General features: G+C 71.9%; 56 protein-coding genes and 1 pseudogene (2 of these 57 running past the window's edge). 31 read left to right on the top strand and 26 right to left on the bottom strand.

Annotated features, from left to right (window positions below):
• Together ABZ990_RS13680 and ABZ990_RS13675 are read left to right on the top strand one after the other, a co-directional pair.
• A protein-coding gene (locus tag ABZ990_RS13680) for an AIM24 family protein (protein WP_361230137.1) crosses the window boundary here: on the top strand, nucleotides 1-758 show its 3' portion. The gene continues 52 nt to the left of window position 1, outside the view; only the last 758 of its 810 coding nucleotides appear in the window; its start codon lies off the left edge, out of view; its stop codon occupies nucleotides 756-758.
• A 101-nt stretch (nucleotides 759-859) separates the two neighbouring features.
• On the top strand, nucleotides 860-1,336 hold the full coding sequence (locus ABZ990_RS13675) for a MarR family transcriptional regulator (RefSeq protein ID WP_361230134.1): 477 nt from the start codon (nucleotides 860-862) through the stop codon (nucleotides 1,334-1,336).
• Nucleotides 1,337-1,607: 271 nt separating this feature from the next.
• Here ABZ990_RS13675 and ABZ990_RS13670 read toward each other — a convergent pair whose 3' ends face one another.
• The gene (locus tag ABZ990_RS13670; protein ID WP_361230131.1) at nucleotides 1,608-2,828 is read right to left on the bottom strand and encodes an MFS transporter; all 1,221 of its coding nucleotides are present in this window, start codon (nucleotides 2,826-2,828) and stop codon (nucleotides 1,608-1,610) included.
• A 90-nt stretch (nucleotides 2,829-2,918) separates the two neighbouring features.
• Between ABZ990_RS13670 and ABZ990_RS13665 the strand changes: the two genes are divergently transcribed.
• The gene (locus ABZ990_RS13665; RefSeq protein ID WP_361230128.1) at nucleotides 2,919-3,539 is read left to right on the top strand and encodes a TetR/AcrR family transcriptional regulator; all 621 of its coding nucleotides are present in this window, start codon (nucleotides 2,919-2,921) and stop codon (nucleotides 3,537-3,539) included.
• Nucleotides 3,540-3,740: 201 nt separating this feature from the next.
• Here ABZ990_RS13665 and ABZ990_RS13660 read toward each other — a convergent pair whose 3' ends face one another.
• The 4 genes from ABZ990_RS13660 to ABZ990_RS13645 form a co-directional block, all read right to left on the bottom strand.
• Complete coding sequence (locus ABZ990_RS13660) at nucleotides 3,741-4,172, bottom strand: hypothetical protein (RefSeq protein WP_361230126.1); 432 nt, start codon at nucleotides 4,170-4,172, stop codon at nucleotides 3,741-3,743.
• A gap of 210 nt (nucleotides 4,173-4,382) precedes the next feature.
• Nucleotides 4,383-4,955 carry a histidine phosphatase family protein gene (locus ABZ990_RS13655; RefSeq protein WP_361230123.1) on the bottom strand — a complete coding sequence of 191 codons (573 nt, stop codon included), beginning with the start codon at nucleotides 4,953-4,955 and terminating at the stop codon, nucleotides 4,383-4,385.
• A 294-nt stretch (nucleotides 4,956-5,249) separates the two neighbouring features.
• Nucleotides 5,250-6,206 (bottom strand): methylmalonyl Co-A mutase-associated GTPase MeaB, encoded by a 957-nt coding sequence (gene meaB, locus ABZ990_RS13650; RefSeq protein ID WP_361230121.1) that lies wholly within the window; start codon nucleotides 6,204-6,206, stop codon nucleotides 5,250-5,252.
• A gap of 336 nt (nucleotides 6,207-6,542) precedes the next feature.
• Nucleotides 6,543-7,745: an acetyl-CoA C-acetyltransferase gene (locus ABZ990_RS13645; RefSeq protein WP_361230118.1), complete on the bottom strand. Its 1,203-nt coding sequence runs from the start codon at nucleotides 7,743-7,745 to the stop codon at nucleotides 6,543-6,545.
• Nucleotides 7,746-7,882: 137 nt separating this feature from the next.
• Here ABZ990_RS13645 and mce point away from each other — a divergent pair, with 137 nt between their 5' ends.
• The 7 genes from mce (at nucleotide 7,883) to ABZ990_RS13610 (ending at nucleotide 18,745) form a co-directional block, all read left to right on the top strand.
• A complete protein-coding gene (gene mce / locus ABZ990_RS13640; RefSeq protein ID WP_361230115.1) occupies nucleotides 7,883-8,398 on the top strand; it encodes a methylmalonyl-CoA epimerase in 516 nt (171 codons plus the stop codon).
• A gap of 266 nt (nucleotides 8,399-8,664) precedes the next feature.
• Complete coding sequence (gene scy, locus ABZ990_RS13635) at nucleotides 8,665-13,260, top strand: polarized growth protein Scy (RefSeq protein ID WP_361230112.1); 4,596 nt, start codon at nucleotides 8,665-8,667, stop codon at nucleotides 13,258-13,260.
• A 150-nt stretch (nucleotides 13,261-13,410) separates the two neighbouring features.
• Nucleotides 13,411-14,346 carry a cellulose-binding protein gene (locus ABZ990_RS13630; RefSeq protein WP_361230110.1) on the top strand — a complete coding sequence of 312 codons (936 nt, stop codon included), beginning with the start codon at nucleotides 13,411-13,413 and terminating at the stop codon, nucleotides 14,344-14,346.
• Between the two features lie 136 nt (nucleotides 14,347-14,482).
• Nucleotides 14,483-15,571, top strand: coding sequence for an ATP-binding cassette domain-containing protein (locus ABZ990_RS13625; protein WP_361230108.1), 1,089 nt, complete (start codon nucleotides 14,483-14,485; stop codon nucleotides 15,569-15,571).
• Nucleotides 15,572-15,574: 3 nt separating this feature from the next.
• Nucleotides 15,575-16,354, top strand: a complete 780-nt coding sequence (locus tag ABZ990_RS13620; RefSeq protein WP_361230105.1) for an ABC transporter permease — start codon at nucleotides 15,575-15,577, stop codon at nucleotides 16,352-16,354.
• A 193-nt stretch (nucleotides 16,355-16,547) separates the two neighbouring features.
• Nucleotides 16,548-17,747, top strand: coding sequence for an ABC transporter ATP-binding protein (locus ABZ990_RS13615; protein WP_361230102.1), 1,200 nt, complete (start codon nucleotides 16,548-16,550; stop codon nucleotides 17,745-17,747).
• A gap of 131 nt (nucleotides 17,748-17,878) precedes the next feature.
• Entirely contained in the window at nucleotides 17,879-18,745 is an 867-nt protein-coding gene (locus tag ABZ990_RS13610) for an ABC transporter permease subunit (RefSeq protein ID WP_361230099.1), read from the top strand.
• Between the two features lie 41 nt (nucleotides 18,746-18,786).
• Here ABZ990_RS13610 and ABZ990_RS13605 read toward each other — a convergent pair whose 3' ends face one another.
• Nucleotides 18,787-19,116 (bottom strand): ATP/GTP-binding protein, encoded by a 330-nt coding sequence (locus ABZ990_RS13605; RefSeq protein WP_361230096.1) that lies wholly within the window; start codon nucleotides 19,114-19,116, stop codon nucleotides 18,787-18,789.
• A 220-nt stretch (nucleotides 19,117-19,336) separates the two neighbouring features.
• Here ABZ990_RS13605 and ABZ990_RS13600 point away from each other — a divergent pair, with 220 nt between their 5' ends.
• Nucleotides 19,337-20,371 (top strand): LLM class flavin-dependent oxidoreductase, encoded by a 1,035-nt coding sequence (locus ABZ990_RS13600; RefSeq protein ID WP_361230093.1) that lies wholly within the window; start codon nucleotides 19,337-19,339, stop codon nucleotides 20,369-20,371.
• A 335-nt stretch (nucleotides 20,372-20,706) separates the two neighbouring features.
• Here the strand turns inward: ABZ990_RS13600 and ABZ990_RS13595 are convergent, their stop codons facing one another.
• Complete coding sequence (locus tag ABZ990_RS13595) at nucleotides 20,707-21,099, bottom strand: SCO5389 family protein (RefSeq protein ID WP_361230090.1); 393 nt, start codon at nucleotides 21,097-21,099, stop codon at nucleotides 20,707-20,709.
• Between the two features lie 260 nt (nucleotides 21,100-21,359).
• Between ABZ990_RS13595 and nucS the strand changes: the two genes are divergently transcribed.
• Nucleotides 21,360-22,085: an endonuclease NucS gene (gene nucS / locus ABZ990_RS13590; RefSeq protein WP_361230087.1), complete on the top strand. Its 726-nt coding sequence runs from the start codon at nucleotides 21,360-21,362 to the stop codon at nucleotides 22,083-22,085.
• Nucleotides 22,086-22,505: 420 nt separating this feature from the next.
• On the opposite strand, the gene ABZ990_RS13585 is transcribed toward nucS, so the two are convergent.
• From ABZ990_RS13585 to ABZ990_RS13565, 5 genes are all read right to left on the bottom strand, one after another.
• Nucleotides 22,506-23,318, bottom strand: coding sequence for a ChbG/HpnK family deacetylase (locus ABZ990_RS13585; protein ID WP_361230084.1), 813 nt, complete (start codon nucleotides 23,316-23,318; stop codon nucleotides 22,506-22,508).
• A 317-nt stretch (nucleotides 23,319-23,635) separates the two neighbouring features.
• Nucleotides 23,636-26,743, bottom strand: coding sequence for an ATP-binding protein (locus ABZ990_RS13580; protein WP_361230081.1), 3,108 nt, complete (start codon nucleotides 26,741-26,743; stop codon nucleotides 23,636-23,638).
• A gap of 637 nt (nucleotides 26,744-27,380) precedes the next feature.
• The gene (locus ABZ990_RS13575; RefSeq protein ID WP_019889522.1) at nucleotides 27,381-27,704 is read right to left on the bottom strand and encodes an STAS domain-containing protein; all 324 of its coding nucleotides are present in this window, start codon (nucleotides 27,702-27,704) and stop codon (nucleotides 27,381-27,383) included.
• A 262-nt stretch (nucleotides 27,705-27,966) separates the two neighbouring features.
• Entirely contained in the window at nucleotides 27,967-28,815 is an 849-nt protein-coding gene (locus tag ABZ990_RS13570; protein WP_361230078.1) for a 3-hydroxyacyl-CoA dehydrogenase family protein, read from the bottom strand.
• A gap of 357 nt (nucleotides 28,816-29,172) precedes the next feature.
• Nucleotides 29,173-29,811 (bottom strand): TetR/AcrR family transcriptional regulator, encoded by a 639-nt coding sequence (locus tag ABZ990_RS13565; protein ID WP_361230077.1) that lies wholly within the window; start codon nucleotides 29,809-29,811, stop codon nucleotides 29,173-29,175.
• Nucleotides 29,812-29,881: 70 nt separating this feature from the next.
• Here ABZ990_RS13565 and ABZ990_RS13560 point away from each other — a divergent pair, with 70 nt between their 5' ends.
• From ABZ990_RS13560 to ABZ990_RS13550, 3 genes are all read left to right on the top strand, one after another.
• Nucleotides 29,882-30,655 carry an ATP-binding cassette domain-containing protein gene (locus ABZ990_RS13560; protein WP_361230074.1) on the top strand — a complete coding sequence of 258 codons (774 nt, stop codon included), beginning with the start codon at nucleotides 29,882-29,884 and terminating at the stop codon, nucleotides 30,653-30,655.
• Between the two features lie 102 nt (nucleotides 30,656-30,757).
• Nucleotides 30,758-31,504: an ABC transporter permease gene (locus ABZ990_RS13555; RefSeq protein WP_361230071.1), complete on the top strand. Its 747-nt coding sequence runs from the start codon at nucleotides 30,758-30,760 to the stop codon at nucleotides 31,502-31,504.
• Between the two features lie 82 nt (nucleotides 31,505-31,586).
• On the top strand, nucleotides 31,587-32,159 hold the full coding sequence (locus tag ABZ990_RS13550) for a cob(I)yrinic acid a,c-diamide adenosyltransferase (RefSeq protein WP_361230068.1): 573 nt from the start codon (nucleotides 31,587-31,589) through the stop codon (nucleotides 32,157-32,159).
• A 165-nt stretch (nucleotides 32,160-32,324) separates the two neighbouring features.
• On the opposite strand, the pseudogene ABZ990_RS13545 reads toward ABZ990_RS13550, so the two are convergent.
• Nucleotides 32,325-32,858: pseudogene (locus ABZ990_RS13545) on the bottom strand (hypothetical protein); the annotation flags it as partial.
• A 342-nt stretch (nucleotides 32,859-33,200) separates the two neighbouring features.
• On the opposite strand from ABZ990_RS13545, the gene ABZ990_RS13540 reads away from it, so the two are divergent.
• The 3 genes from ABZ990_RS13540 to ABZ990_RS13530 all read left to right on the top strand — a co-directional run bounded on the left by ABZ990_RS13540 (nucleotide 33,201) and on the right by ABZ990_RS13530 (nucleotide 37,230).
• On the top strand, nucleotides 33,201-34,430 hold the full coding sequence (locus ABZ990_RS13540; RefSeq protein WP_361230186.1) for a histidine kinase: 1,230 nt from the start codon (nucleotides 33,201-33,203) through the stop codon (nucleotides 34,428-34,430).
• Nucleotides 34,427-35,230, top strand: coding sequence for a response regulator transcription factor (locus ABZ990_RS13535; RefSeq protein ID WP_361230066.1), 804 nt, complete (start codon nucleotides 34,427-34,429; stop codon nucleotides 35,228-35,230). Before ABZ990_RS13540 ends, ABZ990_RS13535 begins: the two co-directional genes overlap by 4 nt.
• 122 nt (nucleotides 35,231-35,352) lie before the next feature.
• Entirely contained in the window at nucleotides 35,353-37,230 is a 1,878-nt protein-coding gene (locus ABZ990_RS13530; RefSeq protein ID WP_361230063.1) for a glycoside hydrolase family 18 chitinase, read from the top strand.
• Between the two features lie 60 nt (nucleotides 37,231-37,290).
• Here ABZ990_RS13530 and ABZ990_RS13525 read toward each other — a convergent pair whose 3' ends face one another.
• On the bottom strand, nucleotides 37,291-38,094 hold the full coding sequence (locus ABZ990_RS13525) for a MerR family transcriptional regulator (protein WP_361230060.1): 804 nt from the start codon (nucleotides 38,092-38,094) through the stop codon (nucleotides 37,291-37,293).
• Nucleotides 38,095-38,157: 63 nt separating this feature from the next.
• On the opposite strand from ABZ990_RS13525, the gene ABZ990_RS13520 reads away from it, so the two are divergent.
• Nucleotides 38,158-38,601, top strand: coding sequence for a DUF6194 family protein (locus ABZ990_RS13520; RefSeq protein ID WP_361230057.1), 444 nt, complete (start codon nucleotides 38,158-38,160; stop codon nucleotides 38,599-38,601).
• A gap of 40 nt (nucleotides 38,602-38,641) precedes the next feature.
• Here ABZ990_RS13520 and ABZ990_RS13515 read toward each other — a convergent pair whose 3' ends face one another.
• The 5 genes from ABZ990_RS13515 to ABZ990_RS13495 all read right to left on the bottom strand — a co-directional run bounded on the left by ABZ990_RS13515 (nucleotide 38,642) and on the right by ABZ990_RS13495 (nucleotide 40,598).
• Nucleotides 38,642-38,851, bottom strand: a complete 210-nt coding sequence (locus tag ABZ990_RS13515; protein WP_361230054.1) for a DUF397 domain-containing protein — start codon at nucleotides 38,849-38,851, stop codon at nucleotides 38,642-38,644.
• A gap of 22 nt (nucleotides 38,852-38,873) precedes the next feature.
• Nucleotides 38,874-39,080, bottom strand: a complete 207-nt coding sequence (locus ABZ990_RS13510) for a DUF397 domain-containing protein (RefSeq protein WP_361230051.1) — start codon at nucleotides 39,078-39,080, stop codon at nucleotides 38,874-38,876.
• Between the two features lie 23 nt (nucleotides 39,081-39,103).
• Nucleotides 39,104-39,310 (bottom strand): DUF397 domain-containing protein, encoded by a 207-nt coding sequence (locus tag ABZ990_RS13505; protein WP_361230048.1) that lies wholly within the window; start codon nucleotides 39,308-39,310, stop codon nucleotides 39,104-39,106.
• A gap of 22 nt (nucleotides 39,311-39,332) precedes the next feature.
• Complete coding sequence (locus ABZ990_RS13500; protein WP_361230045.1) at nucleotides 39,333-39,539, bottom strand: DUF397 domain-containing protein; 207 nt, start codon at nucleotides 39,537-39,539, stop codon at nucleotides 39,333-39,335.
• 69 nt (nucleotides 39,540-39,608) lie between these two features.
• Nucleotides 39,609-40,598: a winged helix-turn-helix domain-containing protein gene (locus ABZ990_RS13495; protein WP_361230042.1), complete on the bottom strand. Its 990-nt coding sequence runs from the start codon at nucleotides 40,596-40,598 to the stop codon at nucleotides 39,609-39,611.
• Nucleotides 40,599-40,671: 73 nt separating this feature from the next.
• Here ABZ990_RS13495 and ABZ990_RS13490 point away from each other — a divergent pair, with 73 nt between their 5' ends.
• Nucleotides 40,672-41,595 carry an oxidoreductase gene (locus tag ABZ990_RS13490; protein ID WP_361230039.1) on the top strand — a complete coding sequence of 308 codons (924 nt, stop codon included), beginning with the start codon at nucleotides 40,672-40,674 and terminating at the stop codon, nucleotides 41,593-41,595.
• 182 nt (nucleotides 41,596-41,777) lie between these two features.
• Here the strand turns inward: ABZ990_RS13490 and ABZ990_RS13485 are convergent, their stop codons facing one another.
• Together ABZ990_RS13485 and ABZ990_RS13480 are read right to left on the bottom strand one after the other, a co-directional pair.
• Entirely contained in the window at nucleotides 41,778-41,987 is a 210-nt protein-coding gene (locus tag ABZ990_RS13485; protein ID WP_361230036.1) for a DUF397 domain-containing protein, read from the bottom strand.
• Nucleotides 41,984-42,811 (bottom strand): helix-turn-helix transcriptional regulator, encoded by an 828-nt coding sequence (locus ABZ990_RS13480; protein WP_361230033.1) that lies wholly within the window; start codon nucleotides 42,809-42,811, stop codon nucleotides 41,984-41,986. Before ABZ990_RS13480 ends, ABZ990_RS13485 begins: the two co-directional genes overlap by 4 nt.
• A gap of 103 nt (nucleotides 42,812-42,914) precedes the next feature.
• On the opposite strand from ABZ990_RS13480, the gene ABZ990_RS13475 reads away from it, so the two are divergent.
• The 11 genes from ABZ990_RS13475 (at nucleotide 42,915) to ABZ990_RS13425 (ending at nucleotide 51,716) form a co-directional block, all read left to right on the top strand.
• Entirely contained in the window at nucleotides 42,915-43,184 is a 270-nt protein-coding gene (locus tag ABZ990_RS13475) for a hypothetical protein (RefSeq protein ID WP_361230030.1), read from the top strand.
• A complete protein-coding gene (locus ABZ990_RS13470) occupies nucleotides 43,181-43,438 on the top strand; it encodes a hypothetical protein (RefSeq protein WP_361230028.1) in 258 nt (85 codons plus the stop codon). The genes ABZ990_RS13475 and ABZ990_RS13470 overlap by 4 nt, the downstream gene beginning before the upstream one ends.
• Nucleotides 43,439-43,752: 314 nt before the next feature.
• Nucleotides 43,753-45,069, top strand: coding sequence for a helix-turn-helix domain-containing protein (locus ABZ990_RS13465; protein ID WP_361230025.1), 1,317 nt, complete (start codon nucleotides 43,753-43,755; stop codon nucleotides 45,067-45,069).
• 366 nt (nucleotides 45,070-45,435) lie between these two features.
• Nucleotides 45,436-46,482 carry a radical SAM protein gene (locus tag ABZ990_RS13460; RefSeq protein WP_361230022.1) on the top strand — a complete coding sequence of 349 codons (1,047 nt, stop codon included), beginning with the start codon at nucleotides 45,436-45,438 and terminating at the stop codon, nucleotides 46,480-46,482.
• Nucleotides 46,479-47,126 (top strand): hypothetical protein, encoded by a 648-nt coding sequence (locus ABZ990_RS13455; protein WP_361230020.1) that lies wholly within the window; start codon nucleotides 46,479-46,481, stop codon nucleotides 47,124-47,126. Before ABZ990_RS13460 ends, ABZ990_RS13455 begins: the two co-directional genes overlap by 4 nt.
• Nucleotides 47,110-47,607, top strand: coding sequence for a hypothetical protein (locus ABZ990_RS13450; protein WP_361230017.1), 498 nt, complete (start codon nucleotides 47,110-47,112; stop codon nucleotides 47,605-47,607). The genes ABZ990_RS13455 and ABZ990_RS13450 overlap by 17 nt, the downstream gene beginning before the upstream one ends.
• A 1-nt stretch (nucleotide 47,608) precedes the next feature.
• Nucleotides 47,609-48,424 (top strand): STM4013/SEN3800 family hydrolase, encoded by an 816-nt coding sequence (locus tag ABZ990_RS13445; protein WP_361230015.1) that lies wholly within the window; start codon nucleotides 47,609-47,611, stop codon nucleotides 48,422-48,424.
• The gene (locus ABZ990_RS13440; protein ID WP_361230012.1) at nucleotides 48,421-48,861 is read left to right on the top strand and encodes an NUDIX hydrolase; all 441 of its coding nucleotides are present in this window, start codon (nucleotides 48,421-48,423) and stop codon (nucleotides 48,859-48,861) included. Before ABZ990_RS13445 ends, ABZ990_RS13440 begins: the two co-directional genes overlap by 4 nt.
• Before the next feature lie 350 nt (nucleotides 48,862-49,211).
• Nucleotides 49,212-49,292 carry a tryptorubin family RiPP precursor gene (locus tag ABZ990_RS13435; RefSeq protein ID WP_359872132.1) on the top strand — a complete coding sequence of 27 codons (81 nt, stop codon included), beginning with the start codon at nucleotides 49,212-49,214 and terminating at the stop codon, nucleotides 49,290-49,292.
• Nucleotides 49,293-49,372: 80 nt separating this feature from the next.
• Entirely contained in the window at nucleotides 49,373-50,407 is a 1,035-nt protein-coding gene (locus tag ABZ990_RS13430; RefSeq protein WP_361230009.1) for a cytochrome P450, read from the top strand.
• Nucleotide 50,408: 1 nt separating this feature from the next.
• On the top strand, nucleotides 50,409-51,716 hold the full coding sequence (locus tag ABZ990_RS13425; protein WP_361230007.1) for a cytochrome P450: 1,308 nt from the start codon (nucleotides 50,409-50,411) through the stop codon (nucleotides 51,714-51,716).
• Between the two features lie 21 nt (nucleotides 51,717-51,737).
• Here the strand turns inward: ABZ990_RS13425 and ABZ990_RS13420 are convergent, their stop codons facing one another.
• The 5 genes from ABZ990_RS13420 to atpD all read right to left on the bottom strand — a co-directional run.
• Nucleotides 51,738-51,929: a histone-like nucleoid-structuring protein Lsr2 gene (locus tag ABZ990_RS13420; RefSeq protein WP_361230004.1), complete on the bottom strand. Its 192-nt coding sequence runs from the start codon at nucleotides 51,927-51,929 to the stop codon at nucleotides 51,738-51,740.
• 118 nt (nucleotides 51,930-52,047) lie between these two features.
• Nucleotides 52,048-53,265, bottom strand: coding sequence for a cellulose-binding domain-containing protein (locus ABZ990_RS13415; RefSeq protein ID WP_361230001.1), 1,218 nt, complete (start codon nucleotides 53,263-53,265; stop codon nucleotides 52,048-52,050).
• Nucleotides 53,266-53,511: 246 nt separating this feature from the next.
• Complete coding sequence (locus tag ABZ990_RS13410) at nucleotides 53,512-53,958, bottom strand: DUF2550 domain-containing protein (RefSeq protein WP_361230183.1); 447 nt, start codon at nucleotides 53,956-53,958, stop codon at nucleotides 53,512-53,514.
• A gap of 144 nt (nucleotides 53,959-54,102) precedes the next feature.
• Nucleotides 54,103-54,477 carry a F0F1 ATP synthase subunit epsilon gene (locus ABZ990_RS13405; RefSeq protein ID WP_359871980.1) on the bottom strand — a complete coding sequence of 125 codons (375 nt, stop codon included), beginning with the start codon at nucleotides 54,475-54,477 and terminating at the stop codon, nucleotides 54,103-54,105.
• 175 nt (nucleotides 54,478-54,652) lie between these two features.
• On the bottom strand, nucleotides 54,653-55,116 hold the 3' portion of the coding sequence (atpD, locus tag ABZ990_RS13400) for a F0F1 ATP synthase subunit beta (protein ID WP_361229998.1). The gene runs 976 nt beyond the window's last position; 464 of the gene's 1,440 nt are visible here — the last part of the coding sequence; its start codon lies off the right edge, out of view; it ends in the stop codon at nucleotides 54,653-54,655.

Genomic DNA, 55,116 nt, shown 5'->3' with positions numbered 1-55,116 from the left:
TCGACTCGTACACCTTCTGTGTGGAGCTGAAAGGCTCGCCGTGGTTCCTCCAGAAGGGCAAGATGATCGCCTACTACGGGCGGATCGAGTTCCACGGGATCGGCCACGGCCCGCTCGACCGGCTGGTGCGGACGTCCTTCCACTCGCCGCTGCACGCGAGCGACTGGGTGGTGGCCGAGGGCAGCGGGAAGATGCTGCTCGCGGACCGGGCGTTCGATGTGAACTCGTACGACCTGGACGAGGGCAATCTGACGATCCGGTCCGGCAATCTGCTCGCGTACCAGCCCACGCTCGCGCTCAAGCAGTCGATCGTGCCGGGGTTCGTGACGCTGATCGGGACGGGGAAGTTCGTGGCGGCGTCGAACGGGCCGGTGGTGTTCATGGAGCCGCCGCTGCGGGTCGATCCGCAGGCCCTGGTGGGCTGGGCGGACTGCCCCTCCCCCTGCCACCACTACGACCACGGGTATCTGACCGGGGTGCTGGGCGGGGTGCGGGCCCTCACGGGGCTCGGGGGCACCTCGGGCGAGGAGCACCAGTTCGAGTTCGTCGGGGCGGGTACGGTGCTGCTCCAGTCCTCGGAGCAGATGCTGGCGGAACGGCCGATCGGGGATCCGGCGGCGGGGCCGGGAGTGCCCGGGTCCGCGCCGGGCGGCGGGGCGCAGGGCGGCGGGGCACCGGGTTCCGGCCAGGGCGGTCACGGTTCGGGACCGCGTCTTCCCGGCCAGCTCGGGGATCTGCAGCGGCGCTTCGGGCTGTGAGCGGTACTCTGCGGAGCGTGACGCGTCGTTCCGCCCTCGCGGATCTCCTCGGATCCCACGTAAACTCGTCCAGAATTCAACTTCTTAGGTAGAATCGATTCATGGAGACCGAGACGGCCACCCCCTGGCTCACCGACGCCGAGCAGTGCGCCTGGCGCACGTTTCTCGACGTCAACCGAATGCTGACGCACCAGCTGGAGAAGGATCTCCAGCCCTTCGGCCTGACGATGAACGACTACGAGATCCTGGTCAATCTCTCGGAGGCCGAGGAACAGCGGCTGCGGATGAGCGACCTCGCCACCGCCACCCTCCAGTCCAAGAGCCGACTCTCCCATCAGATCACCCGGATGGAGAACGCCGGACTGGTCCGCCGCGAGAACTGCGAGTCGGACCGTCGCGGGCTGTTCGCGGTGCTCACCGACGCCGGCATGGAGACCATGCGGAAGGTCGCGCCGCACCACGTCGAGGCGGTGCGCAAGCACTTCATCGGACAGCTCAGCCCCGAGGCGCTGACCGGCCTCCACGAGTCGCTGAAGCCGGTCGCGGAGCAGCTGCGCGGGCGTCGCGGCAAGCTGTAGAGCCGGTACGGGCCGGCTCGCGGCCGGCACGGAGCCGGCGCCGGTGCGGGTCGATGCGCGGCCGGTACGAAGCTGGCGCCGGAACGGAGCCGATACGGATCTGGTACGGGTCGGGCCCGGCGCCCCTGAGGGGGTGCCGGGCCCGAGCCGTACGCCCGCCCGGCGCACCTCGGACGGGCTCACCTCGGCCGGGCGCACCTCGGCCGGGCGAGCAGCACCTACGCGACGCACACCCCGAGCGGCCCGGCCACCCCGCGCGTCCCGGTCACCGTCACCGCAGGTGCTTCAGCGAGCGGCCGCCCCGGATCACCAGCGCGGCCACGAGGGCGCAGGCACCGCCGAGCCACAGGACGCCCTGGAGTTCGAGCGTGTCGACGACGACACCGCCGACCAGCGCGCCCAGGCCGATCGACAGGTTGAAGACCGCCGCCCACAGCGCGGAGGCCGCCTCCACGGCGTCCGGGGCGGCCTTGATCATCCAGGTCTGCAGGGCGACGGAGACCCCGCCGTAGGCGAGACCCCAGAGGATCAGCAGCAGAGTGCCGCCGATGCCCGTCCGCCCCAGGAGCAGGAAGAGCGGCATCGCGACCGCCAGGGCCACGGCGATGGTCAGCACGCTGCGGTACACCCGGCGGGAGAGCGCGGAGCCGGCGGCGAAGTTGCCGGCCATGCCCGCGATGCCGAAGCCGAACAGCAGCGGACCCACATAGCGCTGATCGATGCCCGACAGCCGTTGCAGGGCCGGGCTGACGAACGTGTAGGCGGAAAAATGGCCGAAAGCGAGCAGGGTCGTCGCGAGGATGCCGATCCGTACGCCCGGATTGCGGAGTTGCTCCACGAGCAGTCGCGGCCGGATGGCCTGGGAGGCGGCCAGCCCCGGCAGTACGACCAACAGCGCGACCAGCGTGACGAGAGCGAGAACGCTCATCGAGGCGAAGGCGATGCGCCAGCCGGTGAGTTCGCCGAGCAGGGTGCCGAGCGGAACGCCGAGCACGCTGGCGGCACCGACGCCGCCGAAGACGATCGCGGTGGCGCGCGGCACGTTCTGCGGGGCCACGAGCCGGACGGCCAGCCCGCCGGCGATCGCCCAGAAGCCGCCGATCGCCACGCCGACGAGTACCCGGGAGGCCACGAGGACGGTGAAGTCCGAGGCCAGGGCCGTACCCACGTTGGCGCCGGCCATCAGCGCCATCAGCCCTAACAGCAGGGCACGCCGGTCCAGGGAGCCGACGAGCATCGGGACCAGGGGGGCCGAGAACGCGGCGACCAGGCCGGGCACCGTCACCATCAGGCCCGCCGTCCCCTCGGAGACCGACAGCGCCGACCCCACGGAGGTCAGCAGTCCGATCGGCAGCTGCTCGGCGGTCACCAGCAGGAAGGTCCCCAGGGCCACGGCGACGACCGCCGGCCAGCGGTCCGCCCGCGCGGGCACCGCGCCCTCCGCCGGGGTCGGGGTCTGGGCCGGGGTCGGGGTCTGTTCCACAGTCGCCACCGCGCCTCCTCAAGGCTTCGGGAGCGAGCGCTCCCAAACTCGACGCTAGCAACGGGAGCGATCGCTCCACAACCTCGGTAGGGTGAAGACATGTCACGCCCTCGACTCTTCGACGAGCAGAACGCGGTCGACTCGGCGACCGAACTGTTCTGGCGACGCGGTTACCACGCGACGTCGGTGCGGGATCTGGGGGACGAGCTGCGCCTCACCTCCAGCAGCCTGTACCGGACGTTCACCGACAAGCACACGCTCTTCCTGCGCGCGCTCGACCACTACCGGGCCACCGAGTCGGCCGAGGCCCGGCAGCGGCTGGACGCGGACGGCCGCCCGGTGCGCGAGGCGCTGCGGGAGTGGATGCGCTGGCTGATCACCTGCCCGGCCGACGGCGAACCGGGCCGGGGCTGCTTCGTGGTGAACACGGCCACCGAACTCGGCACCACCGACGACCAGGTCCACCGGCGCCTCGAAGCGGCCTTCGAGGCCACCCGGGAGGCGCTGCGGTCCCTGCTGGCCGAGGGCCGCGACCGAGGCGAGATCGCGGCCGATCTCGACCTTGACGCCTCCGTGGAGCTGCTGTTCACCACGGTGCTCGGCCTGCGGGTACGCGAACGCGCGGGCCACGACCGGGCCCGCCTGACCGCCGCGATCGACGCGGTGGTGCGGGCGCTGGGGCCGGGGCCGGAACCCTCGCTGCCCTCCGAGCGCGGCTGACGGGGCGCGCGCCGGTCCGGCATCGGCATCAGCATCGGCCGATGCCTGCCTGTACAAGGGGCCCGCCCGACGGGTCGGCCCCTGCCCGTCGGGCGGGCCCAGGAAGATCCGGACTGGTCCGGATATCGGCGCGGGATCCGGGCGGTGGACCTCGGCCGGCCGGACCACGAGCCGCACCCGCCACCCTCCGTCTCCGGACGCCTACGCGACCTGGCAGTAGACGCCCTGGTTCCAGCGTGCGGCGCTGCTCGCAAGGGCAGCCAGATCGCTCACGATCGCCTCGGCGATCGCCACGTCGATGTCCTCACCGTCGTCCGCGCGCAGCCGGGCCCACGCGGCGGCGGCATTCCGCAACCCGGAGTACTCGGCGTCCACAAGGGCGGCGGACAGCCGAGTCGAGAGCGCGAAGACGACGCACCCGTCGTCGTCCTGGCCGGCGACGACGCGGGGCTCGCCGGCTGCGACGAGTTCGTCGAAGTCGCCGTCGGCCAGGAGACATTCCCACTCGACCACGGCCTCTTCGGCATCGAAGTTGCCGAGGGAAAGCGTCTCGGACGCCCGTCCCGGCCCCGTCCGGAGAGTGAGGGCCGCCGCGTCGTCCGGCGCCACGAAAGACTTCACGAGGGCGCTCACCCGGCCGATCATGCCCGACTGCCGTACCCCCGACCGGCCCGGGCCGAACACCTCTACACAACCAACCGCCGATGGCGAACCGTGATCCGCCGCTCCATCATCCGGCGGAACGAGCGCGCCGCCGACGGACGCCTCCGCGAGGTCGCGAACAGGGCGAACGTCGCTTGATACGGCGGTAATACATCTCGGACGGGACGTGGACAGCCGCCGCTACGGCACGTTCCACCCGAGCACGACGGGCAGCCCGTGCTCATAGCCCAGCGTGTTGATCGTCCCCGGATGCGGGTGCCCGAACTGTCGCGCGCCCGACGGCGCGTCGAGCCCGAGCCAGCGCGCGGCGAGGATGCGTGACAGATGGCCGTGCGCGACGACGGCCACGTCACCCTTGTCCAGCAGCGGCCGGACCCGGCCGAGGAAGGCGTCGACCCGCGCGGTCACGTGCCCGAGGTCCTCGCCCGCGTCCACGCCGTCACGCCACAGCTCCCAGCCGGGCTTGAGCTCCTGGATCTGCTCGGCGGTCAGCCCCTCGTAGCGGCCGTAGTTCCACTCGGTCAGGTCGGCGTCGGTTTCCGCACCGCTCAGCCCCGCCAGTTCAGCCGTCCGCACGGCGCGAGTCAGCGGGCTGCTGTAGACGGCGACGAACTCCCGCCCGGCCAGTCGCGGCGCGAGCGCACGCGCTGCGGCCTCCCCCGCCTCGGTCAGCGGCAGGTCGGTGCGGCCGGCATGCTGGCCGGTCCGACTCCACGCGGTCTCGCCATGCCTGATCACTGTCAACTCACCCATGGCCGAGGAACATATCCCACACCGCACACAGGGCGAACGTTTCCTGCCGAGGCACCAAGTGCCCTCTGTGTCCTCGGCGTTCTCGGTGTTCTCCGAGCGCGGCTGACCGCGACCGCTCCGGAACGGCGGGACGCCCCGGGGCGGATCAGGCCGAGCGGCCGGGGATCCGGGGATCCGGGGATCCGGGGATCCGGGGATCCGGGGATCCGGGGATCCGGGGATCCGGGGATCCGGGGATCCGGGGATCCGGCGGAGGATCAGGATCCCCGGTCCGGAAACCCCGGAGGACAGGCCCTAGTTGCCCGTCAGGCTCGCGATCAGCTCGTCCGAGGCCGTGTACGGGTCCAGTTCGCCCGCCGTGATGCGCTCCGCGAGCGCGTCCAGCCGGCGGTCGCCGTGCAGGTCGCCGATCCGCTCGCGCAGCGCCGTGACCGCGATCGTCTCCACCTCGCGGGCGGCCCGCGCCCGGCGTCGCTCGGCGAGCACCCCGCGCTCCTCCATCCACGCCCGGTGCTTCTCCAGCGCCTCGACGACCTCGTCGACGCCCTCGCCGCGCGCCGCGACCGTCTTCACGATCGGCGGCCGCCAGTCGCCCGGGGCGCGCGCCTCGCCGAGGCCCAGCATGTGGTTGAGCTCGCGCGCGGTGGCGTCGGCGCCGTCCCGGTCGGCCTTGTTGACCACGTACACGTCGCCGATCTCCAGGATGCCCGCCTTCGCGGCCTGGATGCCGTCGCCCATGCCGGGCGCCAGCAGCACCACGGAGGTGTCCGCCTGCGAGGCGATCTCCACCTCCGACTGGCCGACGCCCACCGTCTCCACGAGGATCACGTCGCAGCCGGCCGCGTCGAGGACCCGGATGGCCTGCGGCGCGGACCAGGCGAGGCCGCCCAGGTGGCCTCGGGTGGCCATGGAACGGATGTAGACGCCGGGGTCGGAGGCGTGCTCCGACATCCGGACCCGGTCGCCGAGCAGCGCGCCGCCGCTGAACGGCGAGGACGGGTCGACGGCGAGCACGCCGACCCGCTTGCCCGCCCGGCGGTACGCGCTCACCAGCGCCGAGGTCGAGGTCGACTTGCCGACACCGGGCGAGCCGGTGAGGCCCACCACGTAGGCGTTGCCGGTCAGCGGGGCGAGCGCCGCCATCACCTCGCGCAGCTGCGGGGACGCCCCCTCCACCAGCGAGATCAGCCGGGCCACGGCGCGCGGCCGGCCCTCCCGTGCCTGGGCGACCAGTGCGGGGACGTCCACCATCTCAGCGTGCTCCTTGCGTCGAACGTCGGGATCTTGCGTACCGGGCCCGCGCACCGGGCGCACGGCCACGGCGTACGGGCACGGGTGTACGGCCACGGCGTGCGGCCCCGGCTCCGGCGCGCGGGCCCCGCCCGTACACGGCCGGTGTACGGGCTGCCCGTACACACCGGACGCACCAGGCACACCGGGCGTACGGGCCATGGTCGCGGACCGGGCCCGTGGATCCGGGCCCGGCCCGCGTACGTACCGGTGTGCCTGCCTTACCGGCCTGCCTACCGGCCTTGCCTGCCCTGCTACCTGCCTGCTTTGCCTACCGGCCTGCCTTGCCGGCCGGCCCTACTTGCCGGGAACGCGCACGATCAGGGCGTCGCCCTGGCCGCCGCCGCCGCACAGGGCCGCCGCGCCGAGGCCGCCGCCGCGCCGCTTGAGCTCCAGGGCCAGGTGCAGCACCACGCGGGCGCCGGACATGCCGATCGGGTGGCCGAGCGCGATGGCGCCACCGTTCACGTTCACCTTTTCCGGGGTGATGCCGAGGTCCTTCATTGACTGGTACGTGACCGCGGCGAACGCCTCGTTGATCTCGACCAGGTCCAGGTCGGCGACCTCCTTGCCCTCCTTCTTCAGGGCGTGCAGGATCGCGTTCGACGGCTGCGACTGGAGCGAGTTGTCCGGGCCCGCCACGTTGCCGTGGGCGCCGATCTCGGCGATCCAGTCGAGGCCCAGCTCCTCGGCCTTGGCCTTGCTCATCACGACGACGGCGGCGGCGCCGTCGGAGATCTGCGAGGCGGTGCCGGCGGTGATCGTGCCGTCCTTGGCGAAGGCCGGGCGGAGCTTGGCCAGCGTCTCGACGGTGGTCTCGGCGCGGATGCCCTCGTCCTTGGCGAAGACGACCGGGTCGCCCTTGCGCTGCGGGATCTCGACCGGGGTGATCTCGGCCTCGAAGACGCCGTTCTTCTGGGCGGCGGCGGCGCGCTGGTGCGACAGGGCGGCCAGCTCGTCCTGGGCCGCGCGCGGGATGCCGAGGCGGGTGTTGTGCTTCTCGGTGGACTCGCCCATGGCGATGCCCTCGAAGGAGTCGGTGAGACCGTCGTACGCCATGGCGTCGAGCATTTCGATCGCGCCGTACTTGTAGCCCTCACGGGACTTCGGCAGCAGGTGCGGGGCGTTGGTCATGGACTCCTGGCCGCCCGCGACCACGATGTCGAACTCGCCCGCGCGGATCAGCTGGTCGGCGAGCGCGATGGCGTCGAGGCCGGACAGGCACACCTTGTTGATGGTGAGCGCCGGGACGTTCATCGGGATGCCGGCCTTGACGGCGGCCTGGCGGGCGGGGATCTGGCCGGCGCCCGCCTGGAGCACCTGGCCCATGATCACGTACTGCACCTGGTCGCCGCCGATGCCGGCCCGGTCCAGGGCGGCCTTGATCGCGAAGCCGCCCAGATCCGCGCCCGAGAAGGACTTGAGCGAGCCGAGGAGCCTGCCCATGGGCGTACGGGCGCCCGCGACGATCACAGAGGTGGTACCGGTCGTTCCAGTCATGAGCCGCAGCCCCTTGGGATGAGGAGTGAACGAGGGTTTACCTTCAATGTACTGAGCGGTGCCGTGCCCGGTCACCGGCCTGCCGGTGTGACGGCGCGCACGTTGCGTAACCAAGGGTGCGGCGCTGCACTGGAGGCATGCTGACGCGAATCGACCACATCGGGATCGCCTGCTTCGACCTCGACCGGACCGTCGAGTTCTACCGGGCGACCTACGGCTTCGAGGTCTTCCACACGGAGATCAACGAGGAACAGGGCGTCCGGGAGGCCATGCTCAAGATCAACGAGACCTCGGACGGCGGGGCCTCGTACCTCCAGCTCCTGGAGCCCACCCGGGAGGACTCGGCCGTGGGCAAGTGGCTGGCGAAGAACGGCGAGGGCGTGCACCACATCGCCTTCGGCACGGCGGACGTCGACGGCGACGCCGAGGCCATCCGGGGCAAGGGCGTCCGGGTCCTGTACGACGAGCCGCGCACCGGCTCCATGGGATCGCGGATCACCTTCCTCCACCCCAAGGACTGCCACGGGGTCCTGACCGAACTGGTCACCTCCGCGAGCCCGTCCGCCCACGGCCCCGCCGAGCACGCGGCCGACCACACCGCCGACCACGCCGGCGCCCCCTCCGCGGACCACACCGCCGACCCGTCCGCCTAGTACTCCTCCGGCCCGTCCCCCGCCCCTCCCCCGACCCGCCCGCCGACCCCTCCACCACCCCCTCCGCTGACCACTCCTCAGCGGAGCACTGACCTGGCGGATTCCGGGCCCGGTAGAGTGGGCGGCTCCGGGCCGGGGCCGGTCGGAGCCGTGTGCGCGCGGCGCCGAAGACAGGATGTCGGGGTCGTCCGATCTGCCACGATTCCCCGGGGGTAAGCCCTCGGCCGTGAGGGCGTGCTCGTTGGAGTGTTGCGACCAGGGGACGGATGGACCGCGCAGTGCGGGGCTACGAACGCCAGGAGAGCCAGCGGGCCGAGGACGACCATCTCTCGCGGTTCGAGGCCGAGATGGAACGGCTGAAGAAAGAGCGAGAGAAGGCCGTCCAGCACGCCGAGGACCTCGGATACCAGGTCGAGGTCTTGCGTGCCAAGCTCCATGAGGCACGCCGTACCATCGCGTCCCGGCCTGCCTACGACAGTGCCGACGTCGGCTATCAGGCCGAACAGATGCTGCGCGACGCGCAGATGCAGGCGGAGCAGTTGCGCCAGGACGCCGAGCGCGAGCTGCGCGAGGCGCGCGCCCAGACGCAGCGCATCCTCCAGGAGCACGCCGAACAGCAGGCGCGGCTCCAGTCGGAGCTGCACACCGAGGCCGTCCAGCGCCGTCAGCAGCTCGACCAGGAGCTGAACGAGCGCCGCAAGACGGTCGAGTCGCACGTCAACGAGAACGTGGCGTGGGCCGAGCAGCTGCGCGCCCGTACGGAGTCGCAGGCCCGGCGTCTGATGGAGGAGTCGCGCGCCGAGGCCGAGCAGTCGCTCTCCGCCGCGCGTACCGAGGCCGCCCGGATCACCGAGGAGACCCGCCGCCGGGTCGGTTCCGACGCGGAGGCGGCCCGGGCCGAGGCCGAGTCGATCCTGCTGCGCGCCCGCAAGGACGCCGAGCGGATGCTCGCCACCGCCGTCGGGCAGGCCGAGGAGGCCGCCGGGCACGCCGAGCGGCTGCGTACGGCCGCGACCGCCGAGACCGACCAGGCCCGCCGCGAGGCCGCCGAGCTGTCCCGCGCGGCCGAACTGCGCGTCCAGGACGCCGAGGAGAAGCTCCGCGAGGCCCGGACGGCCGCCGAGCGCACCCTGTCCGAGGCCAGGGAGGCCGCGGCCAAGGAGATCGCGGGCGCCGAGTCCGTCAACGAGGCGCGCACCCGTACCGCCAAGTCCGAGATCGCCCGGCTGGTCGCCGAGGCCACCAAGGACGCCGAGAGCCTCAAGGAGCAGGCCGAGGAGAAGCTCCGCGAGGCCGTCCGCTCGGCCGAACGGACGGCCGCCGAGGCGTCGGAGAAGGCCCGTACGGACGCCGCGGAGGAGTCCGCCGCCGCGCTCGCCAAGGCCGCGCGGCAGGCCGAGGAGGTCCTGTCCAAGGCGTCCGAGGACGCCCAGGAGACCACCCGCAAGGCCGCCGAGGAGGCGGAGCGGCTGCGCCGTGACGCCGAGACCGAGGCGGACCGGCTGCGGCAGACCGCCGAGGAGCAGGCCGACGAGCTGCTCGGTTCGGCGAAGGACGACACCAAGGAGTACCGCGCCAAGACGGTCGAGCTGCAGGAGGAGGCGCGCCGGCTGCGCGGCGAGGCCGAGCAGCTGCGCGCCGAGGCGGTCACCGAGGGCGAGCGGATCCGGGGCGAGGCCCGCAAGGAGGCCGTCCAGCAGATCGAGGAGGCGGCGAAGACCGCCGAGGAGCTGCTGTCCCAGGCCCGGGGCGACGCCGACGAGCTGCGTACGAGCGCGGGCGCGGAGAGCGAGCGGGTCCGCGGCGAGGCCATGGAGCGGGCGCAGACCCTGCGTACCCAGGCCGAGGAGACGCTGGAGCGCACCCGCGCCGAGGCCGAGCGGCTGCGTGCCGAGGCCGAGGAGCAGGCCGAGTCGGTCAAGGAGGCGGCCGACGCCGCCGCGACCGCGCTGCGCGAGGAGGCCGAGCGGGTCGCCGAGGCGCGGCGCGTCGAGGCCGCCGAGGAGCTGTCCCGGCTGCGGACCGAGGCCGCGGACAAGCTGGAGTCGGCCGGCCAGGAGCTGGCGGACGCGCGGACCGAGAGCGAGCGGATCCGCCGCGAGGCCGCCGAGGAGACGGAGCGGCTGCGCACGGAGGCCGCCGAGCGGGTCCGGACGCTGCGGGAGCAGGCCGAGGAGGAGTCCGAGCGGCTGCGTGCCGAGGCCGCCGAGGACGCGTCCACCGACCGTGCCGAGGCCAAGGCCGCGGCGGCGGCGCTGCGCGAGGAGGCCGCGGCGGAGGCCGAGCGGCTGAAGTCGGAGGCGCAGGAGACCGCCGACCGGGTACGTGCCGAGGCCGGGGCCGCCGCCGAGCGGATCGCCGCCGAGGCCGCCGAGGCGCTGGCCGCGGCCCGCGAGGAGGCCGAGCGGCGCCGCCGGGAGGCCGAGGAGACGCTGGAGTCGGCGCGTTCCGAGGCGGGCCGGGAGCGTGAGCTGGCCCGTGAGCGGAGCGAGGAGCTGCTCGCCTCCGCCCGTAAGCGGGTCGAGGAGGCCGGGGCCGAGGCCGAGCGGCTGGTCGAGGAGGCGGAGGCCCGCGCGGCCGAGCTGGTGTCGGCCGCCGAGCAGACCGCGCAGGAGGTACGGGACGCGGTCTCGGGCCTCCGCGAAGCCGCCGAGGAGGAGATCACCGGGCTGCGCAGCGCGGCCGAGCACGCGGCGGAGCGCACCCGTACCGAGGCGCAGGAGGAGGCGGACCGGGTCCGTACCGACGCGCACGAGGAGCGGGAGCGGGCCGCCGAGGACGCGACCCGGATCCGCGAGCGCGCCAAGGAGGAGTCCGAGGCCGCGAAGGATCTGGCCGAGCGGACCGTCGCGCAGGCGATCGCCGACGCGGAGAAGCTGAAGTCGGACACCGCCGACCACGCGCAGCGGGTGCGTACCGAGGTGTCGGACGCGCTGGCGTCGGCGGAGCAGGACGCGGCCAGGACCCGGGCGGACGCCCGTGACGACGCGAACCGGATCCGTTCGGAGGCGGCGGAGCGGGCCGAGACCACGGTCGGCGACGCCCGTACGGAGGCGGAGCGGATCGGCGCCGAGGCCGAGCAGGTACTGGACGACGCCCGCAAGGCCGCCGACCAGCGCCGCAGCGACGCCGCCGAGCAGGCCGACACCCTGATCGGCGAAGCCCGTACGGAAGCCGAGCGGATCGGCATCGAGGCCGAGCAGGTCCTCGACGACGCCCGCAAGGCCGCCGACAAGCGGCGTTCGGACGCGGCCGAGCAGGCCGACACCCTGATCGGCGAGGCCCGTTCGGAAGCCGAGCGGATCGGCGCCGAGGCCGAGCAGGTCCTCGACGACGCCCGCAAGGCCGCCGACAAGCGGCGTTCGGACGCGGCCGAGCAGGCGGACACCCTGGTCGGCGAGGCGACGGCCGAGGCCGGCCGGCTCACCGCCGAGGCCGAGCGGCTGGTGGTCGAGGCCGAGCAGGTCAAGGCCGACGGCGAGGCCGAGGCGGAGGCGCTGCGGGCCGCCGCCCGCGCGGACGGCGAGCAGGTGCTCGACGAGGCGCGCAAGGCGGCCGACAAGCGGCGCAGCGACGCCGCTGAGCAGGCGGACACGCTGATCGGCGAGGCGTCGGCGGAGGCCGAGCGGCTCACGAACGAGGCGGCCGAGCTCCTGGAGTCGACCGAGCAGGACGCGGCGCGGATCCGTACGGAGTCCGAGCAGGTCAAGGTGGACGGCGAGGCGCACGCGCAGGCGCTGCGCAGTGCCGCGCTCGCGGACGCCGACCGGATCCTGGACGAGGCGCGGAAGAAGGCGGACCAGCGCCGCAGCGACGCGGCCGAGCAGGCCGACACGCTGATCGGGGAGGCCCGTTCGGAGGCCGAGCGGATCGGCGTCGACGCGGAGCAGGTGCTCGACGACGCCCGTAAGGCCGCCGACCAGCGCCGTAGCGACGCGGCCGAGCAGGCGGACACGCTCGTCGCCGAGGCCCGCAAGGAGGCCGAGCGGATCGCCGTGGAGGCGGCCCGGGTCAAGGCCGAGGCCGAGGCCGCGGCGGAGGAGGCGCTCGCCACGGCGCGCGCCGAGGCCGACCGTACGCTCGACGAGGCCCGTGAGGCCGGCGCGAAGAAGCGGTCGGACGCGGCCGAGCAGGCCGACCAGCTGATGGCCAAGGCTCAGGAGGAGGCGCTGCGCGCCACCACCGAGGCGGAGGAGCAGGCGGACACGATGGTCGGCGCGGCCCGCGAGGCGGCCGAGCGGATCGTGACCGAGGCGACCATCGAGGGCAACTCGCTGGTGGAGAAGGCCCGCACGGACGCCGACGAGCTGCTGGTCGGCACCCGTACGGACGCGAACGCGATCCGGGAGCGCGCGGAGGAGCTGCGGACCCGGGTCGAGAGCGAGGTCGAGGAGCTGCACGACCGGGCGCGGCGCGAGACGGCCGAACAGATGAAGACGGCGGGCGAGCGCGTCGACAAGCTGGTGAAGGCCGCGGAGGAGCAGAGCGCCGAGGCCGCGGAGAAGGCCAAGGAGCTCGTCTCGGAGGCGACTTCGGAGGCGAGCAAGGTCCGGATCGCGGCAGTGAAGCGGGCCGAGGGGCTGCTCAAGGAGGCCGAGCAGAAGAAGGCGTCGCTGGTGGCGGAGGCCGAGAAGATCCGGGCGGAAGCCCAGGCCGAGGCCGAGCGGACGGTGTCCGAGGGGCGGCAGGAGCTCGATGTCCTGACGCGCCGTCGCAAGGACATCAATGCCGAGATCTCCCGTGTCCAGGACGTCCTGGAGGCGTTGGAATCTTTCGAAACCCCGTCCACCGAAGGGAAGGACGGGGCGAAGGCAGGAGCGTCGTCGGGCTCGTCCCGGTCGGGTGGCAAGAACTCCCGGTGACAGCCACCCGAAAGACGGGGACAGCCACCCAAAAGACTGGACATTCTCCAGATCAAACGGGCATATGCTCGATGACACGCCGTTAAGACCCCTAGGATTCCCTCTAACACCTCACCCCACAACACACCGGTCTCTTTCGACAGGAACCCCATGAGCGACACATCCTCCCCCTTCGGCTTCGAGCTCGTGCGGCGCGGTTACGACCGCGGTCAGGTGGACGACCGCATTACCAAGCTCGTCGCCGACCGTGACAGTGCTCTGGCCCGAATCACCTCGCTGGAGAAGCGGATCGAGGAGCTGCACCTCGAGACGCAGAACGCCCAGACCCAGGTCACGGACGCCGAGCCGTCCTACGCCGGTCTCGGTGCCCGCGTGGAGAAGATCCTGCGCCTCGCCGAGGAGGAGGCGAAGGACCTGCGCGAGGAGGCCCGCCGCGCCGCCGAGCAGCACCGTGAGCTCGCGGAGTCGGCGGCCCAGCAGGTCCGCAACGACGCCGAGTCGTTCTCGGCCGAGCGGAAGGCGAAGGCCGAGGACGACGGGGCCCGGATCGTCGAGAAGGCTCAGGGCGAGGCGAACTCGCTGCGCGCCGACGCGCAGAAGGACGCCCAGTCGAAGCGTGAGGAGGCGGACGCCCTCTTCGAGGAGACCCGCGCCAAGGCCGCCCAGGCCGCCGCGGACTTCGAGACCAACCTGGCCAAGCGCCGGGAGCAGTCCGAGCGCGACCTGGCGTCCCGCCAGGCGAAGGCGGAGAAGCGACTGGCCGAGATCGAGCACCGGGCGGAGCAGCTGCGCCTGGAGGCCGAGAAGCTGCGTACGGACGCGGAGCGCCGGGCCCGCCAGACGGTGGAGACCGCGCAGCGCCAGTCCGAGGACATCGTGGCCGACGCGAACGCCAAGGCGGACCGCATCCGCAGCGAATCGGAGCGCGAGCTGGCGGCGCTGACGAACCGCCGCGACTCGATCAACGCCCAGCTGACCAACGTCCGCGAGATGCTGGCCACGCTGACCGGTGCCGCGGTGGCCGCGGCCGGTTCCCCGCTGGACGAGGACCGCACGACGGGCGTCCCGGCGCAGCAGTCGCGTTGATCCGCGGTCAGGGCTGAGGCTGGGGCCGACCGGCCAAGGGTCGAACGGCCGGTCGATGAACCGGTGAGCTGATTGCCTGAAAATCCCTCCGTCACTCGGGTGGCGGGGGGATTTTCGTGCGCTTAGCTTGGTACGCATGATCGAGCTGGCGGGTCTCACCAAGCGCTACGGTTCGAAAACAGCGGTCGACCATCTGACCTTCTCGGTGCGGCCGGGGGTGGTCACGGGCTTCCTCGGGCCCAATGGTGCGGGCAAGTCCACGACGATGCGGATGATGCTGGACCTCGACAACCCGACGAGCGGGACGGTCCGGATCGACGGCAAGCACTACCGCGATCTGAAGGAGCCCCTGAAGTACATCGGGGCACTGCTCGACGCCAAGGCGATGCACGGGGGCCGTTCGGCGTACAACAACCTCCTCTGTCTGGCGCAGTCCAACCGGATCCCGGAGCGGCGCGTCGGCGAGGTGCTCGATCTGGTGGGTCTGACGGCGGTGGCGCGCAAGAAGTCGAAGGGCTTCTCGCTCGGCATGGGCCAGCGGCTCGGGATCGCGTCGGCGCTGCTCGGCGACCCGGAGATCCTGATGTTCGACGAGCCGGTCAACGGTCTCGATCCCGAGGGCATCCACTGGATCCGCAACCTCATGAAGACGCTGGCGGCCGAGGGCCGGACCATCTTCGTCTCCAGCCACCTCATGAGCGAGATGGCCCTGACGGCGGACCATCTGATCGTCATCGGCCAGGGCCGGCTGCTCGCCGACACCTCGATGGCCGACTTCATCCACCAGAACTCCCGCAGTTACGTACGGCTGCGCTCCCCGCAGCAGGAGCGGCTGCGCGACGTCCTGCACGGCGAGGGCCTGATCGCGGTGGAGGCGGGCGGCGGGGTCCTGGAGGTGGACGGGACGACGACGGAGCGGCTGGGCGAACTGGCCGCCGCGCACGGGATCACGCTGCACGAGCTGAGCTCCCAGCGGGCCTCGCTGGAGGAGGCGTTCATGCAGATGACGGCGGGGGCGGTGGAGTACCACTCGCACGGGACGGACATCCACGGGGCGGGTGGGTACGGGCCGGACGAACACGGCGGTGACGGTGACGCGGGCGGGCCGCCCGGGGGCGGCGGGCCCGGTGCGGGACCCGGTGGCGGACCCGGTGCCGGCCCCGGCGCGGGGCCTGACGCGGGGCCCGGGCCGCGGTGGGGCGAGAGCTACGAGAGGGGAGCCTGAGCGATGGCGGCGGCGACGGCGGTCCTGCGCTCGGAGTGGACCAAGATCCGGACGGTGTCGTCCACCGTGTGGACGCTGGCGAGCGCCCTGGTGGTGACGGTCGCGATGGGCGCGGCGCTGAGCGCGCTGATGCGGGCGCAGTTCGACCACCTCGACCCGATCCAGCAGGCCACCTTCGACCCGACCTACGTGAGCTTCTCCGGGATGGTCCTCGGGCAGCTCGCGATGGTGGTCTTCGGGGTGCTGGTGGTGGGCACCGAGTACTCGTCGGGCATGATCCGCACCTCGCTCGCGGCGGTCCCGCAGCGGGCCACGTTCCTCTTCTCGAAGATCGCGGTCGCCGGGGTGCTCGCCTTCGTGGTGGGGATCGCGACCGGATTCCTGTCGTTCTTCCTCGGCCAGGCGCTGCTCGGCGGCCATCGCACCACCCTCGGCGCGGACAACGTGCTGCGCGCGGTGATCGGCGCCGGCCTCTACATGGGGCTGATCGCGCTGTTCTCGATGGGGGTGGCGACGATGCTGCGCTCGTCGATGCTGTCGCTCGGCATCCTGGTGCCGTTCTTCTTCCTGATCTCCCAGATCCTGTCGGCCGTCCCGAAGGCGAAGGAGGTCGCCCGCTACTTCCCGGACCAGGCCGGCTCGCGGATCATGCAGGTCGTGCCCGCGGCGCTGGGCGGGGAGAAGGCGCCGTACGGGCCGTGGGGCGGCCTCGGGATCATGGTGCTGTGGGTGGTGGCCGCGCTGATCGGCGGGTACGTGGTGCTCAAGCGGCGCGACGCCTGACGCCTGCGGGGGGGGGTGCCGACCGCTGCGGCGGGCGGGCCGGAAGGGCCCGTCGCGCCCCGGGACGCCCGACAGATCACGATTCGGCTGAGGCGGAACCGTAAAGAGCTGGTTAAGCTCTTCGCTCGTACGGGGGATTTTGGCCTGTGGTCGTCGTGCCCCCACGACCCGACCTTGTCGATGGGGCTGGAGAATGATCGAGGCAGTCGGCCTGACCAAGCGCTATGGCGCGAAGACGGCCGTGGACAACCTTTCCTTCCAGGTGCGGCCCGGGCATGTGACCGGCTTCCTGGGCCCGAACGGCTCGGGCAAGTCGACGACCATGCGCATGATCCTCGGTCTCGACACGCCGACGGCCGGGCAGGTGACGATCGGCGGGCATCCGTTCCGGCAGTTGCCGAACGCACCCCGCCAGGTCGGCGCGCTGCTCGACGCGAAGGCCGTGCACGGCGGGCGCAGCGCCCGTAACCACCTGCTCTCCCTCGCACAGCTCGCCGGCATCCCGGCGCAGCGGGTGGACGAGGTGCTGGGCGTGGTCGGCCTCCAGGAGGTGGCCAAGCGGCGCTCCAACGGCTTCTCGCTCGGCATGGGCCAGCGGCTCGGCATCGCGGCGGCGCTGCTCGGCGACCCGCAGGTGCTGCTGTTCGACGAGCCGGTCAACGGTCTCGACCCGGAGGGCATCCTCTGGGTCCGCAATCTGATGAAGAAGCTGGCCTCCGAGGGCCGCACGGTCTTCGTCTCCAGCCACCTCATGAGCGAGATGGCGCTGACGGCGGACCATCTGATCGTCATCGGCCGGGGCCGGCTGCTCGCCGACATGAGCGTCACGGACTTCATCTCGGCGAACTCCGCCGACTTCGCCCGGGTGCGCACCCCGCAGACCGAGCCGGCCCAGCGGGAGAAGCTGACGGCGGTCCTGACGGAGGCCGGCGGCCAGGTGATGCCGGAGCCGGACGGCGCGCTGCGGGTGACCGGTCTCGAACTGCCGAGGATCAGCGATCTCGCGCACGGCGCGGACGTCCGGCTGTGGGAGCTGTCGCCGCACCAGGCGTCCCTTGAGGAGGCGTACATGCGGATGACGCAGGGCGCCGTGGACTACCGTTCGACCGACGACCAGCTCGCCCACCTCCAGGCGCCGGTCCCGCCGCACATGCTGCCCGAGCAGCCGGGTCCGGTGATCCCCGAGGTGCCGCAGCAGGGCTGGTACGCCCCGCCGCCGCCCGGGCAGAACCCGTACGCCGTGCCCACCGGGCCCGCCGCGCACGCCGTACCGCCGCAGGCCGCCCCGCAGCCCTTCCCGCCGGCCCCCGCGGCCGTACCGCAGCCGCACCCGCACCCCGCCCCGCAGCCGCCGCAGCCCCAGTCGCCGCAGAACGCCGAGGACGCCCGATGACGACCCCGCACCCGAGCCCGGTCCCGAGCCCCGCCCCGGGCCCCTTCCCCGGCCCCGGCATGCCTCCGGGGGCACCTCAGGGAATGCCCCAGGGAATGCCGCCCGGGATGCCGCCGGTAATGCCGCCGGGGATGCCTCATCAGGCCGTACCGCAGACCGCGCACGCGGGCCCGGCGGGCCAGGGGGGCCCGGCTCCGTACACGTACGTCTCCCCCATCCCCGTCCGCAAGGCGACCCTCGGCGACGCGCTCGCCTCCGAGTGGACGAAGATCCGCTCGGTGCGCTCCACGGTGTGGACGCTGGGGACCATGGTGCTGCTGATGCTCCTCATCGGCCTCGGCATCGCCCTGATCGCCTCGGCGACGACGGCCGGGGACCAGCCGGCCGATTCGGCGCTCGCCCTGGGCTTCTTCGGGCTGCTGCCGGCCTCGATCTGTGTGATGACGCTCGGCGTGCTGACCATCAGCTCCGAGTTCGGCACGGGCATGATCCGTACGACGCTGACCGCCTGCCCGAGCCGTTCCCGGGTGCTCACCGCGAAGGCGCTGATCTTCTTCCTGCTGGTGTTCGTCCTGGTCACGGTGGTGGCCGCGGTGGTCAGCGGGTTCCAGGTGGCGATGGTGAGCGGAGCCTCGCCGAGCGCCGGGGAGTGGCTGCGGGCCACCGTCGGCGCCGGGCTCTACCTGGCCCTGCTCGGGCTGCTCGCCATGGGCGTGGGCGCGATCGTGCGGCACTCGGCGGGCGCGATCACGGTGATGATCGGCGTGCTGCTGATGCCGCTGGTGGCGGCGCTGTTCATGTTCTCCGAGGCGATGCAGAGCGTGCAGAAGGCGCTGACCACGTACGCGATCCCGTCGCAGATGATCGGGCTCTACAGCGACACCGCGCCGTTCGGCGACAGCGGCCCGGCGGGCTGGGAACCGGTGCTGATCATGGCCGGGCTCGCGGCCGTCGCGCTCGGCGCGGCCTACGCCCTGCTGAACAACCGGGACGTGTGAACCCCGAGGCCCGGTAGGAGTACCGGGGACTGGTCCGAGGGCTAGTACCGAGGCGCGTTACGGGACCGCTGCACCCTGCTGGTGCGGCGGTCCTTCGCGTTCCAGCAGGCCTTGTGCCAGTGCCGGCGGTCGTCGACTCCCCCGTACTCCGGCCACGCCACCACGTGCGGCGCGGCGGCCGGGATCTCCTGGTCGCAGCCGGGGCAGCGGTAGCGCTTGCCGGGCGAGCTCGCGCCGGCGACATGGCGGACGCACCACTCCTCGCCCTGCCAGGTCTCGGTGGTCTGCACACCGCCGTACCGGCCGCCGTCCGAATCACCCTGCGATACGGGCTTCGCACCGCCACGCGGGCGGTTGTGACGCGGGGACACTTCGACACCTCACCGAAGTCGGGAACACGGACGGTTCCCCCCAGCGTACGGGCCGCGACCGGGTGCCCCTGAACCCTTCCGGGCAAGGATCAGCCGAAAATCGCAAGAGTTTCGTGGTGGGCCGTGCCCTTGGCACGTGTCAGGCGTTGTTGCCAAGGAAGGGGGGAGTTCGCCGGGGGCTCCGTGGAGGAGACGCGCCGGCCGCGAGGAGGCAGAAGCAATGCGCGTGGGTACGTTCGTCCTGGCCGCCCAGTTCCCGGGCCAGGGTCAGGCGGAACCGCTGTACCGGGCCGTCCGCACCGCCGAGGCCGCCGAGGAGGCGGGGCTCGACGAGGTGTGGCTGGCCGAGCATCATTTCGTGCCGTACGGGGTCTGCCCGTCGGCCGTCACCCTGGCCGCCCTGTTGCTCGGCCGGACCCGCCGGATCCGGGTCGGCACGGCCGTCAGCGTACTCCCGACGGTCCATCCGGTGGCACTCGGCGAACAGGCGGCGCTGCTGCACGTGACCTCGGGCGGACGGTTCACGCTCGGCGTGGGGCGGGGCGGTCCGTGGATCGACCTGGAGGTCTTCGGCGCGGGACTGCCCGCGTTCGACACGGGCTTCCCGGACTCGCTCGACCTGCTCCTGCGCTGGCTCACCGAGCCCCGGGTGGGGGCCGCCGGAGAGCGCTACGCGTTCCGCGAGGTGGCGGTGGTGCCGGCGCCCGGCGAGCTGATCGGCGGGGCGGCGGCGCCCGAGGTCCTGGTGGCCTGCACCTCGCCGAAGAGCGTCCGGCTCGCCGCCGAACGCGGGCTGCCGATGCTGCTCGGCATGCACTGCGGCGACGAGGACAAGGCCGGGATGGTGGAGAGCTGGGCCCGCTGCGCGCGGGAGGCCGGGCGCGATCCGGACGAGATCGCCCGGATCGGGGCGTCCCATGTGTCGGCCGGGGTGGTCCAGCTCGCCGATCACGGCCCGGAGGCGGCGCGGACGCTCCTGAAGACGATGCCGGGCTGGCTGAAACAAGGCCTTGGAGCCCATGTCACGGTGGACGGCAGGCACCGGGTGATGCGCGATCCGGTGGCGTACACGGAACTTTTGTGCGGCCTGCACGCGGTGGGGACCCCCCGGCTCGCGGCGGATCGGCTCGCGGCGACCGCGGAGCGTACGGGGATCACGCGCTTCGCGCTGCTGGCGGAGGGCTCGGGCGATCTCGCGGCGACCGAGGAGAACGTGCGGAGGCTGGGCGCGGAGGTGCTTCCGCAGCTCGTGTGAGGGGCCTGAGGGGGCGGGGGTGAGGGCGGGGGCCGGGGCCAGGGGCGGGGCGGCTGGAGGCCCGAGGGGGTTTGGGGGTCCGGGAGGTCCGGGGGTCGGGGTCCGAGGAACCGGAGGTCAGGGGGATCTCAGGGTCGGGCCGGGTGGTGACCGTACTCCCGGAAAATCCATGGGCGGGGCGGTGGGCGGGGCGGAGAACCCATGGACCCGGACCCCTAGGGGTCCGGGTCCTCGGCAGGCGCCCCGGGTGCGGCCCGATGCGGAGACCGTGCCGCCGCTCCCGTACCCGCGGTGCTTCCCGGGTCGGTACGGCGCGGCGGCGCCGGATGCGTCGGTCAGCAGTCGCGCAGTTCCGGCGACTGGTTGAGCAGCTGCCCCCGTACCGAGGTGAAGCGGGCGTGCCGCTCGTCCGAGGTGGCGTCGAGCGGGAAGACCGCCACCCGGTGGCAGTTCTGGAAGGCGAGGCGCACGCCGAAGTGCCGCTGGAGGGCACCGCGGATGGCATCGCTCGCGAGCGCGCGCAGCAGCTGCCCGCGCGCCTGCTCGTCCGGCGGCGGGGTCTGGTTGTCGGCGAACTCTCCGCCTTCGACCTCCAGCTGTGCCACCAGAGAGCTGATCATCTCCCACGCGTAGGGCAGGGAGGTCCGGACGCAGTCGACGAAGTCGGCTTCGTCGACCTCGCCTCGCTCGGCCTGTGCCAACAGCGCCGGTGAGACGTCGAGCGACATGGGTTCTCCTCTCGCGACCCCGGGGGTGGGGTCGTACGGGCAGGGCCAGGGGGTCGCGGCGCGCACACAGCGTGCGGGGACGACGACCTCCCGTCCTCCACGGTAAGGGCCGGGTCCGGCCCGCACCAGGAGAATGGGCACACAACCAGCCACGTCCACAGGGGAGTTGGGAGTGCGCCCGGCGTACGCCCGGCGGTCGGCCGGGCCGGGCCGGTGCCCGAATCGCGCCGAGCGGCTTCCGTCTTGTAGCGTTGCGCACCATGCGTCTTGTCATTGCCCGCTGCTCCGTGGACTACGCGGGTCGGCTCACGGCCCACCTGCCCTCCGCTCCCCGTCTGATCCTGGTCAAGGCAGACGGCAGTGTCTCCATTCACGCGGACGACCGGGCGTACAAACCGCTCAACTGGATGTCGCCGCCGTGCACCCTCAAGGAGTCCGCGGGCACCGACGCCCCCGGCGCCGCCGGGAACGGCGAGGCGGGCGAGGCCGGTGAGAACGCCGCCGCGGCGGTCTGGACCGTCGTCAACAAGGCGGGCGAGAAACTGATCATCACGATGGAGGAGATCCTCCACGACTCCTCGCACGAGCTGGGCGTGGACCCGGGCCTGATCAAGGACGGCGTGGAAGCGCACCTCCAGGAGCTGCTCGCGGACCGGATCGAGACCCTGGGCGAGGGCTGGACGCTGGTCCGCCGCGAGTACCCGACGGCCATCGGCCCGGTGGACATCCTGTGCCGGGACTCCGACGGCGCGACCGTCGCGGTGGAGATCAAGCGGCGCGGCGAGATCGACGGCGTGGAGCAGCTGACCCGCTACCTGGACCTCCTCAACCGCGACCCGCACCTCGCTCCGGTGAAGGGCATCTTCGCGGCGCAGGAGATCAAGCCGCAGGCGCGCGTGCTGGCGAACGACCGCGGCATCGACTGCGTGGTGCTCGACTACGACGCGCTGCGCGGCATCGAGGACGACAAGCTGCGCCTGTTCTGACGGCGGCGCGCGGGCTCGCCCCGCGCGTACGGACCGACCGGACGACCGGACCGACCGGGCCGGCCGGCTACCAGGGGCTCTGGTGCGAGGAATCGCACGAGGGCCCCTGTGACGTGTCGGGAGGGCGGGTCGGTCCCCTACGGGCAGGGCCGTAGGGGACCGCCCCGTAAGGGGAGGGAACGGGGGCGCGCCCGCCCCCTACGGGACGGCCTCAGGGAGGGCATCCGGGCCCCGGACAGTCGGCGCCGGACCGCCGCACCGGCACCCGAGCCCAAGCCCGAGCCCGAGCCCGAACGGGGGAAGCGGCCCGCTGCCCGGAGGACGGCGGGCCGGATCGCTCATCGCATGTGGGTGCCCTGGGACCAGGCGTGCTGGATCGTCCGGTAGTCGATCACGCGTATGTCCTCCTGCCGGAGAGCTTCACTGGCCTGCGGCGAGGTCAGGAATTCGTAGTCCGTCCGGCGCACGAGCCAGCGGCCGTCGAGCGCTCGCGACGCCGTCGCCCAGGCCGGGATGCACCGCCCATTCGTTGAGTCCGGCGGGCAGATCGTGCAGCAGCTGCGCGTACCGGGCCGCTTTTCCCTCGGTGTCGAGGGAAAAGCTGTCCAGGAAGTCGTTGTCGACGACCGGCAGTCCGCGTTGCCGCGCCGCCCCGCGCGCGGGTTCGAGCCAGATCCGGACCGCGAGGCCGTACTCGGCGGCCGGCCCGACCGCCAGGTCGAGGAGGTCGTCACGGCCGCCGTCGGCCAGGCAATGGAAGTCCAGATGGGTCGGCGCGAGCCCGGCCTCGGCGACGACATCGATCTGGGCACGGAATTCGCGTTCCACCTCGTCGGGCCGAGCCTGTTCGAGCAGAGCCGCCCGTCCGGCGGGTGTCGGTGGGAACAACGCGCCCTCGGGGTCGAGCAGTGAGGGAACTCTTTCCCGGGCGGTCAGCGGTCCCCAGGGCAGGCCGGGGAAGTCGGACACGAGCGTGAGGTGGACCCCGAACGGGATCCACGGCCGTCGGACGAGCGCGTTCATGGCCTGCCTCGCCGAGGGAGGCAGGACCATCAGACTGCACGAGCCGGCGATTCCCTCTTCGATCGACTCGATGACCGCGGCGTCGATCGCCGGGTACATCCCGAAGTCGTCGCAGTTGACGATCAGCAGTCGGGCATCGGGGGGATGTCCGAGGAGCTGACTCGACCGTATTGCCGGCGTGACGGCCGTGGGCCCGGTCTCTTCGTCCATGCCCGCAGTCTGAGTCCCGGCCTGAGTTCGCGCACCGGGATACGCAGACGCGGCACGCGGCACGGCACGCAGACGCGGCACGCGGCACGGCACGCAGACGCGGCACGCGGCACGGCACGCAGACGCGGCACGCGGCACGGCTTCCGGGCCACCGGGCCGGTGGCCGGGCCGCGTAGGCGCCTCCCTCTGCCCTGCGCGAGAAGGCGCGAGCACAGGACACGGCCCCCTCCCCGGGCGAAGCCTCGGGGAGGGGGCCGTGTCGCCGGACCGCCGCGCGGGCACGAACCCGCGCGGCAGTCCGGATCAGACAGCCCGGATCAGGCCGTCGGGGCCGCCGCCGGCGGAGTGTCCTCGCCGCGCGAGGCGGAGGCGGAACCGTTGGGCTCGTCCGGGGTGGTCGGCGGCGTGGTCGGGACCGTCGTGACCGGCGGATCCGTCGGGTCCGTCGGGGGGTCGGTGTGCGTCGGCGCGGTGGGCTGCGGGGTCCCCGTCGGGCTCTTGGTGGGGAGCGGGTCGTCCGTGGTCTCCGTGGGGGCCGGTTCGACGGTCTCGGTCGCGGACGGGGTGGCGGACGGCTCGGTCGTGGCGGTCGAGGCGGTGGCGCTCGGGGCCGTCGTGGCGGTGGGGTCCTGGGGTACGGACCCGCCGACCGGGTTGTCGGTGGCCGCGTCCTGGGTGGGCTCGTCGGCCTCGCCGCCGGTGTCGTCCCGCGTGCTGTCCCGGCTCGGGGAGCTGTCGGAGGTGACCTGGTCGCCGGTGGCGGGGCCGCCGCCGTTGCCGGAGGTGGCCCCGAGGGTGACCACGGTGCCGAGGACGGCGGCGAGCAGAACGCCCGCGCCGATGGCGAACACATTGCGGCGGGCACCCGAGAGGAGGCCCCCACGCAGACTGTGCCGGCCGCTGCCCCGGCTGAGGACGCCCTTCAGGCCCGGGGCGGGCGGCTGCCCCGCCCCCTGCCCGGCGGGCCGTCCCGGGGCCTGGAGGCGGCCCGTCACGGCGGTGGCCGCCGTGGACGCGGTGGGCGCGGTATCGGCCGGGAAGGCCGCGAACGCGTCGAGCGACGCCTTCGAGGCCACCGGGGGCATCGGCTTCGCCGGGGTCGGCGGCGCCAGGTCGGGGAAGGCGGACTTGGCCGGGATCGCCGCGGTCGGGCCCGTGACCGGCCCGGCGGAACCGGCAGTCCTGGCAGCCCCGGCAGCCCCCGCGGCTCCGGAAGCCCCGGCCCCGGTCTTCGGAAGCATGGCGGTCTCGGCCGCGGGGTTCACGGTCCCGGGCGTCGGCAGCGCTTCGGTCACCGCCGTCGGCGGTCCGACCAGTCCCGCCGGTCCCGACGGTCCCGCAAGACCGGCCGGTCCGGTCTGCGGCAGGGCGGCGGTCGCCGCCGTCGCGGATCCGGCGGCGGTCGCCGGGAGAGCCGCGGTCACGGCCGTGGCACCCACCGGGCCGGTCTTCGGCAGCGCGGCGGTCGCGGCCGTAGCGCTCGCCACTCCACGCTTCGGGAGCGGTGCGGTGGCCGCCGTGGCGGGCCCGCCCGGTCCACCCGGGCCGCCCGGCCCGGTCTTCGGCAGCATGGCCGTCTCGGCCGTGGCACTCACCGGGGCGGGCGTGGCGTCCGCCGTCAGGGCGGACTCGCCGGTGAGGTCGGCGACGAGGGCGAGGGCACGGCGCCCGGCGACGGTGCCGCTCTTGTCGGCGACGGCGCCGCGCATCCCGATGGACGCCTCCAGTTCGGCGCGGGCCCGCTGGAGACTGCCCCGGCACAGTGCGAGGACGCCCAACTCGTGGTGGAAGTACGCCTCTTCGGCGACCTCTCCGGCTCGCCGGGCGGCCTCGAGGCCGGCCCGCAGGGCGCGTTCCCAGGCGGACCAGTGCAGTCCGGCGGCGAAGGCGGGGCCGGCCGCGCGGGCCAGCGGCATGGCCGCGGCGCGCTGTTCGGGGTCGTCGGCCGCCGCGAGCGCGGTGAGGGCGGCGAGCTGCGCGTCGGCCTCGGCGCAGGCGCGCTCGGAGGTGACGGAGGGGTGTCCGGCCCACCAGGCGTAGTGCAGGGCGGCGGTGTGCGCGCGGGCCGCCGGGTCGGGCTCGTACTCCTCGGCGACGAGCTGGGTGAGGACCCCGGCGGCGAGCCGGTAGCGGGGGCCGACCGGGGAGAGCAGGCCGCAGGAGAGGAGTTCGCCGATGGCGGCGTCGGCGTGGGTGTCGCCGACGAGGGCGGGCAGGTGCGCCTGGTGCGGGACCTCGCCGCCGAGGGCGACGGCGAACCGCAGCGTCTCCTGGGCAGAGCGGCTGAGCCGGGAGGCGAGCAGCACAGCGGGCGCGGCACCCTGGCCGAGGCTCGGCACGGGAACGTCACGCGGCCCGGCCCCGGACTCGCCGGACTCGCCGGTTCCGTCGGCCTCACCGGCGGCGTCCGCACCGGTCCGGACGGCGGACCCGCCCGCCGCACCGGACCCGCCCGACGGACCGGACGGGCCGAAGGCCTCCTCCAGCGCGCCGAAGGCGTCGAACTCGGCGGGCGTGGCGGCACGCAGCCGGTCGCGCTGCCGCAGCAGGGCGCCGGCCTGGACGAAGCGGATCGGCAGCCCCTGGGACTCGAACCACAGGTCGCCGGCCCACGCGGTCTCGTCCTCGGTGAGCGGCCGGCCGGCCGCGGCCGTCAGGAGGGCGACGGCACCGGCCCGGTCGAGACCGGTCAGTTCGAGCTCTTCGAGGGCGGCCTCGGGCGAGGGCGCCGGGGTGTCGGTCCCGGCGGAGAAGAGGAAGGCGCAGTCGGGGGTGGCCGCGAGCAGTTCGTCGAGGGCGGCGCCGCCGAATTCGAGGTCGTCGACGAGGACGATGGCGCCTATGCCGCTCACCTCGCGGTGGAGTTCCTCGCGGTCGGGCCGGAAGCCGGGGGCGTACTGGACGGCGTAGAAGAGGTCGTACAGCAGGTCGGCGACGGTGCGATGACGGCCGGTCAGCCGGACCACGCCGTCGGGGGCGACCCCGGCGCAGTCGGCGGCCACGGCGTCGAGCAGGGCGGTGCGGCCGGAGCCGGCGGGGCCGCTGAGGCGGGCGGAACGGCCGCGAGTGAGGTGCTGGACGAGCTGCTCGCGCTGCTCCTCGCGCCCGGTGAGCGGGAGGGCGGGCACGGCGGGCCCCGGCGGTACGGGCGGGGCGGCGGCGCGGGCGGCCTCGGCGCGCTCGCGGTCGGTGCGGCGGCGGGGCTCGGCCGGGAGGGCGCCGGGCGGGCAGATCTCGATCTCGCCGCCGTCGAGGGGGTTGAGGGTGAGCAGCAGGCCGCCGGAGACGAGACGGGCGGTGCGCACCCGGGCGGGGCCGGTCGGCGCGGGCGCGGGCGTGGGCGTGGGCGCGGTGTGCCCGGGGCGGGCATCCGCTCCCTCGGTGTCGCGACCGTTCTCCTCGGGCCCCCGGTTGATCGGGTCCATGGTGCAAGCTCCCAAGCGGCGGACGATGTACAGGCGAGCCGACCCTAGACGGTCGCCAGGGCCGCCGGAACAGCCGGGGTGCCACGGAGACCAAGACGTCACGGTCTTGTGAGGATTGAGCGTGACGCCTGGTTCACACAGTGACTTCACACGCGCGTGTCACGCCTGTGACAAGGGATCCCCGAGCGAAAGGTGCCGTCGTACGGCATATGCCGGTGCACTGAAGACCATATCCGCTGTGCCGGGGACAATGTGACGAGGCATATGCCAGAACTCGTACGCCGACCGGTACCCACGCCCGGCCCCGTCCCGCCCGGCCCTGTCCGTACAGTCCCGTCCGTACAGCCCTGTCCGGCAGGTCACGCACCCGGATCCCGCGGGATCCCTCCCGGAAAGCCGGCCCTGTACGCCGGATCCCGTACGGCCGATCCCGTAGGGCCGGTCCGCCCGCCCGGTCCGGTGAAGTCGAACCCGTACGGCCAGTCCCGTACGACCGGTCCCGTACGACCGGTCCCGTACGACCGGTCCCGTACGACCGAACCCTTACGGTCGATCCCCTACGGCTGATCCCGTACGTCCGGCCCCCTACGGCCGGTCCCGCACGTCCGATCCCGTACGTCCGATCCCCTACGGCCCGTCAGACCCTCGGCAGCGACTCGGCGGCGAGTCCGCCCTCGATCGCGAGGATGCGGTGCAGCCGGGTGGCGACGAGCAGACGCTGCATCTGGGGCGGTACTCCGCGCAGCACCAGCCGGCGGCCACAACGGCCGGCCCTGCGGTGGGCGCCCATGATGACGCCGAGCCCGGTCGCGTCCCAGGAGTCGAGGCCGGTCAGGTCGAGCACGAGGTCGCCGACACCGTCGTCGACCGCCGAGTGCAGGACCGTTCGGGCGTCCGCCGCACTTCGGACGTCGAGGCGGCCCCCGACGACCAGTTCGGCATGGTCGCCCCTGATGTGCATATGCGCTCCCCGGAGTGCTCCGTCGTATGCCCGTCTACGCAACCCTTGACTGCCGTCCCGGCGGAAGCGTTGCGCTCTGTAAGCGAACCGATATCGAATTTCACCCCAGGGGGCGATGCTGCCGGGGCGGCCGGATCCCTGTGCGGAATCGGTTCGCCGCCCCGGCCCGGGTCCGGGCCCTGGTGACGGGGTCCCCGGACCGGCGCTCGGCGTCGGTCCGCGTGCGTAGTTGCCCGTACGTGTCCGTGCGTACCCGCGCGGGTCAGTACGTGTAGAAGCCCTGCCCGCTCTTGCGGCCGATGTCACCCGCGTCCACCATCCGGCGCATCAGCTCCGGCGGCGCGAACTTCTCGTCCTGGGACTCGGTGTAGATGTTGTTCGTCGCGTTGACCAGGATGTCGACACCCGTGAGGTCGGTCGTGGCGAGCGGACCCATCGCGTGCCCGAAGCCGAGCTTGCAGGCGATGTCGATGTCCTCGGCGGTGGCGACGCCCGACTCGTACAGCTTGGCGGCCTCGACGACGAGCGCCGAGATCAGCCGGGTGGTCACGAAGCCGGCCACGTCACGGTTGACGACGATGCAGGTCTTGCCGACCGACTCGGCGAACTCCCGCGCGAAGGCGAGGGTTTCGTCGCTGGTCTTGTAGCCGCGGACGAGCTCGCAGAGCTGCATCATCGGGACCGGCGAGAAGAAGTGGGTGCCGACGACGGCCTCCGGACGCTCCGTCACCGAGGCGATCTTGGTGATCGGGATGGCGGAGGTGTTGGAGGCGAGGACCGCACCGTCCTTCGCGATCTTGTCGAGGGAGCGGAAGATCTCGTGCTTGACCTCCAGCTTCTCGAAGACGGCCTCGACGACGATGTCGGCGTCGGCGACCGCTTCGAGGTCGGTCGTGGCCGTGATCCGGCCCAGCGCCGCCTCGGCGTCCTCGGCCGTCATCCGGCCCTTGGCGACGAACCGCTCGTACGACGCGCCGATCGCGTCGGTGCCCCGGGTCAGGGCGGCGTCGGTCACGTCGCGCAGAACGACGTCCCAGCCGGCCTGCGCCGAGACCTGCGCGATACCGGACCCCATCAGTCCGGCACCGATGACCGCGAGCTTCCTGGCCACGTTCTTCCACCCCTCATCGCCCGAGTCGTCCATCACGACTGTTCACTTTTGGCTCTCCGGCGGAGATTAGCGGGCGTCGGGCGGCCTGGGGCCGCGAAGTAAGGCATGTCACGCCGCGTCCGGTGGACGTCACACTCACGGCACCCCTCCCCCGGGCCGTACGGCCCACCGCACCCGGCCCGCACGCCCCCGGCCGACCGGCCGGTGAGGGTCGCTCAGCCCACCCGTACGGCGCCACAGGCCGCCCGGTCCACCCACACGGTCACGCCCCTACGCACGAGCCAGGCGGGCCACACGAGCCGCGCGGACCATGCCGGCCGCGCGGGCCGCACGAGCCAGGCGAGCCGCGCGGGCCGCTCAGCCCACCCGCACCGCGTAGTCCAGCACCGCGTCGCCGAGCAGCTCCTCGATCTCGTCGAGCAGCCCGAGGACCTCGCGGGACACCTCGTGCGGATGGCGCCCGGCGAGCATCTCGGCGGTGATGAACTCCACGACCGTCTCCTGGATCCAGCAGATCTGACCGCCCACCAGGAACGGCATCGGGTCCCCGGCCGCCGCCCCCGCCTCCTCGCGCAGCGCGTCGACGGTGACCTGCCGGACCTCCTGCTGTACGCGGTAGAGCCGGGCCTTGAGGGTGGGGGCGTCCTCGATGACCCGGACGAAGTCGGCGAAGCCCGCCATCAGCCCGTACGCGGGCGAGACCGCGCCGACATGCCCCCGGATCTCGCGCAGCACGGCGCGCGCGGCGGACTCGCCCGCGTCCCGGCCGCGGATCATGCGGGCCAGCCGCTGGACGACCCCCTCCATGCGGTCGAGGAACATGTCCTCTTTGGCCGGGAAGTAGTTGTAGACGGTGTTGACCGAGACGTCTGCGGCCTCCGCGATCTCCGCCACCGTGACCGACGTGAAGCCGCGCTCCAGAAAGAGCCCGGTCGCCATGTCCGAGATCAGCTGCTTCGTCTGCCGCTTCTTGCGTTCCCTGAGCCCTTCAGCCATGCCGCCATCCTAGGCGTCCTGAAATTTTGGGGACGTTGCAAAATTTCAGTGACTCTGTTTTTGTAGTCCCATGCCCATCATCAGCGCGTCCGGGCTGTCCCGGACCTTCCGCACCCGGCAGGGCACGGTCGAGGCGGTCCGCGGGATCGACCTGACCGTCCGGCCGGGCGAGATCGTCGGCCTGCTCGGACCCAACGGCGCAGGCAAGACCACGACCCTGCGCATGCTCAGCACCCTGCTCCCGCCCACCGGCGGCGCCGCGACCATCGCGGGCCACGACCTGCTCCGCGATCCCGTCTCCGTACGCCGGGCGATCGGCTACGTCGCCCAGTCCGGCGGCGTCGACCCGCAGGAGACCGTCCGCTCCGAACTCCTCATCCAGGGGCGGCTGTACGGGCTCACGCGCGCCGAGTCCGCCGAACGCGCCGCCGAGCTCGCCCAGGCCCTCGACCTCACCGATCTGCTCGACCGCCCGACCCCGGCCCTCTCCGGCGGCCAGCGCCGCCGGCTCGACCTCGCCCTCGGGCTCGTCCACCGCCCCGCGCTGCTCTTCCTCGACGAGCCGACCACCGGACTCGACCCGGGCAGCCGGACCGCCCTGTGGGACCTGGTCCGGCGGCTGCGCGACGACTACGGCACCGCCGTCGTCCTGACCACCCACTACCTCGACGAGGCCGACGCGCTCGCCGACCGGCTCGTGGTCGTCGACGGGGGCGTGGTCGTGGCCGAGGGCACCCCGGCGGCGCTCAAGGCGGCCCATGGCGCCGACACCCTCCAGGACGCGTTCCTCGCCATCACCGGTCGCGCCCCGGCCCCCGCCGACCAGACCCCGCTCGCCGTCTAGGCGCCCAACGACCCCTCCCCATCAGCCCCTTGTCCAGCCCCTTGTCCAGTCGACCGTCCAGCCGACCCTCCGTCCAGCGACCCTCCGTCCAGGAGCCCTTCCATGTGGCACGACACCGCGGTCCTCTTCGGGCGTTACGTCCGTCAGACCCTTCGCTCCCCGTTCCAGATCTTCTTCGGCGCCCTGATGCCGCTGCTCTACCTCTTCCTCTTCGGCCCTCTGCTGACCGAGCTGCCGCTCGGCCGTGAGGGCGACTCCTGGCAGATCCTGGTCCCCGGGCTGCTGCTCCAACTCGGCCTCTTCGGCGCCTCGTTCGCGGGCTTCGCCGTGATCATGGAGAAGAACTGGGGCGTCCTCGAACGTCTGCGGGTGACCCCCGTCAGCCGGCTCGCCCTGCTGCTCGGCCGCACCCTGCGGGACACCGTGCTCTTCATCTTCCAGTCGGTGCTGCTGGTCCTGGCCGCCCTGCTCATGGGTCTGCGCGCGCCGCTCGCCGGCGTCCTGATCGGCTTCGGCTTCGTCGCCCTGCTGACCTTCGCGCTCGCCTCGCTGTCGTACGCGCTGGCGCTGAACCTGCGCAGCCCGCAGGAGTTCGGCCCGGCGATCAACACGCTCGCGATGCCGTCGATGCTGCTGTCCGGCCTGATGCTGCCGATGGCCCTGGCCCCGGGCTGGCTGGACACGCTTTCCCACTTCATGCCGTTCCGGTACCTGGTGGACGCGGTGCGGGACGCGTACGTGGGGCAGTACGCGACCTCCACGATGCTGTACGGGGTGCTGGCCGCCGTCGCCCTCACGGTGGTCGCCACCGTGGTCGGCGCGAGGACGTTCCGCAAGTCGAACGGCTGACGGTCGGGCGACGGACGACGGACGACGGACTGCTCACGTTCGCCTGGCGGACGGCCGGGGGGCGGCTGACTACGCTGGTGTCATGGTCAATCTGACGCGCATCTACACCCGTACCGGCGACCAGGGCACCACCGCCCTCGGCGACATGAGCCGCACCGCCAAGACCGATCTGCGGATCTCGGCCTACGCCGACGCCAACGAGGCCAACGCCGTCATCGGCACGGCCCTCGCGCTCGGACAGCTCGACGAGGAGGTCGCGGCGGTCCTCGGCCGGGTGCAGAACGACCTGTTCGACGTGGGCGCCGACCTCTCGACCCCGGTCGTCGAGGACCCGAAGTACCCGCCGCTGCGCGTCGAGCAGGCCTACATCGACCGCCTTGAGGCGGACTGCGACCGCTTCCTGGAGCAGCTCGACAAGCTGCGGTCCTTCATCCTGCCCGGCGGCACGCCCGGTGCGGCGCTGCTGCACCAGGCGTGCACAGTGGTCCGGCGGGCGGAGCGCTCCACCTGGGCGGCGTTCGAGGTCCACGGGGAGACGATGAACCCGCTGACCGCGACGTATCTCAACCGGCTGTCAGACCTGCTGTTCATCCTGGCCCGGATGGCGAACAAGTCCGTCGGGGACGTCCTGTGGGTCCCGGGCGGGGAGCGCTGAGCCCTCGGGCTTACGGGTCCGCCGAAGGAAGCCGTTCCCGGCGGGGATCCTCTCCGCCGGGTCCTTCGTCTCCAGGCCCGTTTCCGGGCTCGTCTCCGGGCCCGCGCCCTGCCCTTGGTCCTTGGCCTTCGCGGGCCCCTGTCCCTTGCTCGGCCCCTGCCCCTTCGCCGGGTCCTTCTTCGGCCAGATGAAGTACGCCAGGGCGATCAGCCCGTGGATGCCCGCCGCCCGCCAGGCCACGAGGATCCAGCCCCTGAGCGTTCCGGTGTCGCCGGAGCGGCCGACGTACCCCATGGCCAGGAGCAGCAGGCCGGTCGCGACGGCGGCGGCGACCAGCGTGCCGAGCCAGAGCCGGCCTTCGTACCGGGCGCGCGCCATGCCGTACTTCGGCGGCTTGACCGGCGGCGGACCGCCCGCGAGGCGGTGGGCGGCGTGCCCGTCGAGCCACTTCACCGTGGTGTGGCCGTGGCCGACGGTGTAGCCGATGTAGAGGGCGGCCAGACCGTGCGCGGTGCTCGGCTCGGCGCCGTTCCTCAGGTCGATTGCGGTGACCACGAGGAGCACGACCTCAAGGAGCGGTTCGGCGCACAGCAGCGCGAGACCCGTGCGGGGCATCCGGAGCAGATAGCGGGTGGCGAGTCCGGCCGCCAGCAGGACCCAGAAGCCGACCTCACAGGTCACGATCAGCGCGACGATCACGGCACTCTCTTTCCTCTCGCTGCTCCCTGCACGGGGCTCGCGGTCAGGGGCTCCCTACACGGGCTCCCCGTAAGGGCTCCCTCTACGGGCTCCCTTCCGGTACACCTCCAGACTTCCGTCCGGCCGGCGCCCGCGCGTCGTCGCCGGTGACGAACCGGCCCTACATCCTTCGACGGAGGCACGCGGGGCCGAGGCTCGGCCCTGCCGAGGACGCCCGGGGCTCGGTACGGCGTGTTGGATGGTGCCGTGCCCTTCCCCCGCCCCCACCCCCTCCCCCGTCTCGGCCTCCGTTCTCTCCCCTGCCCCCTCCCTCGTCCCCTCCCTCGCCCTCATCACCACGATCTGCTGATCGCCGCCGCCGGCCTGTCCTGCGGTCTGCTCCTGTGGTCCCTCCACCTCTACATGAACGGCGGCCGGCTCTTCGAGCAGCGCTGGGCCCCGCTGATCCCGCTCGTGGTGATGGCGGCGATGGAGGCGCTGCGCCGGACGGCACCGCGTACGGCGCTGATCACCGGCACCCTGGCCATCGCGGCGGACCAGTGCACGGGAGGCAACCTCGCCACGGTGCTGATGTTCACGGACGTGGTGTACGCGGCGGTGCTGTACGGCACGCCCGCCTCCGCCCGCCGCATCCCGTACACCACCGGTCTGGTCGCCGTCACGGTCACGGTGGTGCTGCTGGTCTGGTGGCAGAACGCGTACGCGCTCCTCGTCGGCGTCCTCACGGCGATGGTCTCGTTCCTGCCCGCGCTCACGGGCGCGATCGTGCGCAACCACCGGGACGCGGCGGAGGCCGCCCGGCTGCGGGCCGAACAGACGGCGCTGCTCGCCGAGATGGACCGGGTGCAGGCGGTGACCGCCGAACGCACCAGGATGGCGCGGGAGTTGCACGACATGGTCGCCAACCACCTGTCGGCGATCGCGATCCACTCCACGGCCGCGCTCTCCCTCGACGACGCCGCCACCACCCGGCAGGCGCTGACCGTGATCCGGGAGAACAGCGTGGCGGGCCTGGAGGAGATGCGCCGGCTGATCGGGCTGCTGCGCGAGCGCGGCGGTACGGAGAACGAGCCGGCCGCCGCGCCGCGCCTGGCGGGCCTGGCCGCGCTGGTCGAGCAGGCCCGGGTGAACGGGGCGTCGAGCGGGCTGACGTTCACCCTGGACGCCGTACGGGCGAGGACGGAGGAGAAGCTGCCCGCGCCGGTGGAGCTGGCCGCGTACCGGATCGTGCAGGAGTCGCTGACGAACGCGCTCAAGCACGCCCCGGCGGGCCCGGTCGCGGTGGTCCTGGCGCGTGACCCGCAGACCCTGACGGTACGGGTGACCAGCCCGTACGGGAGCCCCTACGGGGAGCGGCCGGGCCCTCGGGCGCCGGGTTCGGGGGCCGGGCTGGTCGGGATGCGGGAGCGGGTGGCGCTGCTGGGCGGGGAGTTCGAGGCGGGTCCGGTCACCGAGGGGGACCCGGAGGTGTCCCCGGTGGCGTCCCCGGCGGCGGACGACCCGAAGGGCCGGGCGAAGGTGTGGCGGGTGCGGGCGGTGCTGCCCGCGGAGGAGAGGACGGCGGAGTCATGACGGGCGGAGTGAGCGGAGCGAGTGAACCGGACGGCGTGAACGGGGTGGACGGGGCCGACAAGGCAGGCGAGGCCGACGGACCGGCCCGGGTGAGCCGCGCGATCCGGGTCGTGGTGGCCGAGGACCAGAGCGCGGTACGGGCCGGGCTCGTCCTCATCCTGGGCAGCGCGCCCGACATCGAGGTGGTCGGCGAGGCGGCGGACGGCGAGCGGGCGGTGGAACTGGCCCGCGAACTGCGGCCGGATCTGGTGCTCATGGACGTCCAGATGCCGAAGCTCGACGGGGTGTCCGCGACCCGCCGGGTGGTGGCGGAGGAACTGGCGGACGTGCTCGTCCTCACCACCTTCGACCTCGACGAGTACGTTTTCGGGGCGCTGCGCGCGGGCGCGGCGGGCTTTCTGCTGAAGAACGCGGAGGCGACGGAGCTGATCGCGGCGGTCCGGACGGTCGCGGGCGGGGAGGGGCTGATCGCTCCGGCGGTGACGCGGCGGCTGATCGCCGAGTTCGCGGCGACTGGCCGGGGCCCGGGACTGGGCTCAGGGGGCGCGGGATCCGGGTGGGGCCAGGGGTCGTGGCGGGGCGCCGGATCCGGGCCGGACCCGGCGGCGATCGACACGCTGACGCCCCGGGAGCGGGAGGTCCTCTCGGCGCTCGGCGCGGGTCTGTCGAACGCGGAGATCGCCGGTCGTCTGGGGATGGCGGAGGCGACGGTGAAGACCCATGTATCGAAGGTGCTGGGCAAGCTGGAGCTGCGCTCAAGGGTTCAAGCTGCGGTTTTGGCAAGGGAGTTGGGTATCTGAGAGGAGACATTCCAAGGTTGGTCTGGACCTCTTGACGATTGGTACAGACCTTCCTACGCTCACGGGGCGCGCGCTACTCCGGACCACCCCCACCGTGACCGTCCGCTACTTGAGGAGCACCGTTGAGCACTCAAGCACCCCCGCGCAGAACAGGGTTCAGGAGCCGGGCCGCCGCCGGCCTGACCGCCCTCGTCCTGCCGCTGGCCGCACTGACCGGGCTCGCCTCCGCCGCCGCGGCCCCGGCCCAGGCCGCCGACTCCGCCACCGCCACGTACAGCAAGCCCCAGGACTGGGGCACCGGCTTCGAGGGCAAGTGGACGGTGAAGAACACCGGTACCACCGCCATCAGTTCGTGGACCGTCGAATGGGACTACCCGGCCGGCACCGCCGTCACCTCCGCCTGGGACGCCACCGTCACCGGCTCGGGCAACCACTGGACGGCCAAGAACCTCGGCTGGAACGGCTCCCTCGCCCCGGGTGCCAGCATCACCTTCGGCTACAACGGCTCCGGCACCGGCGCCCCCACCGGCTGCAAGATCAACGGAGCGTCCTGTGACGGCTCCGGCGGCGGCCAGCCCGGCGACGCCGCGCCCTCCGCACCCGGCACCCCGGTCGCGTCCGCCGTCACCGACACCTCGGTGAAGCTCACCTGGACCGCCGCCACCGACGACAAGGGCGTCAAGAACTACGACGTCCTGCGCGGCGGCACCAAGGTCACCACCACGACCGGCCTCACGTACACCGACACGGGTCTGACCGCCGGCACCGACTACTCGTACACGGTCGTCGCCCGCGACACCGCCGACCAGACCGGCCCGGCCAGCGGCGCGGTGTCCGTGCGCACCACCGGTGGCGGCGACGGCGGCGGGGGCACCCCACAGCCCGGCTCCGCGGTGAAGATGGGCTACTTCACCAACTGGGGTGTCTACGGCCGGAATTACCACGTCAAGAACATCGTGACGTCGGGCTCCGCCGCCAAGATCACGCACATCAACTACGCCTTCGGCAACGTCACCGGCGGCAAGTGCACGATCGGCGACTCGTACGCCGACTACGACAAGGCGTACACCGCCGACCAGGCCGTGGACGGCGTCGCCGACACATGGGACCAGCCGCTGCGCGGCAACTTCAACCAGCTGCGCAAGCTGAAGAAGCTGTACCCGAACATCAAGGTCATCTGGTCGTTCGGCGGCTGGACCTGGTCCGGCGGCTTCGGCCAGGCGGTGCAGAACCCGGCCGCGTTCGCGCAGTCCTGCTACGACCTGGTGAAGGACCCGCGCTGGGCCGACGTCTTCGACGGCATCGACCTGGACTGGGAGTACCCCAACGCCTGCGGTCTGAGCTGTGACACCAGCGGCCCGGCCGCGTTCAAGAACATGATGCAGGCCATGCGCGCCAAGTTCGGCGCGAACAACCTCGTCACCGCGGCCGTCACCGCCGACGCCTCCACCGGCGGCAAGATCGACGCCACCGACTACGCGGGCGCCGCGCAGTACATGAACTGGTTCAACGTGATGACGTACGACTTCTTCGGCGCGTGGGACGCCAAGGGCCCGACCGCCCCGCACTCCCCGCTCACCTCGTACTCCGGCATCCCGCAGCAGGGCTTCAACTCGGCCGAGGCGATCGCCAAGTTCAAGGCGCAGGGCGTCCCGGCGAACAAGCTGCTGCTCGGCATCGGCTTCTACGGCCGGGGCTGGACCGGCGTCACCCAGGACGCCCCCGGCGGCACTGCCACCGGCCCGGCGCAGGGCACGTACGAGCAGGGGATCGAGGACTACAAGGTCCTCAAGACCTCCTGCCCGTCGACCGGCACGATCGCCGGCACGGCGTACGCCAAGTGCGGCACCAACTGGTGGAGTTACGACACCCCCGCCACGGTCGGCTCGAAGATGAGCTGGGCCAAGAGCCAGGGCCTGGGCGGCGCGTTCTTCTGGGAGTTCAGCGGCGACACGACGAACGGCGAACTGGTCGGCGCGATCAACTCCGGCCTGAACTAACCGTATCGGCGACAAGCCCCGTCCCGCACCCGACACGATCGGGAGCGGGGCGGGGTTCGCTCATGCGCCGGTGGACGCGCCGGAGAGGGAGAGCACGGTGTTGAGCGCGGCGGCGCCGTCGAGCAGGGCGCGGGAACGGGCCGTGATGCCTGCATCCCTGGCGGCCAGCCCGGCGGCGACATCCGCCGACCGGCGCGCGCTCCGCAACTCCGGTACGAGAGATTTGAGTTGGGCGATGCGATAGCCGGCCCGGCGCAGTTGGTGCACGATCCGCGCGTCCCGCACCTGGGCGGGCGTGTACCGGCGGGCTCCGTGCCCACCGCGCGTGCCGTGCACGGGGTCGGAGGTGAGGGTGGGATCGGGGCCGGGGGCAGAGGCGGGGCTGGTGGCGGGGTCGCGGTCCGGTACGACGAGCCCTTCCGCGTGCCAGTGCCGCAACGTCGACGGGCGCACCCCGAGCGCGCCGGCCAGCTCGGACACGCTCATCGCGTCCGACGCGCGCACCTCGCCGATCGACTCCCCCGCGATCGCGTCGGCGGCCTCCCGGGCCTGCCGCAGTTCCTCGCGCTCGGCGGCGAGCCGGGCGTGCGCGGCATCGAGCAGGGCGAGCGCCCGTGCGAGAGGGCCGTCGTGGAAGGCCCGCACGATCTTCTTGGCCTCGACCGGCCCCACCCCGGCGGCGAGGGCCCGGTAGGCCAGCGCGGAGTGCAGATGCGTCTCGCCGTAGACGCGATAGCCGGTGGCCGTACGCGCCGCCGGGGGCAGCACCCCGTCGCGTTCGAGGTTGCGTACCTGCTGCACGGAGTACCCGGCGCGGCGCGCGATGTCGGCGGGCCGCAGACCGGCAGATTTGAGACTTTCCATCTCCGCACCCCTCCACCATGGCCTCGAAGTCTCCACAAGCACTTCAAGGTCACGCTAGAGCACATGACCCTCGACGAGATCCTGGACTTCGTGGGCGCCCTCGACGGCGTCCTGCCCCTCAGCCCCGCACCCGGCGACGGCACGCCGGAGATCAGCTGGGGCGACACGTTCTTCTATTACGCCCCGGACTGCACCGTCCCGACGACGGCCCAGCCGTTCGCGACGGTGGTGACGAAGGACTACCCCGGCGACGCATCCTCGCGCTTGGACCGGCCGGGCTTCTTCCGCGTGAACATGGCCGCCGGGAAGGCAGCCTTCACCGAGTGGACCGCCGACGCACCCGGCGACCCGAGCGCCGTCGATGCCGTGATCACGCACCCGGTCTACGGCGGAATGGGGTGGCTGGCTGTGGTGAACCCGGGCGCGCGCACGGAGACGGTGACCCGCGACCTCCTGCGCACGGCCCACCACCTGGCCCGCGCGCGGCACGAGCGGCGGGCGGGGTAGACCGCGCGCGGGAGGCAGGTGGTGCGGTGCGGTGCGGGCGTCAGACGAGGTCGAACTCGTCGCTCTTGACGCCCGCCACGAAGGCGGTGAAGGCGTAGGCGGAGAGGCGGAGTTCGGGGCCGGCAGGGACCTTGGAGTCGCGGACGGGGATGGTGCCGTGAGTGATGGCGAGGTTGGTGGCGACCTCGACACAGGAACCGCCGTGGCCGCTGTAGGAGGACGTGAACCAGCGAGGGGATTCAGTCATCACGGGATGCTCCCTTCTTGGCGCCTCAGGCGCCGAAGGTGTCGTCCTTCACCGAGTCGATGAACACGGCGAACGCGGCAGCGGCCACGGCCAGGGCGGGCCCGGCGGGAACCTTGGAGTCACGAACCGGGACGGTGCCACGCGAGGCGACAAGGTTGGTGGCGACCTCGACACAGTTGCCGCCGTTGGAGCTGTAAGAGGACGTGAACCACTGCGGGATATCGGTCATCACGAGATGCTCCCTATCTCGGCACCTCAGGCACCGAAGGTGTCGTCCTTCACCGAGTCGATGAACGCAGCGAACGCGGTAGCGGCCACGGCCAGGGCGGGCCCGGCCGGAACCTTCGAGTCACGAACCGGGACGGTGCCACGCGAGGCGACGAGATTGGTGGCGACCTCGACGCAAGCACCACCGTTGCTGCTGTAGGAGGACGTGAACCAGCGAGGGAATTCAGTCGTCACGGGATGCTCCCTTCTCGGCACCTCAGGCACCGAAGGTGTCGTCCTTCACCGAGTCGACGAACGCAGCGAACGCGGCAGCGGCCACGACCAGAACGGGCCCGGCCGGAACCTTCGAGTCACGAACCGGGACGGTGCCACGCGAGGCGACAAGGTTGATGGCGACCTCGACGCAGGTGCCACCGTTGCCGCTATAGGAAGACGTGAACCAGCGAGGGATGTCGGTCGTCACGAGATACCCCTTTCTTGGCGCCTTGGTGGTCGGCTCCGGCGGTTCTTCAGGGGTTGACCGTCCGGAGCCTCAAGCAGAGGAGACTTCGAGGAGCGTATCGGCGGCGGCGGTGCGGGCATAGAGGACGGAACGGCCGGCGCGGTGCGCACTGACCAGACCCGCATCGCGCAGCGCGGTGAGGTATTGGGATACCCCGGCCGGGGAGAGTCCGGTGCGGTCGGCCAGTTCGGTGGTGGAGGCCGGGGACTCCAGCTCGGTCAGCAGGAGGGTCCGTGAACGGCCGAGGACGGCGGCGAGGGCGCGGGTTTCCGTGGCGGGCCGTTTCTCCCAGAGTGTGCCGATGCCACGTGCCGGATAGGCGAGTTGCGGTGGGTCCGGCGGTCTCATCCGGGTGCGCAGCCCGGGGCCGGTGAACGCGGACGGGATCAGCAGCAGTCCCGCGCCTGCGGAGTGGCGGGGCATGTCGTGTTTCCGGCGGGCCAGTCTGAGCGTGTTGTCGCCCCAGCTCACCGAGGCGTGCAGGTCGTCGAAGAGGTGGCCCGCGCCGTGTTCGGCGACGGTGCGGGCCCGGTGGAAGACGTCGGCTTCCAGTACGGCCCTGATCCGCGCCCAGTAGGGGGCGAGCGCCAACTCCCAGTAGGTTGCGATCTCTTGTGTGACCTTGGCCAGCCGGGAGGGTGGATCGGCACGAAGGCTCGACAGCCGTGGGCCGAGATGTCCCTGGTGGCGTGCGAGGTGGTCGAGGTCCTGGCGTACCCGGTCGGCGGGCGAGGCCACGATCACATCCCACTCCGCCGCCGCTGTGGGGGCCGGTTGGGTGGGGGCAGGGGTGAGGAAGTCGGGCACGTAGCCGGCGAAGCCGGTCAACTCGGCAAGCCATCCCCGGTCCAGCCCAGCGGCCAGCACGCGGGGCCGCACTTGCTCGACCCAGGCCCCGTGGACCGGATGCGCGGTGGTCGATGTCAGCAGCCGGAAGCTGGGCGCGACCTCCCACATCGGCGAGATGGCGAACCGCACCTGCGCGAGGTCGTTCGCCGAGAACGCCAGCTGTGCCAGCACAACAGCCCCTCAATGGATTCACGCATGTGTTAATCAATGGCTCGCCAGGTTATCGTGCGCCGATCATCCCGCCATGACCTCACAGACGATCACCGCGGCGGCATCGGGCACTTGGAAGCTCGGCGACCGCACGGTCCACCGGATCGGCTTCGGCACGATGCGCCTCGCTCAACACGGCGAGGCGCTCGCGCCCGACGCCGTCCCGCGCGACCGCGACCAGGCGATCAAGGTGCTGCGCCGTGCGATCAAGCTCGGCGTGAACCACATCGACACCGCCGCGTTCTACTTCTCACCGCTGCGCTGCGCCAACGAGCTGATCAACCGTGCCCTCGCGCCCTACCCGGACGATCTCGTCATCGTCACCAAGGTCGGACCCGGCCGCGATCCCTCAGGCGCCTGGCTGCCGCACGCCACCCCGGGGCAACTGCGCGGCCAGGTCGAGGAGAACCTGCGGCAGCTCGGCCGCGACCACCTCGACGTGGTCAACCTGCGCATCGTCGGCACCGATTCCCTCGCCGACCGCTTCGGCGCGCTCGCCGAACTGCGCGACGCCGGACTCATCCGCCACCTGGGCCTGTCCAACATCCGCCCCCACCACCTGGTCGAGGCGCAGGCCATCGCACCGGTGGTCTGCGTCCAGAACATGTACGGCATCGGCGCCTCGCCCGAGCAGGAGGAACTTCTGCGCCTCTGCGGTGAACAAGGCATCGCGTTCGTGCCGTTCTACTCGATCGCCGGCGCCGGACGAACCGCCGGCGCACCCGCCGACGACAGCGGTACGGTGCACGCCCTCGCCCGCGCCCGCGGAGTGAGCACCGCCCAGGTCCGGCTGGCGTGGACGCTGCACCGAGGCCCGCACGTCCTGGCCATTCCCGGCACCGGCGACCTCGACCACCTCGCCCAGAACGTGGCAGCCGGCTCTCTGCGTCTGTCCGAGGATGAACTCACCGCCCTGGACTCCCTCCGCCCCGATGACGGCGTGGTCCACTCCTCCTGATCCACCTGCCTGAGGCGGCGGGCGCCGCGGGACGGCATACGGGGCCCTTTCGTACGAAGAGTCGAAGGGGGCCTTCGCGCACGGCACGCCGTGGCGGCGCCCTCAAGCAGACCGCATGACGAAGCCCCGCCTTGATCCCGAACTGGCGGGCAGGGCGGGGCTTTACGTCGTTTCAGCACATATCAGACGAGGTCGAACTCGCCGCCTTTGACCCCCGACACGAACGCCGCGAACGCGGGTACGGAGACGCCCAGAACAGGCCCGGCGACATCCTTCGAGTCACGGACGGGAACGACGCCACGCGCGGCGACGAGGTTCGTGGCTACCTCAACGCAGGCGCCGCCGTTGCTGCTGTACGAGGACTTGAACCAACGGGGAGATTCGGTCGTCACGACATGCCCTTTCGTGCCTCTTGGATCATGGCCACGGACGCCGCCTGTGAGAGCGATTCGGCCGCTAGGTGATGGTAGGCCGTCAGCAGTGGAACCACTGAGGCTGTCTCTCGCTCAAGGTGTCCGCGCTGCGCGGACTCCGCGTACGACATGTGCGACCGATCCCTCATCGTCAGTATGTAGAGCGGCAGATCGAAGGCCCTACGTGCCCCCAACTCATACGGTGCGACCTGAAGCACGGTATTGGCTTGGCCAGCGAACTCAATGAGCCGTCCGAGCTGGGCGCGCATCAATGAGGGACCCCCGACTGGCCGCCGAATGCAGCTCTCGTCAAGCACAACAAAGATCGACGGCGCCGGACTTCGGTTCAGAGCATCCTGGCGGCGAGCAACGAGAGAAAGCCTGCTCTGCGCCTGCTCCTCGGTGATAGTCCCTCGGTCCACCGCACCGGCGGCGATCGCTGCGGCGTACTCAGGGGTCTGGAGCACTCCCGGGATGATGCCCAGCTCGAACACTCTGACCTCAGCGGCCTGCATCTCCTGTGCCACGTACTCCGGGAAGCCCTCCAGCACCGCAGGAGTCCTGAGCGATCGCCCCTCGCGCTCGAACTCGCCTCCGGTCCCCAGAACCTTGTCGGCCATTGCCGAGAAATGGGGAGTTGGGGGACGTCGACCATTTTCCACGGCGGAGATGTGGGTACCCGAGTAGCCCATGCGAGCTCCCAGCTCCTCCTGCGTCCATCCCCGCTCCTCTCTCGACCTGCGCAATCGAGCGCCATACGCCATCCCAGGCGACACGTCGGGGTCTACTTCATTGCGATTCAAGGGACTTCCTCTCCCTCTCCGAGCAGGCGGCGCAAGTTGAACAATGCCTCAGCCTAGGCCAGTCTGACCACGCCTCGTAGTGAAAGCGCTACAGAAAGGAGCGATGGTGTCCGAACACATCGCTCAAGAAAGCCCGCAGCCTGCGACGATGCCGCCCGTCGGCTCGTACATGGTCGACATCCGGATGGCGACAACTCGCCCCGGCAGGGTGATGGCCCACGAGGGCGACCTCATCTTCCTCCGCCCCGTGTGCGGCGGAACGGAGTGGACCGCGCATGCCGAGGATCTCCGCTCGCCGACGGACACCGAGCGCGAACGCATCCGCGTCCTCACCACGCCCGTCCCGCCGGCCCCGACGGTGGTGAAGCCGTGACCGGTCGAATAGAGCTCGCCACCGACCACGGACTCCGCCGCCACCCGGAACCGTCCCCCGGCTGCACGGTGTGCGCGCTGCTCGTCGCCTGGTTCGCGCATTACACGAGGACCGGACCGGAACGCGACGAATCAGCGGCCGTCGACTGCGCGGTGGAGATCCGCAACCACCCCCACGCCCCACCCAAAATGACCCTCAAACGGCGGTCGCCGCCGCACGGCGAACCGCGCACCATAGAGCGACGGTCCGGCTGATGTGGCGTACCGCGGCCGCCGTCCTCGGCGCCACCGCCTGGATCGCGACGATCGCCGTACTGATCGCACGGTCCCGCTCCTGAAGACCCCCGCCCCGCCCGGCCTCCACCCCGGACGGGGCGGGCCCACATCCGGCCCCGGCCATGGCGAGACCCGATGCGGCCCGATCGCGACCGAATACGACCGAATACGACAAGCGAGGCGGAGCACCCGTACATACGGTCCGGTCCACCGCGGGAAGCCCTGTGAGGAGACCTCACTCGCCGCTACGTTGGCGATCCGTGGCGTGCCGGCTATGAGCACCAGGGGGAGTGATGACCGACAGCATCACCTTCGGCAGATTCATCTCGCTGCGCCGTTCGGAGAGGGGCTGGACACAGCTGCGGCTGGCGGCCGAGCTCGACCGCAGTGAGGCATGGATGTCGCAGGTCGAACGGGATATCCAGCAGGTCAAGGACGTACAGCTCTTACGGCTTCTGGCGGGCGCCCTGGGCGTGGAGATCGACACGCTGTTGACGCTGCCGCAGCCCGCCTCGAACAGGTCGCCGAGAACACCGCGACGGCGTATCGGCTCGGCTACGCTGGCCCCGACTTCCGGTGCCGAGGAGGACGATGTGCGACGCCGCCCGTTCCTGACCCTGGCGGCCGCCGCCCTCCTTGCCCCCACCGCCATGCAGCGGACCGCCCATGCCGAGTCGGCATCGCCGCTCGCCGGTCTGGAGGACCTGGTGCTTTACGGGCCAGGGCGGGTCCCCGCTTCCCGGCGTGAACCGACTCCGGCGTCCGTCGCCGAGTCGCTCGTGGCCTCCCACCGGGAGTTCAAGGCAGCCGAGTACGACACCCTCGCAGGAGCTCTGCCCGGCCGGATCGCAGCCGCCGACACCGTCGGGACCGCAGAGGACCGAGCCCGCAACGTCGCCCAGCTCTACAACATCGCGGCGCGGCTGTGCATCAAAGCCGGCGACAACAACCTCGTGGCCGTCACCGCCGACCGCGCGCTGACCGCCGGCCGGCTCGGTGGTGACCCGCTGATCACCGCCGAGGCCCAGCGCATGGTCTCCAGCTCCTGGCGCCGCCAGGGCAATCCGGCCAGGGCCACGGACATCGTGGTGGCGGCTGCCGAGGATCTGCTCGCCGACACTTCCGTACCGGAAGCCTCCCGCCTGGCCAAGCGCGGCGATCTGTACGCCACCGCCGCCTACACGGCGGCGAAGACCGGTGACCGGGCTTTCGCCCACGCCCTCATCAGGGAGGGTGCCGACAGCGCGGCGTCAGCGAGCCGGTCCTCCGGCCTGGTGGACGGCATCCAGTGCGTAGCCCTGCACGAGTTGTCCGTGCACTACGAGCTCGGCGATGCCGGCAGGGCGATCGAACTGGCCAGGACGATCGATCCGGCCACGCTGCCGAACGCCGAGCGTCAGGCCCGCTTCTTCATCGACGTGGCTCGCGCGTTCGACCAGTGGGGCAAACCCGGCCCGTGTTACCGGGCCCTGCTGGCCGCCGAGGAAGCGGCCCCGCAGGAAATCCGCCGGGGCGCCGTCCGCGACCTCGCCGTCCGCCTTCTGCGGCATGACCAAAAGCTGCCGGGCGTGCGGGACTTCGCCACCCGCACCGGCGTGCGGACCATCTGACCCGTAGTCGGGCTACGGGTCGTAGTCCGACTACGGATCACGGCGTGGGGCCGGCGGTCCACTGGAGGTGTCCGTCGCACCTCCTGCTGCCGAAGGTCCGCCGATGCCGACGAACCACTCCGCTTCCCGCTGCTCCGACCGACCGTCACACAGACCGCGCACCGCCCTGGCCCGCGGGCCCCGCGGCCGCCCGGACGCGTTCCCGGAACACTCTTGGACCGACTTGAACGCTCTCGGGCCCGTGTCCAGGGCTCGGCCGCTCATCGAACCCGGCCGAGACGCGACTCCGCGTCCCCGGCCGTCGGCCACGCCGAATCGACCCGTCTCGCGGCCGGACATCCCCTGCACCGGGAACAGGAGCGTGTGGTGACTCCCCTCGGCCTCTCGCCCTGCCAGTCCCCGCTCACCGGCGTCGGCACGACCGCGCTGCGGAACTTCGCCGCGCTGCGTGGCCAGCTCCGGGTATCGCTCGGCCCCGACTGCAACATCGCCTGCTGGTTCTGCCACAACGAGGGCGACATCCCGCCCGGCAGCGCACGTGAAGACCACACCCTGCGGCCGCGACGGCGACTTCTGTGTGCCGAGCACTTCGTGACCATCATCGGCGCGCTGATCGCCCAGGGACTCAAGCGGGTGTACTTCACCGGCGGCGAGCCCCTGGCGTCGAGACTGGCGCGGCCTGTTCTGGAAGGCATGCGGCAATTCGCCGCACCGGACGTCGGCTTCTCTCTGATCACGAACGGCGTCCTGCTCCCCCGCGCCGTGCCGTGGCTGCGGGAGACCGCCCTCGACAAGGTCAAAGTGTCGCTGCACTACTTCAGCGACGAGACCTTCCGGGAGATCGCCGGAACCCGGCTCCCGGTCTCCGCCGTGCTCACCGGGATCGAAGCGGCCCGGGAGGCATTCGAGCGGGTCGAGCTGAACACTCTGCTTCAGAGACAGAACGAGCACGAGATCCGCTCGATCCTCGAGTACGCCCTGGAACACCGGATGCCGATCCAGTTCATCGAGTTGGTCGACACCGACTTCAACGCATCCCGCCAGAGCGCGGCCATCTCCGCGGAGAGACTGATCGCCCATCTGCGCACGCTGACCGGAACCGAGCGGGTCGAGATCGCGGGCGTCGGACAGGGACGGCGCGTCTTCACCGTCGACGGCCTGGAGATCGAGGTCATCCACCGGGAACTCGGCCGCCACCACGTCGGCCAGTGCGGGAGCTGCCCGCTTCGGCCCCGGTGCGTCGAAGGATTCTGGGCACTGCGCCTCGACCACGCCGGCGGGCTCCAGCCGTGCCTGCTCCGCGACGACCTCCGCCTCGACCTCGCCGGCCCGCTCGCCACGGCCGATGCCCCGACCACGATCGCCACGGCGGTGGCCGGGCACGTCGCCGCGTTCACGGAGGGAACGCTGTGAGCTTCGATCCGCACCCCTGCTACCGGCCACCGGTCTCCCGCCGCAACGGCGTCTTCCTGGTCTTGGAAGGAGTCAGCGGTTCCGGGAAATCCACCCTGGCCCGGCTCCTGGCCGATCAACTGGCCGCCGACACCCTGCACGTCGTCCCGAGGCCACTCGCCGATCTCGCCGGCTACATCAGCGATCACGGTGGGGCGCTGACCCAATTCGCGTTCCACCTCGCCGGCGCACTCGACTCCGCCGACTTCGCCCGCCGCCGTCTGGCCGGTGGCAGCCTCGTCGCGGACCGGTGGATCGGCTCGGTCATTGTCAACCACGCGGCCGTCAACCAGCTCGACCTGGAGGTCGCCGTCGCCGCGTTCCGTCCGTACAGGGGATACCTGCCGACACCTGATCTGACGGTCTATCTGGAGACCTCCGAGAAGGAGATCCGGCATCGGATGGAGAGCCGGCCGCCCCGGGCCGCAACGGACCGATTCCTTGTCCGCAGACCCGCCCTGCTGCCGTACATCCAGGATCTCTACCGGCGCTTCGCCGCCACCGACCCGACGGGGGTGTCGGTCGGCACCGACAACCGCACCCCCGAGGAACTGGCCGGGGAGATCCGCTCGCTGCTGGAGGACCGTCGTGCTCCATCCCGTTGATCTGTCCACGGTCTTCGCCGAGGACCGCGTCCACGGCCGGCATCTCACGGATATCCACCCGGCGGTCGCCTGGTGGATCGGATCCTGCCTCGTGCTCACCACGGGCGCGCACGGCGTCGCCCTGGTCCACGACGGCACCGAGCCGGCGAAGCAGTACTGCGGCCTGTTCAACCGTGGCGCCGTCAACTGCGAGCACTACACGGCAACCGTGTCCGTTGTCGGTGCGGGCGACGAGGAACTGCTGGCCTACGCGATCCGCACGCTCCAGGTACCCGGGGCCCGGATCAGCGCCTTCGGCGCCGAGGTGACCATTCGCCTGTTCACCGCCGACGGATCCGCGATCACCGACGGCACGGGGCTGGAGCGGATCTGCGGCCTCATCGCCCTGGACAAGGTGCTCCTCCCCGTCAACGACCGTGCCCGGGGCCGGGTCGTCCACCGGCCCGACCTCGCCAAGCACTACTTCGGTGCGGAGGGATGACGTGATCGATGCCGCCGGGATCATCGAGTCCGGGACGAACATCCTGTTCGTCACCCTGGACTCCCTGCGCTACGACGTCGCCAGGGCGACGACGCGCGCCGGACGTACTCCGCGGCTGGCCGGATTCCTGCCGGGTGGGCAGTGGGAGGAGCGCTGGACGCCCGGCACGTTCACTCTGCCCGCCCACGTCGCGTTCTTCTCCGGATTCCTGCCGAAGCTCCCGCAGCCGTCGCAGCCTCCGCGCTTGTGGGAGTGCCGGCCGCCGGCGTTCAAGACCGTCGATCCACGTACGTTCGTCTTCGACGCGCCGAACCTGCTCATCGGTCTCGCCCAGCACGGCTATCGGACGGTCTGCGTCGGCGGGGTGACCTACTTCTCCCGAGAGACGCCGCTCGGCTCCGTCCTGCCCGCCATGTTCGACGAGGACTTCTGGCGGCCGGAGTTCTGCTCGCCGGAGCCGGACTCCACCCGCCACCAGGTGGAGTTCGCCCTCGATGTCGCACGGACCCGAGAGGACCGACCGCTCTTCCTGTTCGTCAACGTCTCGGCCACTCACGTCCCCCATGGCCACTATCTCGGCGACAGCTCCGACTCATGGCTGTCCCAGGCCGCCGCGCTCGCCTACGCCGACGAGCACTTGGGAGTCCTGCTCGAAGGTCTGACAAGCACCAGGAAGTGGCTGGTCATCATGTGCGCCGATCACGGCGATGCCTTCGGCGAGGACGGCTACCACGGGCGCGGGATCATCCACCCGACAGTGACGAGCGTGCCTTTCGCCTGCGGGGTGGTCCGGCCCCGCCCTAATCTCCGCGCATGACCAACGCACAACTGCCCACCCGGGACGCGGCCGTGATCGTGGCCCGGGACGCCGCCGGCCTGGTCGCGGTGCTGACCGCGCCATTCCCTCTGCACGGTGGCGAGTATCTGTTCCTTCCCGGCGGGCGTCAGGAGGGTGACGAGAGCCCGGAAGAGTGTGCGCGGCGCGAGCTGCGCGAGGAGGCCGGGGTCACCGCCGGGGCCTGGCGTCCGCTGGGCTCGTTCGCCATCGTTCCGGGCTCCACCGCGCGACTCCACCTCTTCGAGGCGCGGGACCTGACCTGTGGCCCGCAGGAACTCGACGCCGGGGAAGACGGCTTCAAGCTGATGTGGTGGCCGATGGAGGACGCTCTCGCCGCCGTTCGCGAAGGCCGCTTCCTCCTCCAGGGCGGCCCGCTCGCCCTGCTTCTCGCGAACCTGCGGCCGGCCGCTACCTGAGCCCGACCGCCCCAGCCCGACCGCCCCCTCCCCAGCCCATCCACCCCTCCCTCCCGAGCCCGTCCACTCTCGTGCCGGACCCGGTGGGAGTGGCGTACCGCAGGCGCCGCACCCGGCACCACCACCTCCGCCGTAGCGATCCTCGTACCGATCACCCGGCGACGAGACTCCGCCCCCGTCCAGCTCCCCTGCCCCAGGCGGAACAAGGCCCTCCGAAGCCTCAAATCAGCGCTCTCACCTGCGCGTTCATCAGATGTTCATATTGCTGTCCCAGGCTGACCCAGCCCAACTGCGCACGACCTCCACCAGGAGGCCGTGTAGACGTCTCCACCCTGAAAGGGGGTGCAGTGATGAAGCTTCTCTTCGCCATCCGCAACAAGGTGTCCGCGCAGAAGAGCCTGAAGGCCAGCGCCTGGTACATCTGGTACTAGGACACCCCGTCGTCCCCGCCCCCGGGCGGGGACGACACCGCCCGCCGATGTCAGCCCTCTCGGCCTCCCGGAGATCTCCCATGCGCTCCACGGTGTTCCACCCCCGACTCGCCGCCCTCTTCCGGGACCACCTCGGGCAGGACGTCTTCCGGCTCGAACCCGACACCATCGGGATCGCCGGACACGAGGTCGCCGACCGGATCCTCGCCGCCCGCCGGGCCACCGAGACCGAACGGCCCACGTTCAAGCCGCTGCACGGCCGTTCGATCGCCCGGAGTGAAGCCGCCTCCGTGATGCGGACCATCGGCAGCGATGTGCGCGAGGCACTGAAGAGGGAACGCCCGCGGCCCGAGGACGTCGATCTGTCCGGACTGTGGCCGCTGACGGGCCACATGTTCCTGCGCGACATGATTCTGGGCAACGACCCGTACCGGCTGCGGGTGTTGATGAGCCGGAACCTCGAACTCACCACCAAACTCACCTGGTCGGTGATCGCGGCAGGCGCCGCGCTCCCGCTCTCGAAGCGGGCCGGCCGGGGCGGCGCGCCGCTGACCTCGCTCGCGGGCATGGTCGCCGACGCCACCACGTACCAGGACCGCCGTTACGCCCTGGGCATGTACCGCCGCGCGGCGGCCCCCGTGTGCTTCACGGTCTCCACCCTCGTCTCGAACGCGCTGTGGCTCGGCGCGCCGTTCGACCCCGAGACGCCGAACCAGCATCTCCTCTACGAGTCGATGCGGATGCTGCCGCCGTCGTGGAACCTCCTGCGGAACGCCTCCCCCGAGTACCCCGCCATCGACGACCGCATCGGCGCGGGCGACGACGTCCTCCTCCTCCCGATCCTCTCCCACCGGGACCCGAAGCTGTGGGACGCCCCGAACGAGTTCCGGCCCGAGCGCTGGGAGACCCTCGACCCCGACACCGCCCCCGGCTACCTCCCCTTCGGACACTCCTCCGAACGCTGCTGGGGCCGGCACATGGTGATGCCGCTCGGCGAACTTCTCCTGGACCTCATCCGCGGCGCGGGCCTGACGGTCGACCCCGCGCAGACCAGGGGGAAGGTGCCGCTGGCCGGACTGCTCGGGGTGTCGGACGTACGGCTGGTCAAGGCCTGACGTGCCGCCCCCGCCCGAGCCGGTCGAGACGCCCGCGACGACGGGGGACGGGGGCGCAGTGGCGGACGGGGTCACGGTGGCGTACGGGTTCGAGGCGGTGGACGAGTACGTCGCCCGTGACCCGCACCCGACGTACCGGCACTGGCGCGAGACGGGCGGGGCCCGCCGGGTGCGCTTCGCCGGTCCCGTACCGCTGGCCGGCTGGGTCGTCACCGAGTACGCGGCCTGCCGGGCGGCGCTCGCCGACCCCCGGCTGAGCAAGGACGGGGCGACGGAGGCGTTCGCCCGCTACGCGGGGCTGCCCACCGGCGGCCCGGGCGGTGGGCTCACCACCCATATGCTCAACTCCGACCCTCCTCGCCACACCCGGCTGCGCCGGCTGGTCCAACAGGCCTTCACCACAAGGCGGGTGGCCGCGTTACGCCCCCGGATCGAGGCCCGGGTCACCGCCCTGCTCGACGCACTGGAAGAGACGGCGGTCGACACGACGGGCGCGGTCGACCTGATCGGCCGGTTCGCGCTCCCCCTCCCCCTGGCCGTGATCTTCGACCTGCTCGGGGCGGACCCGGACGACCCGGGGGTCCTCCAGGTCCGGGGGCACTCGGTGGCCGGGAACGAGGGCGACGGCGAGGTCTCCGTACCCACGGCCGACGCGATGCTGGACCGGCTGCGTGCCCTGGTCGAGGAGAAGCGGTCCCGCCCCGGGGACGATCTCCTGTCCGCGCTCGCCGCCGCCCGCGACGACGGCGGTGACGGCGGGGGTGGCTGGGGCGCGCTCAGCGAGGAGGAGATCACCTCGATGGCGTTCCTGCTGGTGGTCGCCGGGCATCAGACGACCGTCAACCTGATCGCCAACGGCCTGCACGCCCTGTTCACTCACCCCGAGCAACTCGCCGCCGTACGCGCCGACGTCTCCCTCGTCCCCGGTCTGATCGAGGAAGTCCTGCGCCACGAAAGCCCGTTCGGCATCGCGACCCTGCGCTACACGACCGAGCCGGTGACGATCCAGGGGACCGCGATCCCGGCCGGGGAGTTCGTCCAGATCGCCCTCCTCGCCGCCAACCGCGACCCGGAGGTCTTCCCGGACCCGGACCGCTTCGACGTCACCCGCGACACCTCCGGGCATCTGGCCTTCGGCCACGGCATCCACCATTGCCTGGGCGCACCGCTGGCCCGCCTCCAGGCCGAGATCGCGTTCACCCGACTCCTGCGCCGCTTCCCGGCCCTGCGCCCGGCCGCAACCCCAGCCGCCTGGCAGGACAACCCCCGCCACCGCGGCCTCCTCACCCTCCCGGCCCACCTCCACTGACCCCTGCCCGCCGCCGTCACCTCAGTGCGCCCGCTCCCACGCCTGGATGACGGAGGCGGGGATGCGTCCGCGATCGGGGACGTCGTACCCCTGCGAGCGGGCCCACTCCCGGATCGCCTGGCTGCTCCGGCTCGACTCGGCCGCGCCCCAGTCGGTGGGTGCCGGAGCAGCTGGGGGCGGCACGATACGGGTGAGATCGTTGAGGCTGGTCACAGAATTCCTCGGCGGCGTCGGTCGTACGGCGGACGGCGAACGGCGGACAGTGGACAGTCCGGCGCCCGCCGTCCGCTATCCCACCATCCGCCATCCGCCGTCCCGCCATCCCGCCGTTTCAGCAGCCGATCGGCGACGAGCCGACCGCCACGTCGTCGAACCACAGGGTGTCGTCACCGACGCCGTAGCTCTCCCAGCCGAGGCGCAGAGCGGTCGGGCGTGGTGCGGTGGTGCGGGACAGCCACTGCTGGTCGATGTCCGCCGTGGGTACCCCGTCCGCGTGCAGTCCGGCCACCTGCTGGTCGCCCAGCCAGGTGTCGAGGTTGCCGTTCGACGTGTTGATCGCGAAGCGCAGACACTGCCAACTGCCCGTCGGCAGCGGCTTGCTGAGTGCCACGCCCGCCGGGCTCTGCGCGGGCAGGGTGGCGTCGTCGATCTCCCGGTTCCACTGCAACGCGCCGTTCTGGCCGCCGACCCGCAGCGCCTTGCCGCCCTGGCCGCTGTCCGGCATGGAGACGAAGGAGACGTGCCCGGCGGGCAGCGCGGTGGTGTGCCGTACCCACATCCGTACGTACATCGGGCTCACCGACGACAGGTTCGCCGTCGTGGCGATGAAGGCGTGGTTGCAGAAGCCGGCCTTGCCGTCCACTCGCATCGACTTGCCGCCGCTGTGCACGACCGAGGTGTCGACCGTGACCGCGCCCGCCCCCTGACAGTCCGGAGCCGCGAACTGCCAAGCCCCGGACGGAGTGGAGCCGTTCTGGTCCTCGAACCCGGAACAGACCACGGCGCTGCCGCAGTCACCACCACCCGGCGGAGTGGTCGGCGGAGTCGTCGGAGGAGTGGTGGGAGGCGTGGTCGGTGGGGTGGTCGGCGGGGTGGTCGGGTCCGTCGGCGTCGAAGTGCCGCCGCAGGCCACGCCGTTGACCGCGAAGTCCGTCGGCGTCGGGTTGGCCGACCCGTACGTCCCCTGGACGCCGAAGTCGGCCGAACCGCCCGTCGCCAGGGCGCCGTTCCACGCCGCGTTGGTGACGGTGACGGCATGACCGGTCTGGGATGCGGTGGAGTTCCAGGCCGACGTCACCGCCTGGTCGCCGCCGTACGTCCAGGTCAGCCGCCAACTGGCGAGCGCCGCACCGAGGTTGGTGAGCTTGATCGCGGCCGTATAGCCGCCGGTCCACTGGTTGACGGTGTACTCGACCCGGCAGCCGGCGTCCGCCGCTCTGCTGGGAGGTGCCGTGACGACCGCGGTCAGCAGCAGGGCGATGCCCGAGAAGGCCGCGAGTGCCGCCCCGATCCAGGGCCGTTGCCGTAATCGCGTGACGAGGGTGCGCATGGGTGCCTCCAAGCCAGGGGTGGGTGGAGCGCCGACCGGAAGTCGACGAATGGGAGCGCTCCCACACATGACAGCCACTGTGACCGCGCACTGTCAATACATCCGGCACCGACCCCAGCCCCCGGCCCCAACCCCAGCCCCGAAAACAGCCCGCCCAACAAAAACGGCCCGCACGATCCCCCTCAGGGAACTCGCCGGGCCGCACAAAAAGCCGCGAATCCAGAAAGCCGCCGACAGACCCTCAGGTCAGGCCACATTCACCCGCTGGCCCGGCGGCGCCGCCTCCAGCCACGCCAGGAAACCGGTCAGCGCGTCCTCGCTCATCGCCAGCTCCAGCCGCGTCCCGCGGACCACGCACGCCTGGATCACGGAGTCCGAAAGGAGCGCCAGCTCCTCCTCGCCCTCCGGGCTCCGGCGCGCCAGGACCTCGATGGCCGAGCGCTCCAGGATCCGCTTGGGGCGGGGCGCGTAGGAGAACACGCGGAACCAGGCGATCTCGTCACCGCTGTAGCGGGCGACGCCGTACACCCAGCCCTTGCCGGTGGGGTCGCGCTCCTCGGCGACGTCCCAGCGCAGGGAACAGTCGAAGGTCCCGCCGGCCCGCTGGATCAGCCTGCGCCGCAGACCGAACACGAACAGCCCGATCACCAGCAGTGCGACGACCAGGCCGCACACGAGCAACGCGAGGAACATCTTCACCGACCTCCTCGCCGCAACCCGTGACCGGTGGACCCGGCCTGACCGAACACAACCCGCATCTGCATCGCCTCAGCCGCGGCACGGTCCGGAGTGTCTCCGACCGTGCCGCGGCTGAGGGTGTGGCTCTGGCGCGATCCGCTAGCGGACCGCCACCGCGCGCAGCCGGACCTCGGCGCGCCGCTCGGCGGCGGCGTCCTCGTCCGACTTCGCACGCTCCAGCGCGCGCTCGGCACGCTGGGCGTCGATCTCGTCCGCCAGTTCGGCGATCTCCGCGAGCAGAGAAAGCTTGTCGTCGGCGAAGGAAAGGAATCCGCCGTGGACGGCGGCCACGATCGTGTCGCCCTCGCTCGTACGGATGGTCACCGGGCCCGACTCCAGCACACCGAGCAGCGGCTGGTGACCGGGCATGACGCCGATGTCGCCGGAGGTGGTACGCGCGATGACCAGGGTGGCCTCGCCAGACCAGACACTCCGGTCCGCGGCGACCAGCTCGACGTGCAGCTCAGCGGCCAAGGGTGGCTCCTCGGTTCACCACCCGGCGGATACCGGGTGTTGGGTCAAAGTCTAGTAGGACGTACGGCGCCGGAGCGCCGCGGTCCTCTTCCCCGGCGGTTGCCGGAGGGTACAGCGGGGTTGGCGTACCGAAGGGGGCGGGGCGGACCCGCCCCCTTCAGCCGAGCACGGGGGCTCAGGAGACGCCGAGCTCCTTGGCGTTCTTCTTGAGGTCCTCAAGACCACCACACATGAAGAAGGCCTGCTCCGGGAAGTGGTCGTACTCACCGTCGCAGATCGCGTTGAACGCGGCGATCGACTCCTCGAGCGGAACGTCCGAACCGTCCACGCCGGTGAACTGCTTCGCCGCGTGGGTGTTCTGGGACAGGAAGCGCTCGACACGGCGGGCGCGGTGGACAACGAGCTTGTCCTCCTCGCTCAGCTCGTCGATACCGAGGATCGCGATGATGTCCTGGAGGTCCTTGTACTTCTGGAGGATGCCCTTGACGCGCATGGCGGCGGCGTAGTGGTCCTCGGCGATGTAACGCGGGTCCAGGATCCGGGACGTGGAGTCCAGCGGGTCCACGGCCGGGTAGATGCCCTTCTCGGAGATCGGACGGGAGAGAACCGTCGTCGCGTCGAGGTGGGCGAAGGTGGTCG

Source organism: Streptomyces sp. NPDC046203 (assembly GCF_040646255.1).
GTDB lineage: Bacteria > Actinomycetota > Actinomycetes > Streptomycetales > Streptomycetaceae > Streptomyces.
The sequence above is the reverse complement of the archived record's forward strand: the minus strand, read 5'-3'. Positions and strand labels throughout refer to the sequence as shown.

What these genes read in the sequence shown, in the direction of transcription:
- ABZ990_RS13675 (WP_361230134.1), top strand. Translation starts at nt 860, where the DNA reads ATGGAGACCGAGACGGCCACCCCCTGGCTCACCGACGCCGAGCAGTGC.
- ABZ990_RS13665 (WP_361230128.1), top strand. Translation starts at nt 2,919, where the DNA reads ATGTCACGCCCTCGACTCTTCGACGAGCAGAACGCGGTCGACTCGGCG.
- ABZ990_RS13655 (WP_361230123.1), bottom strand. Translation starts at nt 4,955, where the DNA reads ATGGGTGAGTTGACAGTGATCAGGCATGGCGAGACCGCGTGGAGTCGG.
- meaB (WP_361230121.1), bottom strand. Translation starts at nt 6,206, where the DNA reads ATGGTGGACGTCCCCGCACTGGTCGCCCAGGCACGGGAGGGCCGGCCG.
- ABZ990_RS13645 (WP_361230118.1), bottom strand. Translation starts at nt 7,745, where the DNA reads ATGACTGGAACGACCGGTACCACCTCTGTGATCGTCGCGGGCGCCCGT.
- mce (WP_361230115.1), top strand. Translation starts at nt 7,883, where the DNA reads ATGCTGACGCGAATCGACCACATCGGGATCGCCTGCTTCGACCTCGAC.
- scy (WP_361230112.1), top strand. Translation starts at nt 8,665, where the DNA reads ATGGACCGCGCAGTGCGGGGCTACGAACGCCAGGAGAGCCAGCGGGCC.
- ABZ990_RS13630 (WP_361230110.1), top strand. Translation starts at nt 13,411, where the DNA reads ATGAGCGACACATCCTCCCCCTTCGGCTTCGAGCTCGTGCGGCGCGGT.
- ABZ990_RS13625 (WP_361230108.1), top strand. Translation starts at nt 14,483, where the DNA reads ATGATCGAGCTGGCGGGTCTCACCAAGCGCTACGGTTCGAAAACAGCG.
- ABZ990_RS13620 (WP_361230105.1), top strand. Translation starts at nt 15,575, where the DNA reads ATGGCGGCGGCGACGGCGGTCCTGCGCTCGGAGTGGACCAAGATCCGG.
- ABZ990_RS13615 (WP_361230102.1), top strand. Translation starts at nt 16,548, where the DNA reads ATGATCGAGGCAGTCGGCCTGACCAAGCGCTATGGCGCGAAGACGGCC.
- ABZ990_RS13610 (WP_361230099.1), top strand. Translation starts at nt 17,879, where the DNA reads ATGCCTCATCAGGCCGTACCGCAGACCGCGCACGCGGGCCCGGCGGGC.
- ABZ990_RS13600 (WP_361230093.1), top strand. Translation starts at nt 19,337, where the DNA reads ATGCGCGTGGGTACGTTCGTCCTGGCCGCCCAGTTCCCGGGCCAGGGT.
- ABZ990_RS13595 (WP_361230090.1), bottom strand. Translation starts at nt 21,099, where the DNA reads ATGTCGCTCGACGTCTCACCGGCGCTGTTGGCACAGGCCGAGCGAGGC.
- nucS (WP_361230087.1), top strand. Translation starts at nt 21,360, where the DNA reads ATGCGTCTTGTCATTGCCCGCTGCTCCGTGGACTACGCGGGTCGGCTC.
- ABZ990_RS13585 (WP_361230084.1), bottom strand. Translation starts at nt 23,318, where the DNA reads ATGGACGAAGAGACCGGGCCCACGGCCGTCACGCCGGCAATACGGTCG.
- ABZ990_RS13580 (WP_361230081.1), bottom strand. Translation starts at nt 26,743, where the DNA reads ATGGACCCGATCAACCGGGGGCCCGAGGAGAACGGTCGCGACACCGAG.
- ABZ990_RS13575 (WP_019889522.1), bottom strand. Translation starts at nt 27,704, where the DNA reads ATGCACATCAGGGGCGACCATGCCGAACTGGTCGTCGGGGGCCGCCTC.
- ABZ990_RS13565 (WP_361230077.1), bottom strand. Translation starts at nt 29,811, where the DNA reads ATGGCTGAAGGGCTCAGGGAACGCAAGAAGCGGCAGACGAAGCAGCTG.
- ABZ990_RS13560 (WP_361230074.1), top strand. Translation starts at nt 29,882, where the DNA reads ATGCCCATCATCAGCGCGTCCGGGCTGTCCCGGACCTTCCGCACCCGG.
- ABZ990_RS13555 (WP_361230071.1), top strand. Translation starts at nt 30,758, where the DNA reads ATGTGGCACGACACCGCGGTCCTCTTCGGGCGTTACGTCCGTCAGACC.
- ABZ990_RS13550 (WP_361230068.1), top strand. Translation starts at nt 31,587, where the DNA reads ATGGTCAATCTGACGCGCATCTACACCCGTACCGGCGACCAGGGCACC.
- ABZ990_RS13535 (WP_361230066.1), top strand. Translation starts at nt 34,427, where the DNA reads ATGACGGGCGGAGTGAGCGGAGCGAGTGAACCGGACGGCGTGAACGGG.
- ABZ990_RS13525 (WP_361230060.1), bottom strand. Translation starts at nt 38,094, where the DNA reads ATGGAAAGTCTCAAATCTGCCGGTCTGCGGCCCGCCGACATCGCGCGC.
- ABZ990_RS13520 (WP_361230057.1), top strand. Translation starts at nt 38,158, where the DNA reads ATGACCCTCGACGAGATCCTGGACTTCGTGGGCGCCCTCGACGGCGTC.
- ABZ990_RS13490 (WP_361230039.1), top strand. Translation starts at nt 40,672, where the DNA reads ATGACCTCACAGACGATCACCGCGGCGGCATCGGGCACTTGGAAGCTC.
- ABZ990_RS13475 (WP_361230030.1), top strand. Translation starts at nt 42,915, where the DNA reads ATGGTGTCCGAACACATCGCTCAAGAAAGCCCGCAGCCTGCGACGATG.
- ABZ990_RS13465 (WP_361230025.1), top strand. Translation starts at nt 43,753, where the DNA reads ATGACCGACAGCATCACCTTCGGCAGATTCATCTCGCTGCGCCGTTCG.
- ABZ990_RS13440 (WP_361230012.1), top strand. Translation starts at nt 48,421, where the DNA reads ATGACCAACGCACAACTGCCCACCCGGGACGCGGCCGTGATCGTGGCC.
- ABZ990_RS13435 (WP_359872132.1), top strand. Translation starts at nt 49,212, where the DNA reads ATGAAGCTTCTCTTCGCCATCCGCAACAAGGTGTCCGCGCAGAAGAGC.
- ABZ990_RS13430 (WP_361230009.1), top strand. Translation starts at nt 49,373, where the DNA reads ATGCGCTCCACGGTGTTCCACCCCCGACTCGCCGCCCTCTTCCGGGAC.
- ABZ990_RS13415 (WP_361230001.1), bottom strand. Translation starts at nt 53,265, where the DNA reads ATGCGCACCCTCGTCACGCGATTACGGCAACGGCCCTGGATCGGGGCG.
- ABZ990_RS13410 (WP_361230183.1), bottom strand. Translation starts at nt 53,958, where the DNA reads ATGTTCCTCGCGTTGCTCGTGTGCGGCCTGGTCGTCGCACTGCTGGTG.